The following is a 41,146-nucleotide window of genomic DNA, read 5'->3' as shown; positions in this document are numbered from 1 at the left end:
AGGGGTTCGATCCCCCTCGCCTCCACCATTTTAGTAACTAAAAATGAGCGACTTAACGGTCGCTTTTTTTGTGGGTTTGCAATGGGTTTGCAGAAAAATAGCGGAGAGCCTCGGCCTCGCTCTTCGAGTCTTCATAATCTGCACGGGTCTGAGCTTCGCTATTTCCGGCCTCATTGGCGGCGATCCCTGGACCGACCAGAGCACAACGGTAGCTGACGAACGAGTGACGAAGGGCGTTTTGACGCCAACCTCCCACAAGGGCCCCAAGGCGGTGAGTTTCGCTCTCTTCACCATTGCGGGATTTTTCTGGCGTCTTTCCCTCGCAGCAGTTCCCCGAGGCTGAATGGTAGTCGGTGAGCAAGGCAAAGAGGGTGTCGCAAATGGGGATCGTGCGCTTTTTGTTCGTTTTGCTGACTGTGGCCGGCATGACGATGATTTTTTCTCGCCAGCGAAAATCCTCCCAACGGAGGGCGTCTTTTTTACTGCGGGCGTGTGGATAGAGTTCTTCGCGACGGATGCCAGCGAGGCCGGACAAGGCCAGCCACGGGAGATATTGCGGCCGGACCTCAGCAAGCATGAGGTGGAATTCCTCGGGGGTGTAGGTCACAGGTGCGGATTTTGTGACGATAGGGGCTGCCATGAGCTGCGCGGCGGTTTTTCCGTCTGGCAGGTAGCCTTGGGACTGAGCCCAAGTGAAAAAGGTGCAGACAGATGAGCGGCTCCTCTTGCGCGTCTGAGCGCTCCAGTTTGAGCAAGAGGCCAGCCATTGATCCAAAAGAGGAGGAGTGAGGGATGAGAGAGGCTTGCCAGAAAAAGCGGCAGCAAGGGGGCCCACGCGCTTTTTGAGAATATCGACGTTGTGAGGGGAGTTGCCAGCATTGGCGGTCTTGGTCGCGATGAATTCTTCGAATGCCTGCGCGGTGGAAATGTTTCGGGCTGTCTTGCGGTTTCGAAGGTCTGCGATGTCATCCCAATCCGGATTCAGCGTGAGAAATGCCCTACAGAGCCGGGCTTGTTCCTCAGTGAGGGCGGATAGGTCAAGGGTCTGGTTGTGGATTTCCCTGGCCTTGGCCCGTGCCGCTTCCTTCAGGGCGGACTTGCTAGAGCGGGTGAGGTAACGGCGTTTGCCGTCTTGGTCGTAGTAGATGGCCTTCCAATACTCGTGCCCCCGGTCAGCTCTCTTGATTGGATAGATCGTCAACGAGACCGAGCCGACTTTGATGCGCTCGGATTTCCGATTGTTCTGGTTTTTGGCCATCTAGTCGGGAAATGAGTCTGGAGATGAGAGATTAGAAAAAAAATGAACTTTCGCAATCCTTAGATGGTCATGTGGAAGCGTGTCGGTAGGAGGCTGCAGAGCAGCCTAGCGCTGAAAAGAGCTAGAAGAAAAGAGGTGTTTCTGCTTGTCTGTGTGTGATGAAAACGGTGCTCCTTGCTCTTTTAGCAGTCACATTTGGCTTTGCCTCCTATGCAGAGGAAAAACCCAAGCAGTTGTCTCCCGTAGCAATCGAAAATCAGTCGAAAACCTACTGGCTTAACACAGAGACCAATGTCAGGCACAATTCTGGTTGTCGCTACTACAAGAAAACCAAGAAGGGTCGGGCATGCACAAAATCTGAGGGCAAAGCTTGTGGGATCTGCAAGGGCTAGACCTACTCTACTTTCCCAACAATCCAGACATCAATTGGCATCTGATGTTGGCGGATGAGGGCGCGGAGTCGTAATTCATAGCGGAGGTCGGTTGGTTTCTTGAAAATGAGAACCACCCCGGCTCTCCGCTTTTTCATGCGCGCATACCAAAGGCTTTGCCCGATACTCTCGGCCCAATTTGATGCCCATTCGACCTCGATGGCGTGGGTGTCGGTGAGAATGTCGGCCCGGGTGCCATCGGCAAGTCTGACCTCGAGTTCACCGCCGTGTTTGTCTGCCCAAGCACGGGCGTGGTCAGCCTCAGACTCTGCTAAGAGCGTGGCAGCACTCAAAAAGCAACCGATTCCGATTGCTTTCCAGAAGGCAAATGAATTCGTTTTCATTGTTCTTCCAACCAAGCGACCCATTCCACGGGACAAGTGATGTCGATGGGCTCAAATTCGGGGTTGATCGATTCTAGGACGCCTACCGAGCCGGTGGGAGTGAGGTATTCGGCGTCTTGTTCGTCTTCGCGGGCCTTGCGGGTGTTGTAGCGCTTCACGGCGTAGCCTCCCTCGACCTCGACGAGGTAAATAAGACCCTTTTTCATGAAGTGCGAGCGCGCCTTTGACTTGTGCCGCATCTCAATGATGTCGCCATCATGAAGCTTCGGCTCCATGGAAAGGCCGGAGATTTGCACCCTGATGATGCCGGAATCGTCCATTTCTTCGAGGACCTCGGCAGAGATAGGAGAGCCCGCAGCGGCCATGAGGTGCGCGGACTGGCGGGGGCGAAGGGGGGTGATGTTGGCCTCCTGAACTGACATCTCTTGACGCGCGCGTGCGATGGCAGCCCTTAGGACGAAGTCTCGGAAGGGAGTCTGCACGATGTTGGCGGCATTCTCAATGAGGTCGAATTCTTGGTCAGTCATTTCCACTGCGATCCGATTTTCTCGGATTTGGTAAGATGTCGCCCCTTCTCGTTCAGCCATGATTCTGGCGGCCAGAGGGAGCTTCTTTTTCGGGAGGCCTCGTGAGCGGTAGTTCGAAAGGCTTCGGGCTTCTACCCCGAGTAGTTCGGCAGCTTCGGAATTGGAAATATTGTGTGCGTCGAGGAATCGAAAAAACTCCTCACTACTTGGTTCATTCATGGAATTAGGGTGTCAGCATGTCACCGGATGTCAACAAAAATGGATTTTGAATGTTGACTATTGGTGATAATAGGTGATTTTTGGTGACGAAATGAGCAAGGAACCACCTGAAATGAAGGTCGAGGACATTGATATCCGTGAATTTCCACCTGATGTGCAAGACCTCTTGCGCGATCGAGCTATCAGTCAATGCCGTCCGATCGGCGAGGTAGTGAAGGACTTCGCGAAGCAAACAGCACGACTGATTCTTGAAACCTCCAAGAGAAAGGAGACGGCATGAGCACGCTGACACCCAAAGCGGGCTGCCCGGGACTTCCCAAGGCATTTTTGGAGGATCCGCGGATCGCCTTTGTAGACCTCGGAGAAAATCAGGGCTGCGCGCCGGGAACACGATACTGGGTCGAGCTTCGCTCGGGCTTCGTTTTCGACGGCTATGATTCGGGAACGAAGTCGTTCTGCACGGTCAGGGACTTCAAGAACACTCGAATCGTGAAAGGAGGTGGTCAGTGAATGAGTCCTCCAAGGATGCCCTCATCAAGCGGCAGGCAGCGACTATCGAGGGTTGTCTTTCCCTGATTGAGAAATACAGCCGCTATTGTGATGAACTGCAAGAGCGCCTCGCCTCTTACCGCAAGGCTTACTTCGAAAAGGAGGGCCAGCGATGAGAGACCGCATCCTTCGACTTGCCAGCGACCTTGGGCGCATGATGGCCGATGGCTTGCGAGCCGAGCCAGGTGCTCCCGAGCGACATCGGGCGGTAGGAATTTCCGATGCCTACGCCATGCTCCAAGAGCACTTTCCTGAGTGCTTCGAGAAGATCGACCCGAAGCAAGTGGATGAAATCAAGATGAAGGCGGCTCATCGAGCTGTCGAAAGCGCTCGAGGGCTTCGCGAACTGCGGAATCATCAATCAGTAAATCGTCGAACTCCTCAGGACTCGCCCCCTGAGCCAAGCCCAGAAAACCACGGGTAAGGAAGGCATATAACAAGGGCAATTGCTCCTCAATAGCGGCAACCCGCCCCTCGATGGCCTCCAATTTTTCCAGAACCAAATCCAATTTTTCCATAGCAACCCGATCCTGTCCGCTCCGGCGGGCAGGGTCAATCCCCACAAAATCATGATCCAACTTTCACCGGAGCACGAAGCTCGAATCATTGAAGAAGCGACGAGAGAGCTCGTTAAGGCTCTGATTACTAATCATGGGAAAAAGGTCTGGCTGACCAAGAACGAAGCAGCCGGGATTCTCAATTGGTCACCTCAGACGGTGATGACCCGCCTTCCTCATTACGACACCACCGGAAACGGCGGATCCATCCGCTTCCTCCTCTCGGACATCGAAGCGGAGATGGAGAAGCGGAAGGTGAAATAACTCTCTGATGGGGACGCCCTGACGACCGTGGAATGAGGGCACTCCACGTTTCAAAAAAGCTCTCCCCAGCCTGACGTCTCCCCGGAGCGTCGGGCTTTCGGGGTGCAGGGAAAGGACAGTGCTCTAGGCCCAGACAAACCCAAAGCATCCCGGCGCCGCCATGAAGGGGCGGGCAAACTCTCAACTGACTAAACTATGAGTGTATTAGACAACATCCAAAATGAGCGGCTGCGCGGCATCGCCATGCAATCGGCTCGCAATTATGAAGCCCTCCTCGTCGAACAGGAAGACGATCTCCTCGAGCTTCTGCAGGAGAGCGAGGACCGAGTGACCATCTCCCACTCGGTGACCATCGACCTGGCCAAGAATAAGCAGGCCGACAAGGTGAGTTTCTCCATGAAGCATTCGCTGGAGGCTGAAAGTGAAATCCGCGATCCGAACCAGCTCCTTCTGGCGGAGATTGAAGCCCATCAGAACGAAGGGAAGAAGCTGGTGGAACTCGCCGAAAAGGCAGGGGCGAAGGTGGAAATGGAGGTGGCGAAGTGAGCACGACTCTTTCCCAGCCCAAGACTCCGCAGAACAACGCCCTGATGGCGTTGGCCAGCAAGTTGAAAGTCGACCATGCGGCCCTCACCCAGACGCTCAAACAGACCGTGTTTTCGGTCACTGAGAACCGCCAGACCCGCCCGCCGACCAATGAGGAATTCCTCGCGCTGGCGGTGACGGCGAACACCTACGACCTCAACCCCATTCTCCGGGAGCTCTATGCCTTCCCCAAGAAGGGCGGGGGCATCGTGCCCGTGGTGTCGGTCGATGGCTGGCTGAAAATCATCAACCGCCAACCGAACTTCGACGGCATGGATGTTGACGTCTTCCACGATGACAACGGCACGCCCACCCATGCGACTTGCACCATCCACCTGAAGGACCGCAAGCACCCCGTGCGCATCTCGGAATACTTCGCGGAGTGCTCGCGTAATACCGAGCCCTGGAACCAGATGCCGAGCCGGATGCTGCGGCACAAGGCCATCAAGGAGGCGGCCCGGGTAGCCTTCGGCATCGGTGGCATCGTCGATGAAGATGAGGCCGAGACCCTGCGGGACGTGACCCCGACGGCCCCGTCCTCCATGCCGAGCGGCCCCGCCATGCCCAAGCCACGAGGCCAGCGGCTGGAGCGAAGCGAGGAGCCGGCTCCCGCCTCCGCGCAACCCCGCAAGGAGGAAGCCAGCGAACCCGAGGGCGAACTCTTCATCATCGACGGCGTGAAGACCAGGACCGGAAAGAGCCAGAAAACGGGCCGGGATTGGAAGCTCTACATCATCACCTTCCAAGTCGACGGCGAGCCCGCCACTATCGAGGCCAGCACCTTTTCCGAGACCATCGGCGGCATTGCCGAATTCAATGAGGGCAAGTGGGCCCGCGCTGTCATCAAGACCGAGGGCGACCGTTCAACGGTGGAATCGCTCGAAATCGTGAGCGATGCCGAAGGCGAAGAGGAAGGAGGTCTGATGTGACCGCGAAGCTCTCAAAAAATGAACTCTCCATGCCCACGCTGGAAATTGAGGTCTCCGGCAAGGTGGTCTCGAGCTCATTGTCTGAGTTCGCGGAGGCCTTCCGCGAGCAGCTTGCAGAGCTGACCACGGACCTCAAGACCGACGAGGATTTCGGGCAGGCGGAACAGGATGTGAAAAGCCTCAAGACCGTCGAGAAGGCTCTGACCGATGCGAAGGCTAAGGCCCTCGAACAAGCCGAAGAAGTCAACAGGCTATTCGTCAACATCGATGAATTGAGCGGCGAGGCTCGCGAAGCTCGGTTGACGATGGAGAGGCAGATCAAGAGTAGGAAAGCCGAGGTGAAGACCGAGCTGGTCGAGGATGGAATCAGCCGAATCGAAGCCGACGAGAGGAAAGTTTTCCGCTTGGACTTTGAAGAGGCGCTCAAGCAGAAGCGCAACCTCAAGAGTATGCGCGAGGCCATCGACAAGGTTGTCGTGACCACAAATGCCCGCATTGAGCAGGCCCGCAGTCTCATTGATGCCGCCGAGGAGGAAACGCCAGGATTGGTGCCTGACAAGCGGTCTTTGGAGATTTGGCCCATTGAGAAGCTGGAAATGGAACTCATCCGCCGGAAGGATATGAAGGCGGCACGGGAAGCCAAGGCGAAAGCCGAGGAAGAAGCCCGCAAAGCCCGAGAGGAGGCTGCGAAGGCAAAAGCCGAGGCGGAGGAAGCGGCCAAGCCCGCCCCCCTGCCACCCAAGTCCGCGGCTGAGCCCGAAATCGAATCCCCGGAGATGGAGCGTCACCCCGTGGAGGGAATGACCGCTGAAGAGGAGTGGAAGCAGTTTGCGTCCGTCGTTCAGCACGTTTTCCGCGAGCTGAAACAGCACAAGGAAAGGTTGATCTACCCCGAGAATCAGGAGAAGGGAACGCGCTTCGGCCAAGGCGTTAACCAAGCGTGGAAGGGGGTAACCCAGTGAGTGAGGATGAACTCGCGGTGAAGGCCCATCGCCTCTTGGCCTCGGCATACGATTGCCGGGCCTCGTTGCAGTGCGGCTACAAGTCGCAGGATGATTTGCTCATCATTGAAAAAGCGATCCAGCTCGAAGAGCGGGGCCTCAATCGGGTGACCTTATTGCGTCCGCTCAAGCGGCGGGCGGAACTCTTGCGAAAGGGGGACCTGAAATGACCATCGCTAATGAGATGAAGCAGGTGCGTTTCTTCCTCAGCCTTGACCCTCCCACTGCCACAGCGCAGCAGAAGGGCGAGCGAGTCGTTCCCGGCAAGGGTGGAAAGCACTTTGTTGTTCACTACAAGAAGCAGTCGCTCAAGGATGCTGAGAAGCTTTTCAAAACGCTACTCTTGCCCTTCAAGCCTGCCAAGCCAATCGAGGGCGCGGTGCGGGTCTCCTGTGAATGGATATTCCCTTGGCGCAAGAGCGAGCGGAAGACCGTTCGCCGGGCGTTTTCGGCAATACCCAAGACCACGAAACCGGATGCGGGGAACTCGAACAAGCTGCTCATCGATTGCATGACCGACTTGGGTTTCTGGGGGGATGATTCCCAGGTATTCGACGAGTCGGCCCGCAAGTATTGGGGCGAGGAGCCGGGAATCTTCATCCAGATCGAGCACGGTGGAGAACTGGGCTTTGTGAGGAAAGGAGGCTTGTTTTGAAACCTCTCGAAGACCGCATCTGGCCCATCGAGCAGGGCCAAGAGAATTGGTTCCGCGCTCGCGCTGGTCGACCGACTGCCAGCCAGTTTTCCCGCATCATCACCGCCAAGGGAGCGGATGCGGGCGACTGGAGAAGCTTCGCCGCCGAGCTGGTGCTTGAGAGCTACAAGGCTGGGAAGGGTCTCTCTCCCGAGGGCTCTTTCCAAGGCAACCGTCACACTGAGCGGGGCAACGTTTTGGAGCCATTGGCCCGTGAAGCCTTTGCTGAGAAAATGGCAAAAGTTGGCGTCGAGGTGATCGAGGTCGGATTCGTCACCGGTCAGGATGATTGGGCGGGATGCTCGCCAGATGCTCTCGTTAAAAATGCGAGCGGTGAGTTCGTGGCGGGGCTTGAAATCAAGTGCCCGGACAACGGAGCCTTTGCCCACACCATCGCGCATGGCCTGCCGGATAGCTACATTCAGCAGGTTCATGGCGGCATGGCTATTACCGGGCTCGACTACTGGTATTTCGCCACTTTCCAGCCGAATGTGCCGATTCAGACTAAGCGCATCGAGCGTGATGGTTACACCGCCAAGCTAGAGGATGCCCTGGGACGCTTTGCGGATTACTATCTCAGCGTCTACCCCGAGCTGTATGCAGCCATCAGTGGAGAGGAGGTGTCGGCGTGATCCGAATCAAGAAATGGTGGGACAAGTTCGAGAACTCGGGCTCTCGCAAGCTCAAGAATTGCTCCTACTTCTCCGCCCCCTCTGGGACAGACTCGAAGGGCTACCGCAAGCTGATGCGTCAGGGGGCTCCCGGCGTGATTGCCTTCGGCGTTTTCCAAAGCCTCTGCCAAGTGATGCCGACGCTCTCCCAAGAGGCGCGCAAAGCTGGCGAGATGCGGAATTCCGATGGCACGTTGATGGATGAGGACGACCTCTGTGACCTGACACGGCTTCCCGAGGAAATCCTGAGACCTGCCATCGAGTTGTTGGAAAGTGTCGGCTGGTTGGAAGAGATTGGGTCCGCCGAGAACCAAGGAAATCCCGAGCCCCGCCAGCTATCCGCCAAAGAAATTCCATCGTCTGCCGACAATCTGCCACCCGTCTCCCAAGACCCGCCGTCGAAATTCCAAGACACACCCAGCGGAGAGGAGAGTAGAGGAGGGGAGGGTAAAGGAGAGGAAAGGAACTCTTGTCCGATGCCATCGGACGCCTGCCCGCCTCCGGCGGACGTGGTGGCCGAGCTGTGGCCGCTTTTCCCGAAAGTCTCCCGGGAGAGGTCGAGCAAACGGGAGCTCGGCGAGGAGTGGAAACGCATCAAGGCCGCTGACAGGCCCAGCCTCGACATGCTCAAGGCAGCCTTGGCGGCATGGTGCCAGACCGAGAAATGGCGGGGTGGCTATGCCGAGGGTGCGCACCGATGGGTGAAGCGCCGGCAGTGGGAAAGCCCGCCGGAGCCCGAGACCCCGAGGTCATCCCGCGAAGCCGACATCGGCGGGCGCACGGCCAGTGTAGCCCGAGCAGAGGACTTGGCTGAACCTGAACTGGAAATCGAAATCAAAGACGAATGCCCGCTGTGAAAAAGTTGAGATTTAGCGAGCCCGAGATTCGCGTTTGTGCCCGCTGCGGGGACGAGTTCGAGCACTTCGATTGGCTCTCTCCGGATGGCAAACCCATCACCGGGCTCGTGGCTGACGAGGAGGGCCAAATCACCGCCGAGACGGACGAAAGCGAGTCGGTCTACTGCGATCCGTGCATAGAGCAACTGAACGAGGACCTTAAGCGCGAACAGGAACGCCGCGCCCGCATCGAACGCTGTGCCAAGCGTTGGGAATCGGCGGTTCCTGCGGTCTATCGGGAGACGAAAAAGGACTATCCGGGCTTTTCTCTGAGGCTCCTTGCGCAGTCCATGAGCTGGAGCCGGGGAGAGATTCCGCTGAACCGGAGAAAGGAGCCTCTGTTTGACGAGTTGAGGCTTTTCTTCGGGCTCATCGGTGAGTCTGGACGCTGCAAGACCCGAGTGCTGGCTCTGGTCGCAAAACAGCTCATTTGGGAGGAAAAGGGAATCTTTTGGATCAACTCTTCGCAATACCAGTGGTGTTGTCAAAATCAGTTCGGCGAACACTCCAAGAAAGCTCAAGCAGTGCTCGAACGGTGCTTGCGGACGCCTTATCTCTTTTTCGACGACATCGGTTCTCTCAAGTCATCGGGAACGGTCGTCGACAACCTCTATGCGCTCCTTGAGCAGCGCACCGCAGGCCAGCGCCCCATGCTCTGGACCTCCAACGAGACCATTTCGGAAATGCTCGCGGGCGATGGAATCACCGAGAAGGCCCGCAAGCGCAACCTCTCCCGCCTCAGTGGATTCTCGAATATCTTGGAAATCTAGGCCGCTTGGAGATGGGGGGACAACGTGAAAACCGCTGATAAAGAATAAGATGGCAAGTGTAGAGCAAAAAGAAAACGGATTTTATCGCGCTCAATGGAAGAATTTTGACGGAACAAAGTCATCAGCCATGACCACGAGCCGGAACTTCGAGAAAGCCCTGCAGCAGGCCAACCGCCTCGAGGCCGAGGCCCGTTTCTGGGAACTCGCTGACGAGGGCATCTGGAGCTTTTTCGCGGGGATGAACTTTTCTCCCGACTTCTGCCACCGGCATTTCACCCACCGGGCCCACCTGCCCTTGGCTCAGTTCAAGAAGCTCCTGCGCGAGGCCAAGATTGAGTTCGTCCGCCCCGCCCAGCAGAGAGACCGGAAGCTCCCGAGCCAAAAGACCGCCAAGCGCTACCGCTTCCGGGGCAAGCTCGTCACCCTCGAAGAAGCCCTCGCCATGACCGGCTCAACCATGAGCGTGGAGGCTTTGAGGCTGAGGGTGAAGAAGGCGGGGAACCTAGAGGAATCACTCTGCAGATGAGAAATCTGCCCCACTAGCGCGGTCGGAGTTGGATGGAAGGTCTTGGTCGCTACTCTTCGATATCAGCCTCGTCCTCATCAGGAAAGTTCGGCTCCAAACGGACAGAGCCAGAAGAAGAAATAGGCATGATTATCTCGATTTCTAAACAGAGACGAGATGGATCGTCCTCAGTATGGTAAGAAAATCTGTCTTCTAGAAGAGACAAAGCCTTTATGATTTCCTCGTCTGGCTCGATCCGCTGCGACTCAGTGAATCGCAAAATATCGAAAAGCCTACGCATGTCGACGGGGCACAGATTTGCAACGACATCCAATCTATTGTTTCCAAACCGTAGCTCTCCCGCTGCACCAAAGTCTCGTATAGTAATTTCTGCTGTCTCTGCATCCGAATGAGACTCAAATCCCACCTTGATATCTGCGTTGTGATGTGTAACCATTTTTAGGCGAACATTAGGGACCGATTGTAAGAGCCCAAAAAAACACGTCAAGAAAACACCGTTCAATTACTTACCGTCTCTAAAAGGAGGTGGCGAGTTTTCGAGTGTCGTGAGTGATAATAAAAAGGCAGAGGTGAAGGCAGAAGAACTCCTGATATGAGAAATCCAGCAAGATGAGAAGGGTTGGCTTTCTACCTCATGATCTCCGTCAAAGCTGACTTCGACCGTCTAAAGCGAGAGCTGGACCTCTCTCCCCAGCGCATTGAGACCACTGCCGCCCGCTCCTTGAACAAGACAGCGACCACCCTGCGCACCGCCGCCCGCCGGGAAATCCAAGAGGAAATCAAGCCCCGCAAAGGCGGAGTGTCTTCGCTCAACAAGCGCATCACCGTTCGCAAGGCCAGCAAGGGCAATCTCTCCGCTCACATCGACTTGAGCGAGATGGGCCTTGGCGTGGAGAACACTCGCAAGGCGACCATCCGCAAGGTGCGCAATGGTGGGGGAGCGGTGCGCGTGTCGTTCCGAGGCAAGACCCTCGTGAAAGCCTTCCGCTTCGGCTCTGATGCCAAGGTTTTCATGCGCAAGCCCGGCAAGCCCGAGCGCGTCTTCTCGTTCACCATGGTTCAGGAAGCGGAGAAGCTCAAAGTCCCCGAGACCACCGAGCGCAAGGCCGGACCGATGTTCGTGGCCGAGTTCCTTCGACTGGTGAAGGTATTCCGGGGGTTATAGGGGGGATTTTGAACAGGGATGACAAGACCGCATCGCGGCATCACAAGAGTTTCCTCGGAAAAAAGCGGGTCCTTTCCGGCGAAATGGTTAAGAGGTCGATCGAGCCCGCAAAAAGGGGCTAGATATGAAATTTTTCTAGGGCACTTCGTTTCGGTTCAGAATTTCCCTTTCTGCGCTCATGAGTGAACCCGAGATTCGTTGCAGCTACACCCGCTTGGTCGCGGTGGGGGAGCTGAAGCCCCATCCGAAAAACCCCAACCAGCACCCGCGCGAGCAGTTGGAGCTGTTCGCTAAAATCATCGCGCACCAGGGCTGGCGCCGGCCGATTCGGGTCTCCAATCTCTCCGGCTGCATCACCGCCGGTCATGGTGCCCTCGCGGTGGCTAAGCTGCAGGGCTGGGCGGAGGTGCCCGTTGATTTCCAAGACTACGCCAGCCCCGAGGATGAGGTTGCCGACCTGCTCGCTGACAACCAGCTGGCCCAGTTGGCCGACCTTGATGAGGCGGGAGTGAAGGGGCTCCTCGCGGAACTCGATGACGTGGAGCTGGCCGGATTCTTCGCGGAGGAAGAAGGCGACGACCCCGCCGATACCGAGCCCGAAGTTGCCTTCTCGGAGGTCCTCAACGAGTCCAACAATTACATCGTGCTCGTCTTCGACAATGATGTCGACTGGCTCCAGGCACAGACTCACTTCGAGCTTCAGCCCGTGATGAACCGCCGGCAGAATGGCAAGCCCCACACCCGCGGAGTCGGGCGCGTGGTCAATGGTGCCGCCTACCTCAATCGCATCACCGCATGAGCCCGGACATCACCATCGCCAGCCCCTCGTGGAAGCGCGCCGATCGCGCCATCACGCACCGCTATTTGCCCACCGTCTATGTCGTGGCGGAGAGTCAGGCCGAGGCCTACCGCGCCCGCGACCTTCCCGTCTGGGTCTGTCCGGATTCCGCCCAAGGCAGCACCTCCCGCGTGCGCAACTGGATCCTCGACAACACGCCCACCAAGCAGCTCCTCATGGTCGATGACGACCTCCGCGACCTTGGCCAGTGGAATGGCACCGCCCGCAGGCGCATGACCGGGCCCGAGGCCCTCGAGTTCATCGGGCACGGCTTTGCCCTCGCCAGCGAAATGGGCGTGCGCCTGTGGGGGCTCAACCCCGCCGCTGCCGACAAGCAAGCCTACCGCGAGAGCAACCCCTTCAGCCTTGCGGCCTTCGTGGGTGGTCCCTTCACCGGCTTCATCGATTGCCCTCTGCGCTATGACGAGCGCATCCCGCTCAAGGAGGATTACGACATGACCCTCCAAGTCCTCAACCGCTACCGCCGCCTGCTGCGCTTCAACATGGTCCATTATTTCAACGACATGCACGGCCTGCCCGGGGGGTGTGCCGACATGCGGAATCTGGAGCGGGAGAAGGAACAATTCGCCCTCTTGGTCAAGAAGTGGGGAACCGACATCGTGCGCATCGACAAGGGCGCCAGCCACAACAAGCGCCGGGTGCGCGAAGCTTCCTACGACCTCAATCCCAAGCTCCGCATTCCCATCGGGGGAGTTTGAAGGAAAAATGACCACCGCGAACTTTACCCCCACGGACGACAGCAGGTTCAAGCGAGCCTGCTATGGCAGAACAATCACCCACCTACCGCATCACCAAGTATCGCCGCTCCCGCAACTGGGCCGTCTATCAGGGCGAGGAACTCCTCGTCGTGACCGTCTACAAGAAGGGTGCGCAAGCCGTCGTCGATGCCCTCACTGCCGCCCATGAGCGAAAAAGACCAGCTCGAAAAAGTCGAAAGGCTCAACGCCCGCAACCTGCTCTCGCGGGTCAGTGAGGGAAAGCCGCTCACCTCCGAGCAGCTTAACTTCCTGCGCGACAAAATCGGCCCCGCGCCCGAGGAGAAGAAACAGCCAGTGGATTTGCTCGCCAGGGCGCTTCTGCTGGCTGATTTTGTGAAGCTCTCCGGCCTTGATCCCCGCCGCATCCAGCAGCTCAAGAAGGAAGGTCACATCCCCGACAATGGCCGGGGGAAATACCGCTTCGAGCACCTCCGCGCCTACGTCGCCTATCTGCAGGGACTCGTTCAGCGCCGCCGCATCGAGTCCGACAGCCCCGACAAACTCGACCTTGATCAGGAACGCGCCCTCAAGGAGCGGGAGCAACGCCGCAAGCTGGAGCGTGAAAACGCCCTCGCAGAAGGGAAGCTGGTCGATGCCGCCGAGGTCGATGCCATGAATGCCGAGGTCGATGGTATCATCCGCTCGAACATGCTGGCGATTCCGGCGCGGATGGCAGGGGAGCTGGCAGGAATCGAAGAGCCGAGGGAAGTGCAGCTCGCTCTCGACCAAGTAATTCGGAAAAGTTTAGCGGCTTTGGAGGGTAATTTAGATAGCGAATAAGCTCGACAAAATCGCACTGTTTCTAAAACTGCTAACAGCGTTTCATGAGAAATCGGAGCGTTGCATGTCAGCCGCCTATTTCAAATGTATGAGCGTGAATCTAGGTAAATATTAAGAAAAATTTAAAAATATATGATGAGCAATGAATCTGGAGGAACGACGTTAAATTTATACCCAATTGATTACCCTTTCGAGACATTAGTGTCAAGAATTACCGCTGATAATCCAAAGACAATTTTGAACCCGGAGTTTCAAAGGAAATACAAATGGGATAAGGATGGCTGGGGGAGAGCTTCAAAGTTTATTGAATCGTGTCTAATGCGAATTCCGCTTCCCTCGTGCTATTTTGCAGAGGATAGTGATAGAAGGCAGTTGGTTATTGATGGCGTGCAAAGGTTGACGACGATAACTATGTTCTTTAATGATGAATTTGCTTTAGAGGGAATGACGACCTTTAGAGATTTGGAAGGTAAGAGGTTCTCTGAGCTTGGTGGTTTACAAGCTGAGCTTGAATCAACAACAATTCGATGCATTGTCCTTCGCAAGGAAAATCCGAAAAGTCTTGTTAGAGAAATTTTTGCCAGGCTGAATCAAGGGGCTGTCCAACTCAGTGCTCAAGAAGTAAGGCATGCCATTTATCCGGGACCGCTGGACGACCTACTTGTCGAGTTGTCTGAAATAGATGAAATTAAAAATTTTGGCATTGCTGATGGTAGTGGCAAGGTCAAACATAATCGAGAGCCTGAAGAGCAGGTGCTCAGGTTTTTCGCGTTTTCAGAGGATCTTCAACTTGAGGGGTTTAATGATGTTTTGAGTGATCTTCTCGATAAGTACATGGAACGTAAATCTGAGGCAGATAAGGAAGAGATTGGTCGGCTACGTGCCCAATTTCACGCTGCTTTGGAAAACTGCAAAAATGTTTTTGGGCAGGATTTGTTTTTAGATGCAACGCGGGAAAGACCTAGGCAAGGAATGATTCATTACGATTTGCTTATGGTTACTGTAGGGCTGTTGGATAAGCAGTTGGCGTTATCTAACAAGGAAAGGATTAAAAGTGCCTACGATCGATTGTGTCGAAGCGATGGTTTTAGACGTACGCTTTCTGGTGGTTTGCAGAAGAAAACGTCAATTTTGAGACGAAGAAGTCTTTGGAAGGAGCTTTTAGATGATGCAATCAATTAGTTCTAGCTCTTTGGTGAAGTATAAAGAGCTGTTTGAGTCACTAAGGAATGTGATTGATGTTTCTGAGCAAAGGGTTATCTCTGATGAGCCTGATGTTCTTATTGTGGAGAATGTTAATTTTTTTACTAAATCGTACCTGGTTAGCATTTGTAGCTACTTGGAGGCGTTTCTACAAGACGTAGCGTTAGAGTATAGTAAGCAAATCTCAGGTCGTGTTCTTTCAGCGCGAATTCCGCACAATTTCATACATTGGAGACTTGCTACAAAATTAAAGAATAATCAGTTAAATTATGACGTTATTTCTCTGCCGGTTGCAAAGAAAGATGTCGCTGATGAAATCTCGGCAAATCCATACAGAACTCTGAAGTTGTTTCAGTTGTTGGGGGTGGATTTGTCTGGAAAAGATGCATTTGAAAGTAATAAGGATTTGGTGTGTTCGATTGTTTCGAAACGAAATAATATTATTCACCACAATGATGCAGCTGCGGATGTCTCCTTTGGGGATTTAAAAGATTATATCAACGTGATTAGTCATTACATGGTTGCAATTAGCGAAGCCGTTGATGAAGCAATCACGTAACTAGGCATTGTAATCGGCAAGCCTCTACAATGCGGTATCAAGTAAGGAGACTTGTGATCATTAATGTGAAAGGAGTTACCCCTCTTTCTGCCATGAATGACCATCGAAACCCTCCGCTCTCGCCGCTTCGCCCGCTTGCGTCCACCCCGCATGCTTCGCGTCTCCGAGTGGGCGCGAGAGCATCGGCGTTTGTCGCCGGAGAGTGCGGCGACGCCGGGGCCGTTTGACCCGGATGTCACCCCGTTCATGCGGGAGGTCGCCGACTCCATGGGCGATCCAAAGGTGGCCGAGGTGCGGGTGATGAAGTCCTCGCAGGTCGCTTACTCGGAGAACCTCAACAACTTCATCGGGCGGCAGGTCCACATTTGCGCGGGACCCATCCTGATGATTCAGCCCACCTTGGAGATGGCGGAATCCTATTCCAAGGACCGGATTTCGCCCATGATTCGGGACTCTCCTTCCCTGGCTGCGCTCATCGACGACAAGAGCCGCACGAGCGGAAACACCATCCTCTCAAAGCATTTCCCGGGCGGATTGCTCCAGCTCGCGGGGTCGAATTCTCCTGCTTCCCTCGCCTCGCGACCAATCCGCGATGTCATCATTGATGAGGAAGACCGCAGCGCCAGCAGTGCGGGCAAGGAGGGTGACCCCGAAAAGCTCGCCAAGCGGCGACAAACAACCTTTCACGATGCCAAGCTCATCGCCGGGGGAACGCCGGTGCTCAAGGGGGCCTCCAAGTCCGAGCGCAATTTCCTCAAGGGCGACCAGCGCCGCTATCAGGTGCCGTGTCCGTGCTGTGGCGAGCACATCGCCCTGGAGTTCTCCGACCTGCAGAAGAACCCCGACCGCGAGCATTATGGCGAGTTCCAGTGCCCGAAGTGCGAGGGCTGGATTGAGCACAAGCACAAGGCCCGCATGGTGCGTGATGTCCCCATGGGAGGCACCGCCCATTGGCTGCCGACCGAGAGGCGGAAATCCCGCTCTTGGTCGCGCGAAAAAGGGGAGTGGACCCGCGAGGCTGAGCCCGTGCGCTACGAGTGGGATGCCGAGCTGGGCCGTTATGAGGAAACCGCGCCGGTGGTGCGCTCCTACTACATTTGGGCCGCCTACTCTCCTTTCCTGACCTGGCGGACCATCTGCGACGAATACAACGAGGCCAAGACCGACCCCGAGCTTCTCCAGACCTTCTACAACACCATCGTCGGCCAGCCCTACGAATACACCCAAAACGACCTCGACCCCGACGAACTCCAGGGACGGGCCGAGGAGTGGAAGGACATGGTCTTGCCGCGGAATGTCCTCGCGATCACCGCTGGAGTCGATACTCAGAACGACCGCTTCGAGCTCTCCATCATCGGCTGGGGCAGGCACGAGGAAGCCTTCGTGCTCGAGCATGTCGTCGTCGATGGTGATCCGGAGGACATGGACACCCGGGCGAGACTCTATCAGGTCATTGCCGAGCGACGTTACAAGACCGAGGACGGCCGTCAGCTCGCCATCCGCGGAACCTTCATCGACCTCGGCGGACAGCGCACCGATTCGGTCTACAAGTTTGTCAGGGGCAAGCAGGTGCAGCGCATCTTCGCCTGCAAAGGCCTCTCCACCCGGGGCAATCCTCTCTTCAATGGCTTCAACAAGAACAAGAAGGCCAAGGTCAAAATCGGCCAAGTCGACACCGTCACCGCCAAGGAGCAAATTTTCGCCAAGCTCTCCATGGATGAGCAGGAGGCCGGCCGCGTCCACTTCGTCAGCGACCTTCCCAAGAGCTACTTCGAAGGCCTCGTTTCTGAGGAGAGAGTGATCGATAAAAAGGGGCAGGTCTCCTATCAGAAGAAGAAGTCCAAAATCCGCAACGAGCCTCTCGACTGTTTTGTCTATGCCTACGCCGCTTGCCGAGCCATGCACCCCCATCTTCGCCGAATCAGTCGCCGCCTCAAAGCCGCTCAGGATGCCGCCGCCCGTGCCGCCCGGGAGTCAGAACCCGAGGAAGAGGACGAAAGCGAGGGAGCGGGCCCCAAGGAAGAAGAGAGCGAGCCCCCACCCGACGAAGAGCGGGCCCCAACTTCCAATCCGGAAAAACCCAAGCGCAAAGGCCGGGTGGTGAAGATGGCTCGGCGGAGAAATCGAGTGAGAAAATGAATTCTCAATAAGCGCACCCTTCAGGGAAGAACAAAATGACAACAAAACTCAAAAGTAATAGGCCAAATAGGAACAGATAGTAGACAAATTTATCTTCTGAAGATTCTGGGGGTTTGAAGCTGCCGTCTTTTCGTTCTTCGGCCCCAAATGCTCGCATCATCCGACGATTTCTTTTCTCGGCCTTTGAAAGTCTGCGTCCCAATCTAATCTCTTCCCATGTCCAGTTTTCGTATCCAGGAGGTTTTTGTTGTCGAGGCATAGGCGGCGGAGTTTGACAGTCACATTGTGTGCCGTCCAGTAGGTCTTTCTGCCCCATGACCCTCACCAAAGGCACCAGCGCCGGATTCGCCGCTTGCAGCTCCGACCACCCTTCGCCCGATTGGAGTGCGACCCTTTACCTGACCGACGAGAACACCGCTCACGAGTTCCCGATGGTGGACGATGGGGCGGGGGGCTTCGTGGTTTCGCTGACTCCGGCCCAGACCTCGACCATTGCGGTGGGGGTGAAGGATTTTGCGGTCAAGGTGACCGATGGCACCGAGGCGGCCATCATCCGCCGGGGGCGCTTGGAAGTTCTTCCCGATCCGACCCTTGCGGGGGACAAGCGCAGTCAGGTCGAGAAAGACCTTGCCGCCGTCGAACAGGCCATCCGTGACATCATCGCGGGCGGGGCGGTGCAGAGTTACAGCATCCAGACCACCGTGGGCCAGCGGCAGCTCACCCGCATGACCCTCGAAGAGCTGCGGGCGGAACGGCGGCGACTCATCCGCCAGACCGGGAAGAGTGCCGACCGCTGGCGACCGATAAAAACTAGGATTTGATTTTGAAGGTCCAAAAAGATTAGGTCGGTCTCGTTATGAAGGATTTGCCCTACGATTTTGAAGTATTGTTCTCGCCAGTCCCTGCGGATGAATCGCTCGATAGAATCGACGCAATTCTAAAATCTCTCCGTGAGGACGGTAAAAGAAGCGTTCACGACAAGGTTATTGGGCCATTCGACTTTGAGGAGTTGATTGCTGCCTTGCTATCAGCAAGGGCAAAAATCTTAGAGCTTGAGGATGAAGTTAGGAGCTTAGACAACAACTAAGCTAGCGTGAAGAGTCGCTTTCTGACCCCATGCGACTTTGGCCCCGAAAAGAGAAGATCCCCGTCCTCACCCCGCCTAATCCGGCCCGATTCGAGCCCATCGGGGCCCTTCCGGCGCGGAAACGCTCCACTTTCGGCCCGCCAGCGGCCAAAAAGCATGCCCACCGCCAAGCTGTGCCCATGCGGAAGCGCTCCTACGATGTCGGCGAGCTGGATGATTGCATCGGCTGGGATGCGCGGGACTCGACAGCGGACGGGGCGATTTACACCAACATGGACCGCATTCGCGCCCGGTGCCGGGACCTTGCGCGGAATAATGACTATGCCCGTGCCTTCATCCGGCGGGTGAAATCCAACGTGGTCGGGCCCCATGGCCTCAAGTTTCAGGCACGGGCTAAGCTCTCCGGCGGGAAAAACTTCGGCAAGCTCGACAAGGTTTTTAACACCGACCTCGAGGCCCTCTACCGGGCGGCGGGGAAGAAAAAGAATCGCCCCACCGTGGACGGGCGATTGAGCCTGCGCGAGGTGCAGGCGCTCTGGATGTCTTGCCTCGTCATTGATGGCGAGGTGCTCATTCGCCACCACGATGGCACCACCAAGAACAAGTTCCGCTACGGCATCGAGTTCATCGACCCCGCCCGGCTGGATTGGATGAAAAACGAGACCTTGCCCAATGGGAACCAGGTCAAAATGGGCGTCGAGTGCGATGGCGACAACATGCCCGTTGCCTATTGGATTCTGGAGCGCCACCCGCAGGAACATATCTTCACCAACCGGAGCCTCTACAAGCACCAGCGTGTGCCCGCCGAGTTCATCACGCACTCGTTTGTTTCGGAGCTACCCGGCCAGACCCGGGGCGTTTCCATGCTGGCGAGCGCGGCCTTGCGGGCGCATCTCATCAATCAATTCGAGAAGGCCATTGTTATCGGCGGCATCGTGGCGGCGGGCAAGGTCGGCTTCTACAAGGTCAACCAAGAGAAGGCGGACGACTACGGCATCCTTGGTAATTACATCGAGGAGGATGACGAGCAGACCGAGGATGTGAACGATGATGCGACCCTCGTGCAGCGGGCGGGTTTCGGCATGTTCGAGCAATTGCCTTCCTACGTCGACGGGCTGGAGAGCTTCGATACCGACTATCCGCCGGCCAATTTCGAGGAGTTCGAGAAGCGCATGCTTCGCGGCATGGCCAGCGGCTTCGGCGATCAATACCACGGCATGGCCAACGACCTCGAGGGCGTCAATTACACCAGCAGCCGCACCGGGGAACTGAGCCAGCGCGATGTCTGGCGGGAGCTGCAAAACTTCCTCTCTGCGGAGCTGATGGAACCGCATTTCGAGCGTTGGGCGAGTCTACAAACCTTCAACAACGCGCTTTCCATCGACAAGGGCAAGCTCGCCAAGCTGGTGGAGAATGAAACCTTCCTCTTCGTGCCCCGTGGTTGGTCATGGGTGGACCCGCTCAAGGAGCTCAAAGCGCATGAAACCGCCCTCGCTCTTGGCCTCACCACCCGCCGCAAGCTCATTGCCGAGTCCGATGGCCGCGAGTTCGAGGACGTGATCGACGAGCTCGCCGAGGAAGAATCTTACATGCGCGACAAAGGCATCGAGCCCCGCGCGCCGGACCCGAAGGCGGTGGCCACGGTGCAGGATGAGGAAGAGGAGGAAGGGTGACTTTCTGAAGCCATGGCAACGATTTTAAGAGAGCGGCCTATCGTCATGACCGCCACGGAAAATGTGCATGTCCCCGAGGGTGGATTGTTCGAGGTGCATTCCAAGCCCTCAGCGGGAACGGTGACGGTCGCAAAAAACGGGCTCGCTTTTGAAGGGTTTGACGCGGCGGACGATGAGGTCAGGGAGGGGCTCTACATGGGACCGGGTCTGATTACGGTTACAATCACTGACGCTGCCGAGGTCACTCTCTCGCGAATCCTGCCATGAATCTGACGAGATCCTTGCGACAGCCGCTGACTGTCCCGCTGACAATCCAGCCTGCGGACCCCATCGCGGCCGCTAACCCCTACCTTTGGCTCTCCGCGGAAGACATGCAGGCGGCGGGAGGGGGGCTCGCGGTTTATCGGGCGGGCGTTGCGACGATTCCTAACCGGGCGAGCGGGAGCAACGCGGGTTCCAATGCCACCCAAGGCACCGCGACCGCGCAGCCGGAGGCACTGCCGTTGATTGGGGGGCAGGGTTACGGGCATTTGCCTGGCGTCGTCGGCAACTTCTTTGACCGATCGGTTGCTTTCGGCGGCGGAAGCTACACCATTCAGTATTCGTTTTTGCCAACTTGGGAGGATCAACCGCCTACAGGCGACCATCTCCTCACCCTCAATCATGAGGGCGCAAACAGGGGGTCTCTTTACGTTTATGGTGAAAACTTACCTGAGACGGTATGGGGTAAGATTGAATCAAAGGATGTGGGGGGGTCGTCAGTTTATCTCAGTGAATTCTATGATATGAGCCCAGATTCGCTGACCCACGTCAGAGTTATTCATCGGGCCGGTGCCTCGACTGATTTCTACGGGTCGACGGACGGAGTGAGCTGGTCTTTGATTTCAAGTAAGCCACACACCGTTTCGAGTGACCCGTTCGACGCAGTCCGTCTTGGGCACACTCTTGGCCACGCAGTGACTCATGCCTCCCTCTGGTGGGGAGCCAACCCGGCGGCCGCTCCAGACCATGATTTTGATTTTAGAGAGGCCGATCACTTTGGATCGTCTCCTGACGGCCTATCTCTCAACGCCAGCGGCACCAATCCCGCCGCAATTATCGGGCGTCCTACGTTGCGGACCGATGGTGTTGATGACTACATGACCGTGGCTTTGTCTGAGCCTATTGGCGAGTTTTCCCTTTTCGCCGTTTATAAACCGCTGGGCGGAGATGCTTTCGGGCGCTTGGTATCCCTTCAAAAAGATACGAACACAGATAACAACAGCACGGGGATTATTGCGCTAGGAAGCACGGACGTTGCTCGCATTGCCTATTCGGGCTCTTTGTTGATGGCTAGCCCGACATTGAATGGTCTGGTCTTAGTAGAATCCCGAGTATCGGCAATGTCTCAAGAGCTATTTGTGAACGGTGTGAGCGTAGGAACCTCAACCGCAGACTTGAGCGCTCTGTCACCTAATAAAGTCAACCTATTCGGGAGCGGGGTGGGCGCTAACAACCATGCTGCATTCGTCCAAGAAATCATCCTCGCCCCCTACAACGTCAACCGAGAGGCCATCACCGCACACCTTCTCCGAAAATACAACCTGCCGGCATCATGAACCCCGAAGAACTAGAATTGACCCCTCTTGAAGCCAGCCTCGCGGCGACTGGCCTGCGCTTTTTCGCGGTTTCGCCTGAGGCCTACCCGGCCCTCTGTGCTCAGATCGACGAATCGCGCGGTTACCCTCATGGCGAGGGAACCTCGGCTGTGACGGTGCGGGGCTTGCCCCTTCCAGAGGACCTTGCCACCGCCAATGACGGTTCCGGGCGGCTTCTTATCTCTATCGACGGTTGGCGGTTTACCGCCGCCGACGATGTCCTTGTCGCCGACGCCATCGAGGCGGGGGCCGTGGTCGAGCTGATCCATGAGGATTGGGAAGCTATGAAATGAGGCTCTTTCTGCCTCATGTCCGAAGACCCCGCCCCTTACCGCACCCGCAAGAACCCCGAGCCCTCCCAAGTCCAGACCCGGGCTCTCTCTATCGAGAGCTTCGAGAAAGTCCGCGCCGAGGAAGAGGGGAAGCCCGACGTTTACGAGTTCAAGCTCGCCTCAGACGCGCCGGTTGAAATCTGGCGCGACGAGTTCGAGATTCTCGGCCACCAGCCCGGCGAGGTCCGCCTCGATTGGCTCGCCAGTGGCAATGCTCCGCTCCTCTGGATGCACGACCGTAGCCAGCAACTCGGCATCGTGGAGAGTTCCCGGGTCGAGGGCGGGTTCCTCTACTGCCGGATCCGCTTTGGCAGCAGCGATTTTGCGCAGGAGAAAAAGCGCGATTGGGATGAGGGCATCTTGAAAAACGTCTCCGTGGGCTACCGCGTCCATGCCTGGGACCATGTGAAGAGCGACGACACCGGCGATTACTACCGGGTGACCGATTGGGAGCCCATCGAGGCCACCCTGTGCCCCATCCCTGCCGACCGTTCTGTTGGCTCTGGCCGCAGTTACAAGGAGCGCAAAAAACCCGCCCTTTCTGAACCCGACAACAAAGACCGCAATATGCCCAAAACCGCAGACCCACCCACCGAAGAGCCCAAGGCCCCCAAAATCGACGTGAGCGAAGTTCGCGAGCAGGCCAAGCGTGATGAGCGCGAGCGCCAACTCAAGATTCGCAATGCCGCCAAGGGCACCAAGGGCTATGACCTGACCGAAATCGCCGAGCGCGCCATCGACGAGGGCATGAGCCTCGACCAGTTCAACGAGCAGGCCCTTGAGCACATCCGTTCCAATGCTCCCAAACTGTCGCAAGCCGATATTGGCGCGACCGGCAAAGAGCAGAAGCGCTACAGCCTCAAGAATGTGATGGATGGCATCCGTTACGGCAATCTGGAGAAGGTCGCTGGCTACGAGCTGGAAATGTCCCGAGCCGTCAAGGAAGCCAAAGGCAAGGATGCTGACAGCCGGTCGGTGGCGATTCCCATGGACATCCTTCTTCGCGGTTGGACTCCGAAGAATCCGTCCCTCGCTCAGAAGGTCTTTGGCGGACAGCGCAACTTGATGAGTGTCTCTCTCACCGGAGGCGGTCAGTCTGATACCGTTTCCAACGTGGTCGAGACCGAATTGCTCGATGAACTCTTTGTGGAGTCTCTGCGCGAGCAGTCCGTCTTGCTCGGCCTCGGAGTCACCATGATTCCCGGTCTCGTCGGTGATGCGGAAATCCCCGTCGAGCTGCTCAATCCCGAGTTCTATTGGATCGGGGAAGATGACGAGCCCACCGAGGGCAATTATCAGTTGGGCCAAGTGGCGCTCAACTTCAAGACCCTCGCCGCTCGCATCCCCTTCACCCGCCGGGCCGACAAGCAGTCGACTCCCAATATCGAAGGGCTCCTTGCCAACTCTCTTCGTAAGGGCGCGGCCCTCGCCTTGGAAAACACCGCATACAACGGGGCAGGCACCGCTACCGAGCCCGAGGGCATTCTGAACACTGCCGGAGTCGGTTCGGTTTCTTCCATGGTCGGCACGCTGGGCACCTACTCGCGTGACGTGCTCATCGAGCTGCGCCAAGCCCTCGGCATCGCCAATGCGGCCAGCCCAGACACCGCCCTTCTGATGGCCGAGCACACCGCGGGCGAGTTCGCTAAGGTCAAGACCGATGCCGGTTCGGGTCTCTTCGTGGCGGATTATGACCGCGAGGACGTGACCCGTCTCCGCACTGCGATTGGCTCTGCCCGCCTCACCAATCTCCTGCCCAACACCGCTGCAGGCGATGCCGCTAGCGTGGTGCTCTATGGCAAGCCCTCCGAGCTCTACATCGGCACCTGGGGCGCGATGGAAATCGACCTCGACGACACCACCAAGCGCAACACCGGGGGCAAGACCCTCCGCGTCTTCCTCGATGCCGACATGGCCATCCCGCGCCCTGCGTGCTTCGCCGTCATCGACGACCTCGAAGTCGACAACTCCTAATCCCTAACCCGTAGAAAACGAATAACTATGTCTGATGATAACCGCGCCATGACCATCTATTGCACTGCCCGTTGCCTCGATGGCAAAGGCGGCCACCACGAGCCCGGCGAGAAGAAAACCTTCGGCCCCCGCGAGAGTGGGGAAGCAGGGAAACTCCTCGCCAGCAACCGTTGGAGCCTCGACCCCGAGGCCGGGAAAGCGGCCAAGGCCCGCGCCGACAAGGCGAAGGCTGGCAAGACCCCGGTTGAGAAATCACCCGCCAAGTAATGCCCACGCTTGACCAAGACGAGCGCGTCTTCTGGGGACCGGAGTTCACCACTCCGGTCTCTTTGTGTCGCCACGATGGCACCGGGAGAGTGGAGACGGTCGGCATCCCCGAGGATGCGGTGACCGAGGAGAACCTGACCGGGCGCGCCAGCCACCATGCCTTGCAGCCTCAAGTGACCGTGCCCACCGCCGATGCGGGCGAGTTCACCGAAGGAGACAAGGTCATCATAGGCGGCAAAGAAAAAACCATCGTGGACCGCCTGAGCGATGGCACGCAGACCACCTTTCTGCTGACGGAATGAATGAACTGCTTATTTCGGGGTTATCCTTTCTGTTGGAGATTCTATTGGGAGCTATTGTCGTTTTCGTGTTCTTCAGGGTGAAAAAGAAGGAGATTGTAGAGAAGGCATGCGAGGTTTTGCGGAAGGAGTATGAGCAGGCCAAGAAGAGGCTCGACGACGAGTCTTCGGAGAAGAAAATGCCGGTAGAGGAACAAGGGGGGAAGAAGTGAGCAAACGACTTGCGATCCGAAACAAAGTCCTTGAGCTGGTGGAATCCCTCGCCGGGTTTTCTCCCGGCAACGTGGCTCTCTACAAGCTCGACACCGTGGAGCGAACACCCTTCGCCAGCGTCTATCTCAACGAGACCGAGACCGACAATCTCCACATGATGCGGGGGATGGCGACCATGGAGCGCACCCTGTCGATCAACGTCGACTTCCACCTCGATAGTGCCACCGATGCCGATGCTGAGGCGGATGCGCTTCTTGAAGAGCTGGAACAACGCATCCTCAAGGCGGCGATGGCGGGGGACATCCCCGGAGTGCGAATCCTTTTCCTCGCCAGTGCCGAGTTCCGCCCCACCCAGCACGGCAAGCAGCGGGCGGGCGACCTCGTGACCACTTGGCGGGCGGAGTATGAGGATTCTATTTCCCTGAGCGACTGACCCGCCTTTCTGAGCCATGCCAACAGGAGAAATCATCCGAGGAATTGACGGAATCATCGAAATCACAAGCGGGGCGACCACGGAAGAGATTCCTTGCCTCACCAGTTGGACCCTCAACGGGACAGCGGACATTCAGAGCGAGAGTGCGGCCTGCATGGCCAGCAATGGCGATGGCGGTTCCGCAGTCGGGCCCAAGGGAAACCGGAAGTGGACCAATGGAACGGATTTCAACCTGACCACCGAGCACTTTTGGCAGGAAGGACAAGACATCGGCACCACCGGAGTTCTCGATGTGACCAACGTGGGCGACACCATCACCTTCAAGCTCTACCCGAATGGAAATGCGGAAGGAAAAGTCGAATACTCCGGCACCGCGATTGTCGAGGATACCTCCGTGCCCTCTGAGGTGAATGGGAAAATCACTCAGACCTGCACCTTCCAAATCGATGGAACGGTGACCAAGACCATCGTTCCAGCAGCCTGATTTTTTGGTTAGTTGAGAAGCCATAGCAAGCAAGGCCGTCGCGGGGTTGGTTCATACCCGTGGCGGCCTTTTTTTTGGAAAGGGGCTTTGTGTGAGCGGATGGTTGGAAGCCGCAAGGGAGAATTTAAGCTTCCTTTTGATAAAATTTAAACTAGGCGTAAACGCTCTGTTGGATAAGCTGAGCAGCTAGCACCTTGGTGCAATTTTCCATTACTTACTATGAAGCTGAATTTTTTAATCTGTTCGTTGTCATTGGTGATGTCTCTGTCTTCGACAGCAGCCGTTATGTTTAGTAGCTCTGGAAATGAGCTTACGATGACTCTAACCGAAGAAGTGGTCTTCACTCCCACTGAAGACGTGGGAGGTTGGCGCCTTTACCTGATTGTGAAGGGTGCTTTTACCGATCCATCGAGCATTGGAGTGAATTACCTCACCGAGGAAATACGGGGGACGATGACTATTTCTGACGATGGCACAAATGCTCCTGATGCCAACGGAGTTCGCACGGCAGATACAGGCCCAACCACAAGCCAAGCGGGCTATGTGAATTTCAATGTGGGCACTTTTGTGCCAGGCGACCTGCTCATTACCTTCAGCACTCCCACCACCGAGGATGCACTCTATATTGCCGAAAACTCTTCGGTTACCTTGTCCGATGGAACTTACGTGTTCGAAGGAAGTTCTACCCCTCTTCTGCCGGATTTCACGACTGCTCAGATTTATATGGCTGATGGTGATCTTAATCAGGTTTCTGGTCCGCAAACTCTTACAATGATTCCAGAGCCTTCGGCTTCTATGCTCGGCTTCTTGGGCTCAGCTCTCTTTCTTCTGCGACGGAAGCGATAGAGACGCTGATTGCCCGTCTTGAGGTTTTCAGTTCGTCCCAAGCTCTCCTGATTTCAGGGGGACTTGGGACTTTGTCGGTTTAAGGAGGCGGCCCTCGCCTTTCTGGGGCGTATGAGTAAAACGACTACCAACGCCCTTGAAGAACTCGCCAGCCAATTCGCCACCACCGAGCGCCTCGCGCTAAAGTGCCCGGACCTCAAGGCCCAGCTCTTTGCCCAGCCCTGCACGTTGGAAGATAATTTGCGGCTCGTCTCGATTTCCGAGGAGAAGGACCCCACCGCCCGCGCCAACGGCATGGCCCGCTTCTTGGTCGACAAGGTCGAGACCGAGGAGGGGGAGCGCGCTTTCCGCAATTGCATGAACAAGCCAGCGGTCGAGGTGCTGCGAACCATGGTCAAGCCCAGCCTCCTCTTTGGCCTCTTCTCGCAAATCGCGGGAAGCGCCAACACCGCCGCCACCGAGGAGCTGGCGGGAAAGTGACCCGGGCGCGCTTCAGCATGGCGAGCGTGATTTATTTCCTCGCCGACAAGCGGGGAATCTCCCTCGCCGCTGTCCGCCGGATGCCCGCTGCTGAAGCCCTCAACTGGCTCTCCTACTACGACCTCGATTCCTACCTGAACCCGCCCAAAAACCGCTAGCCCCGCCCGCCCTATGGCATCGAAAGCAAAAGCCTCCATCGAAATCACCGCCGAAGACAAGGCGAGCCGGGAACTGAAAAAGATTTCCCGGCAGTTCGCCAAGATTGAGCGGGACATGAAGAATGCGGGAAAGGCGGCCACCGTGGCCTTCACCGTGCCCGTGGTCGCGGGCTTCGGTGCTTCGTTGAAAGCTTTCGACACCCAAGCCAAAGCACTGGCGCAGGTGGAAGCGGCCATCAAGTCCACGGGCAATGCGGCCAAGATTTCTTTCGAGGATTTGCAGAAGGAAGCCTCGCGCCTCCAGACCAAGAGCCTCTTCGGAGATGAAGACATCCTTGCCAATGTCACCGCCCAGCTCCAGACCTTCACCAACATTGCGGGCGATGAGTTCAAGCGCACCCAGCAAGCTGCCCTCGACCTCGCCACCCGCCTCGATGGCGATTTGAAGAGTGCTTCCATCCAACTCGGCAAGGCCCTCAATGACCCCGTGAAGAACCTCTCTGCGCTTTCGCGGTCGGGGATCCAGTTCTCCGACAGCCAGCGGGAGACCATCAAAGCTCTCGCCGAAAGCGGGAAGATGGCGGAAGCGCAAGGGCTCATCCTCGAGGAGTTGGAGAAGCAATACGGAGGCGCGGCACAAGCGGCGGCGGAGGCGGGGCTGGGACCCATGAAGCAGCTCTCGAATCGGATCGGAGACCTTTCCGAGCGCATCGGGGAAGCTCTCTTGCCCGTCATCGAAAAGATTTCCCCGCACCTGGACAAAGCCATCACCGCGCTGGAAAAGGCAGACAACAAGACTGTGGCCATGGGGGTAGCCATCGCGGGTGCGGCCGCAGCTGCTGGGCCCGCCCTCTTCGTCTTCGGCCAGCTTGCCGGAGCTGTTTCCACAATTGCAGGCATCGCGGCTGGGGTCAGCTTCGCGCCCATCGTGGCCGGTATCGCTGCCGTGGCGGGAGCGGGCTTCTTGCTGGTCCAGAATTGGGAAACCGTCAAAGCCGCAGCCCTCTCCCTCAAGGAAAACGCCATTGCGGCCTTCGATGCTTGGCGGGAACGCAACGCCGAGACCATCGCCCGCATTTCGGCTTCTTTCGCTTCAATTCGCGAGACCTTCGGGCGCGTGGTGGCGGCACTTGGACAGCGGACCCAAGAAGCCATCGGCTGGCTGAATGGCTTCCTCGAGCCCTTGGGCGGCATCGAAGGCGCTTGGCAGTCCTTGCAAATCGTCGTCGGTGCGGTCATCGACACCCTCACCGGTCTGATCGGGGATTGGTTCGCGGGCCTCGCGGCGAACTTCGCCATTGTGGCCGATGTCCTCGAGGGCAACAAGACCGCTTGGGAAGGCCTTAAGGAAATCGTGGGCAATGTCGCTTCCTTCATGCTGGCAAAGGTCAAGGAGTCCCTGGGCAACATCAAAACCGCCTTCACCTCCATCGACTGGGCTTCGCTGGGCGGGGCCATCATGGACGGCATCAAGAGCGGCATCGCCAACGGTGCCAAGAGCGTGGCCGATGCCGCGACCAATGCGGCCAGCAATGCCCTCAATGCGGTCAAAAGCAAGCTGGGCATCCGCTCGCCCTCGCGGGAGTTCGCCAAGCTGGGTAAGTTCGCGATGGCAGGCCTCTCCATGGGCATCGCCACCGGTGCGCCTCTCGCCGCTCAGTCTGCCGAACAAGCGGCCCGCGATGTTCTCGCCAGCGCCAGCGGGGTGATGGGAGGGCAAGGCCCCGTCCTCGTGCAACAGGCCCCACAAACCCGGGGCGGACTTGGAGGCTTTGGCGATGGCCCGGGGGAAATCTTCATTCCCGGTCGACAAGAAATTGATGCCATCGCGAGCTTCTACGACGAGCGCTTGGCGCTTCTCACCGAACGGGAATTGGAGCACACCCAAGTTGCGAAAGACCTGGAGCTTCGCCGGACCAACGAAATCGCGGACATTCGCAGCCAGCAAATCGCGGGCTTTGGGCAGAGCTTCGACGCCATCCTTGGCTTGACTCGGTCTTTCGCGGGCGAGCAGTCGGGGATTTATCAGGGACTCTTCGCGGTCTCCAAGGGCTTCGCCATCGCGGAGTCGATTATCAAGATTCAGCAGGGCATTGCCAATGCGCTGTCGTTGCCATTCCCGGCCAACCTGGGAGCGGCGGCTACCGTGGCTGGACAGGCGGCGGGCATCGTCTCTACCATCAAGGGGACGAACCTGCAGAGCTTCGAGGGCGGCGGCTTCACTGGCATGGGAGCCCGCACCGGGGGAGTGGATGGCAAGGGTGGCATCCCCGCCATCGTCCACCCCAACGAGACCGTCATCGACCACACCAAGGGGCAGTCAATGGGAGGGGTGACCGTAAATCTAACAATCAACGGGAATCCTTCGGAGGATATCGTGGCGAGAATCAAAAGCGAGTCAGTCGCGCTTGCTATCAAGGCTCAAACCGAGCGGGAGCGCCGGGGAGGGAGCCGCGCTTAATTCGCGCTTTCTGACCCATGCCGCAGACTTGGGAAACCATCCTCGATTTTCCGGAGGGGATTTGCATCGCCGGAGTATCCATCACCGCCCGCGAGGCCGTGGCTTCGCGCCTCAATGAGTTCAACTTCCGGCAAGAGGTGCAGGTTTTTCCCGGCCAGATGCTCGCCATGCGCGTCGACTTCAAAACCCACGAGTCCGAAACCGGGAGCCGACTCGAAGCGTTCCTGCTGAAACTGCGCGGCGGGGCCGGGGTCTTTCGTTTCGGCGATCCATTCCATTCTCTGCCCATGGGCCGAGCCCGGGGAGTGCCCAAGGTGGTCACCGCCATCGCCGGAGCCCAGACCTTCACCACCAGCGGTTGGCAGCCCAATCACCCCGCGCAACTCTTGGCAGGCGACTACCTGCAATTGGGCGACCGTCTTTACCGTGTGCTCGATACTGTCGCGAGCGACCCCAGCGGCAATGCCACCCTCACCGTCTGGCCCAATCTCCGCGAGGACTACGCAGCCGAAACCGAGGTCAAACTCTTCAACCCCACCGGACTTTGGCGACTGGCCAGCCCTGAAAGCGTCTTTGAGCGCCAAGCGGCCGGCCAGCGCCACAGCACCGGAATGAACCTCATCGAAGCTCTCTAAAATGTCTCTTCTCTCTCCTGAAGCCCGCACTGCCCTTGCCTCTGGCCGGGTGGAAGCCGCCAACCTCGTTGAGCTGGATTTCACCTTTGGCACCGAACGCTATTGGACCGGAGTCACCCCGCTGGCCTTCGAGGGCGAGATATGGAACCCGGTCGGCCAACTCGGCAAGCTCTCTCCGCTGGAGTCCTCGCAAGACCTCCGCGCCAACGGTCTTGAATTGGCCATCAACATCCCTTTCCAGAATGGCGAGCCCGTGCCGCGCTTCCAGAATGTGAAGCCCAATGAATACAAGGGGCGGCGGGCGCGGGTCATCCTCGCCTTTTTTAAGGATGGCTTTGGCGAGGTCATCCACACCTTGGAACGGCGCTATTTCATGGATGTGCTCGAATACCGCATCGACCCGAAGGCCTCCGCCGAACTCTCCCTCAAAATCGAGTCGGAGCTGATGGCAGGGGGCAAGCGCAGCGTGAAGCGCTGGACCGATGCCCAGCAGCGCGACGACTACCCCGGCGACCGGGCTTTCCAGTTCCTCAGCTACCTCGCGAGCGGCGTGGAAGTGAAATGGGGCCAAGAAGGGGCGTTCTATCGGTAAGAATCGAGACGCAACAAAAATAGGATCGAGACGGCACTTTTTGGCGGAAATCGAAATCGAGACGCCATTGGAGAGCAATCGAGACGCAACGATATCGGATCGAGACGGCATTTTCTGGGCGAACTCGGGTGATATTCCGATGAACTCGGGGTTTTTGGATACGAACTCGGGGTTTTCGCCGTTAAAGTCGGGGGGTAGAGGGATAAACTCTTCTCGCGCTTTCTGGACTCGATGAGTGAGAAAACCAGCGAGCCCAAGAAAACCAAACCCACCTCCCTGCAAGCCTACCTTGCCAAGCCCCTGCCTCCATTCTGCCGAGGCACCGCCGATTGTGCGGCCTTCGTGGCTGGCTGGGTCAACCACCTCGCGGGAAAGGAGGCGGTGAAGCTCCGGCCCATCACCTACGGTGAAGCCAAGCGCCAAGCCCTCAAAATGGAAATCATCGGTGCGCAAGCCCTCGCCGATCTGAACTGGTCCCGCACCGATAGCCCGCAGGATGGCGACATCGTTTTCTATCGCTGCGAGCAAGCCCTGGGCGGAAAAGCCATCGGCATTTTCTCGGAAGGCAAAGCCATCTCCCGCATGGAAGCGCCCGCCCTGCACCTCACCGAAGAGCCCGAAATCCTCGCCGCATGGACCAACCGCTAATCCTGGCCGGCCTCGAAACCATCGTCATCGGGGCTTTGATTGGAGGGCTTGCGGCTTCGGCGGTGAGCTACTTTTTCGCGCCCAAGCCCAAGGGTCAGAAGGGAGAAGAGGCCAAGGGCCGCAGCGGCAATGTCCGCAGCGCGGAGACCGCCCAGCACGTGGTCTATGGTTACACCACCAAGGGCGGCACCCTCTTTTACATCAATGGCACCGGCAGTGATAATGACTACCTCCATGAGATGCTTGTTCTCGCGGGTCATGAGGTCGAGGCCATCGGCGATGTGCGCTACAATGCCGAAAACGTCGAGGCGGTGGGGGATGTGACCTTGCCCGAACCCGCAGGCGGGGGCGGCTTCCTTTCCACCGTGGTCAATGGCTTGCGCAATGTGATCAATCGTGATGAGAACAGTTCGGCGGCCCATCAAAGCCGCATCAAGAAGCATTTGGGCAGCCCGACCCAGAGCGCGGATTCAAACGCCGTGAGCGAAAACACCAATTGGACTAACGACCACCGGGCGCGCGGGCAGGCCTATCTTTACTTGCGGCTCAATTATAAGAGCAGTGTCTTCACCAGCTTCATCCCCAACGTGACGGCGGAAGTCTTCGGGAGAAAGCTCTATGACCCCCGCGACAGTCAAACTCGCTGGACCATGAATCCCGCGCTCATCATCGCCGACATCCTCGAAAGCTACCTCGGAGTCGCCCGCGAGAACATCGACCAAACCGCCCTCGCCACCGCCGCTGATATTTGTGATGAGCGAGTCACTAACAAAGACGCCAGCGAGTCGCCCCGATACACTGCCAACGGCTACATCGAGCTCGATGGCGACTGGGAAAAGTGGCTCACCCCCTTCATCAATGCCATGGCGGGGGCGGTGGTGGAGTGGGGCGGGACCTACTACATCCACGCTGGGGCGTGGACCGAGCCTGTTCTCACCCTCACCGATGACGACTTCATGGGAGCTTTCACCCGCAGCCTTTCCGGCAGCGACCGCGACCGCTCCAACGCCGCCAAAGGAACCTTCATCGGCCCGCAGAGCTACGATGAACCCACCGAGTTCCCCATCGTGAAAGATGCTGTGGCCATCGGTGAGGATGGCGGGCGGGTCAATTGGCTGGAACTTGATTTGGAAATGGTCAACGACCATCGCCAAGCCCAGCGTGTGGCGAACATCCTCCTGCAGGAAAGTCGCCGCGATGAAACCATGACTGTGGAAGTGCCCCTCGTGGTGGCCCTGGATGTGAAGCCCTGGGACAACGTGCGCCTCGTCTCCAATATCTTCGGCTTCGACGAGACTTTTCGCGTGATCGACCATCGGATTTTACCGGGAATGCCCATCACCGCTGAGCTGACCCTCAAGCGCCACGACCCGGAGGTCTACGACTGGAACCCGGCCACACAGGAAGGCGACCTGCAGAATGCGAAGACCAATCTGCCGGGAGTGGGGGACAAGACCGTTCCCACCGCTGCCACCTATGCCTTGACTCCCATCTTTGCCGATGACGACCACAGGGCCGGTAGTCTCTCCCTGAATTGGACCGACCCGGCCACGAGCTTCGAAGCCATCGAGATTGAAGCTGCCCTGCGGGTCGAGAGCCGCGAGCAGAACACCAATCCCGAGCCCGAGCCCCCCGAACCGGGAGAAGAGCCCCCGCCCGAACCCGCCCCCGTTCCCGGGCCGTGGGGGATTGTCGCCATCTCCGAGACCCGCGAAATCGTGCCCGGTGTCGAAACGGCTGCATTCGACTTCGAGGATGAGAGCCTGACCGATGGTCCTTATGACTTCCGGAGTCATGTGATGGTTGTCGTCCGCCTCCGCGCCCGTCTCTCTGCTGGCGAGTTTGGCCCTTGGGTTTACCCGGCGGTGGAATAGGCTCCTTTTTGAAAGCATGAAGGGAGGGCTCTCACACTGGGACGACATCATTTCCACGCATCCGGTCTTGGATTGGCAGGAGGAAGGCGCTTTGGCCAGACAGCGCGATGAGGGCGGGCGCCGGGGAGAGGAGGCGCTCGAAAAGCTCGTGCTCCACAACCTGCGCGCCGTGGTCCAGCACGTCGAGCGCATGAATGCCAAGGAGTGCGACAAACACGACCTCTTCATGTCTGGCCTGATGGGGCTTCGCAAAGCGGCCGAGCGCTGGAAACCGATGCACAAGCCCGGCTATAAGAAGCCCGCGCCCTTCGTGACCTACGCTTATCTGTGGATTCGCGAGGGCGTGAACCGTGAGGCCCGCAAGCTGTGGAAAGACGAAGACAGCCTCGATGCCCCCCTCGGCAACGAGGCCGATAGTGCTGATGGTCACGAGACCCGCAAGGAAGCGGCCTGCGGAGAGGAGGAACAGGAACACCTCGCCTTTGATGCCAGCCTCTTGAAGTTGCTGACGGCCCGCGAAAGGGAGATTGTCACCACCGTCTACCTCGAGCCCGATGGCGAAACGCCGGAGGAGATGGCCGCCCGTCTCGGATTGGCGGAAAAGTCCGTCTTGCCCATGCTCTACCGCGCGACCCGCAAGCTCATCGCGGCCGCCTGAGACCCGCCCTTTCTGAGGGGATGCAAAAAGGAATCACCAACACCCTCGAAGTCTTCGAAGCTGTCGAATCAACCGCCAACGCCGTTGAAGAAGCGGCCGCCGATGGCTTCGCTATTTCCGACCTCGTGCACGCCTTCGAGCCCTTCGAAGCGGTCAAGCATGCCATCGCCGATGTTGATGAAATCGACGACGAACTCGCTGACCTCGACGAGCAGGAAATCCGCGAGCTCGCCAGCGCGGGCCTCCGCAGCACGAAGGCCATCCTCGATGCCGTCACCGCCGCCAAGGAAGCCCTCGCAAAGTAAGGCCATGAAGGGAATCGCAACCATCGCCCTGGCGCTGGCCTTGTCCTCCTGCACCCCCACTGCCGAGGACATCGCCCGCACCATAGACACCGGCGGCTACCTCGCCCGCCGCATCGCCGAAATCAACGCACAGAAATGAGCGAATCAGTCACCATCTCCAAGCGGGACATTTGGACAGCCATTTGGCTTTCGGAAAATTCCCTCCCTGGCAAAGCGGCTGACATGCTGCGGGCGTTTCTGGTGCCGGAGTCGAACGTTTCGAAATCCACGCCGGGAGCTCGCAAAGTTGCGGTCGTCGTGGGGCATAATTCAAAAGCGCCGGGAGCCTTCGCAGAGGGTCCGGTCAACGCGAGCGAATACCAACTCAATGGTGAAGTCGCCGACCTCATGGCCAAGCTCGCCGATGATGATGAGGAAATTGACCTCCACGTCTTCCGTCGCCAACCTCTCGCCAGCTACTCGGCTGAAATCCTCGAATGCTACCGTCGGGTGAATGCGTGGAATCCTGAAATGGTCATCGAGTTGCATTTCAATTGGCTCGCCGGAGCGGGTCGGGTGGAGATGGTCGTTTTCAGGGACTCACAGGCTGGCGAGAAAGTCGGGCAAGCCTTCCTCGATGTGTGTGGGGCCGTCTTCCCGGGTCAACGCCGCCTCTTATCGCGCCGGGGGAGTGACCGGGGCGGCAAAAGCCTCGTCTCCGCCAAAGCTCCTTGTGTGCTCACCGAGTGTTGGGACTGCTCGAACTCTGAACACCGCGCCATTGTTGCCCGGTTGGGAGCGAACAGGCTGGCCATGCTCTATTTCACGGCAATCAAGCGCGCACTATCTACTCTCGACCCCTCATGATCGCCTCCTTCAACGTTCAAGATTTCGAAATCACCGAGTGGGAAAAGCTCCTCATCCTCGCGGTGATTTTTCTCTTCGGTCTCCTCTGCCTTTGGACCCGGAAAGCCATTGCGGAATGCCGAAAGGAGCGGGGAGAATTGAAGAAGGAGCTGGCGAGTCAGGATGAGAAGATCACTTCCCTGACAGTTTCTGTAGCCGAGTTGAAAGTGCGTGAACAACTACCCTGTGAACTGCCCGAGTGCCCCAAGCGCACCATCATCACCTCTCCTCTTTCTGAGTAGTCATGTCCCGCCACACCTGTCGCATTCTTTTTTCGGAGAAGAACTCATCACGTGCAGCTCTCGACGCAAACACCGGCCAGCGGCCTTATTGGGTGCGGGGGGATGACCTCGAAATTGAGTTCGCTCTCGAGAGGCAGGATGGCAGTTTTCTGACTGCGTCCGATATTGGCAACATCGAGCTCGTAGTGCGGGCGGCCAATGATGACGAGGCGGAGCCGAAACGCATGGTTCTCAATCTCGACTCGGGGGATTGCGATGGGGGTTTCACTGCGAGCGACTGGAGAACCGGGGGCTCTCTGGCTGTAGCGTCATGGGATGCGGCTGATGCGGCATTGGAGGTGCCAGACTCCAAAGCGAGCCAGCTCTATTTCATTTATGCCATCCATACCGATGGTGACGGTGATAAAACGACTTTCGGAAGCTACGTCATCGAGGTTCGCAAGGGTCCTCATGCGGCCCCTACCTTGGCAGCCCCGGACCCTTATCCGCCCAATTACATCATTCTCTCGGAGACCGGGCAATTGACTGTGGGGCATGAGTTCTTCCCGAATTCCGGGGAGCAGTTGCTCGCTTGGATTCCGATGAATGAGAACGCGGATGCCAATACCTTCCATGGCTTTACCTTCCGGGTGGGAACCACCGACCTGATGCGGATGCGCGGGAAGTCCGACAACTCAGGCAACATCACCAATGCTTCTGTGGAAGTTCACGCCTTGGAACTCACCGAAGAGGGAGACCAAGAGGCGACCGCTTTTTCGTTGGGCTACAACGCCCGGAAAATCGCCTCGTTCGATGCCGATGGGGAAACCGTCTGGACCCTGCCCAAGGGCGTCTTGATCACGCGAATTGTCCTCATTCAATCCGGGGGAATCGGGCTCGATAACATTGCCGTCGATGGCCTTTCCATCACCGCCAAGGTATCGGGCAAGCGCTTGGTCAATAGCTACGAGCTACGGCGGGGGGCCAAGGATATTCTTCTGCCGGATTCTGCCTTTCCGATTGATGACTCCAACGGCGAAACATTGGAGGTCAGCGCCAGTAGCTGGAATGATGCGGGCGTCGATGTCTATGTTTACTACGAATATTTGCCCGAGCCCTCCTGATGAAGCGATTTGGAAAACAGGCGGCCTTTTCTCTCTCGCGCGCTATTGAATCCTATGCGGGCCCGCTGTGTCGGGTGAGCACTGTGGAAAGCGGAGAGGTGGATTGTTTCTCTCGCGACGAAATTGCCACCTTGGCCAACGAGACATCGCCCACGGTGAAGCGGCTCTACAATCAAGCTTTCGTGGACCCGGGTTTTGTGCCCGAGTTCATCGAGATCGGAACGCCAGAGCTTCGTCTCATCAATGGCTGCCCCGTGGTGGTCAATCCGGCGGTCACCGTGCACTTAGGCGACGACATCGAGCAGGTTTGGGCTGTGCTCGGCGCGGGGGCGGGTCATGCGCCCGGCGTGGATGTGATGGACTTTGAGGCCGCTGGCAATCATCGCCTCAAACTTGGAGACACCTGTGAGATAGGAGCGTTCTTTCCTTCGGCGGTCACTTTTGAGCCTTATTGTTCCGTCAATAACCTGGTGCCGATGGTGTTGAAAGGTTCAGTCAAAACCGAGAAGCTCACCCATGATCGGAATGACCGTCCGGAACTGAAAACCGTGACCGAGGCGCAGGCCTACTTCCGGCTCAATGGCCGCTTCGTGCGCGTGTCCGGGGGCTTCACTTCTCCCGGTGAGTTTGTCGACATTGGCGGCGACACCACGCCCGGGGCTGAGACTTACTTTGCAGAACTCATTCTCACAACCCGATCTCTGGAAATCGAGGTGTCCGAGGCTTGGGAGAAAGAAGCGGCGAAACGTTTCAACCTCTATCTCGCCTCGGAGAAGGTCGGCCTTGCTGGAGACATCGAGCGTTCCACCAACCGGGAATTCAAGCCCGTCTCGTGGTGGGAGGGTAGCGATGGCATCAGCGGGGAAACTGGCCCGTTGGACCGGGGAACCATTGCCCAGGAGGCTCGTGATCACTGGCTGCTGGCAGACAACTCGATTGAAGCCACTCCGGCAGGACATGACGCCATCCGCACCGTGGACGACTTGGGAGATCCTACCCGAATCGTCGGAGAGTGGGATAACACCGATGACCCTGAGAACTACAACGTCAACTCCGCTGATGGGTTCACGGTCATGACCTTCATCCGCCGCAATAGCATTCCAGACGACGGGAACAACTATTACATTTTCTACAAGGACCACCTGAAGCTGGCCTTTCGCGACAACAAGTTTCGGGCGGTGGTCGGCTGGACGAATACGCCTCCCGACGACCTTTCGCTCTCCGGACGTTTCGAGGTGCTGACAAACCAATGGACAACCGCAGGGCTGACCTACTCAGATCGACGCAACAAGCTGCGCACGCATACCGGCCCATACGACATCGTCGAATCTGGCGATGCCATCGACTACGATCCTGACTTGGGCGATACGAAAGTCTACTTGGGAAACAACTCAGGCAGCTCGGCTCATGCGGACATCACCATCGCGGCGTTTGTGTTCCTTCCCTATACCCTTCATCCCGACACCTTTCGGAGAATTTCGCTTTTCTGGCAAAAGAAATATGGGGGCGGGGTCTCCAGCCATGATTCGACATCCTATATCGACGACACGGGCTTCGAATTGACGGACGTGCAGGCCATGGGGCACAACCTGCTGCAATACATCCGCAAGGACCTGAGAGAAAAGGTTGAGTTCGCGATGATTCCGGAGGGGCTCTTCAAATTCCAAACCGGCAATCAGGTGCAGAGCTTCAAATGCCATATCACCGGTCGGGAAATCCAAGTCCTCTCCAATCCGCCCGCTACGTTGGAGTTCGATGAGAAGCGTCAGAAACAGAAGCTGGTGATTCCGGCGCAAACCTCGGGAACGCCTGCAAAATTGAGCCCAGTTTCTCCGCCCAGCACGGACCACTTTTATGCGCACGTCACCGTTCGTGATGTTCTCAATGGAGAGGCGCAGACCTTCTTCGAAATCGACGGCGTGGGGACCGGCAAGGTCTCCGCCTATCGGGCCGCAAGGGATTACAACACCCGTCTGGAATTCTCTGCATGGGGGACGGCCACTTCCTTTCCCCGGCACTCTTACCATGTGAGCGCGAGTCGACCTACCCGCTTGATCGAGCTTTTCGCCCATCCGCTTCTCAACCGGTCGCTCTCCCGCTATTGGCCGCGTAGCACGTCCAACTACAATGTGGGCGGGGCCATTGGGCGAAATCGAGATTGGGAAGAGCGGGGAATCGGTAGACTCATCATCGAGAACCAGCGTTGGGCGCGTGATTGCGCCATCGCGGGCCTGCTCGGTCTTCCCGAAGTGGGCGACGATGTCGCCGATGACGAGACGGGGGAGTTCCCTCGGAATGCTGACGGCAACGTCAAGCGGGCCATTCGGTTCATCAACTGGGGGTGGCAGTTCCAAGTCACGGACCCAGAGGATCCGAACTTCGGGGGATTCGAGTCTGGAGACATGCTTCATTCGTCGTCCTTTTTCTTGGAAGCGGCTGCCAATATTCTCCAATGCCTGCGGGAAAGCGACGAGGTTCATGGCACCCAGTGGGAAAGCTACCTGGACACCTACTACAATCTGCGGCCAAGCGATTGGGGTCCGAAAATTCGCATTCTGGCCGAGTGGCTGGGAGACCCCGCCGTCTGGAATCCGGAAGATGACCCTTCGGTTTATGCCGACACCTTGGAGCCCTTCACTCACCGCTTCTTCCTTCGCGGCTGGGGGATTTGGCTAGCCGGTCATTTGCTCGAGGATGATGCCATCAAGGCCTCTGGCGAAGTCCTGTTGGAAATGGGTATGAACAAACAGGCCGAGAACGGGGTGAACCCCGAGCGCTGGGCCAAGGACACCAGCTATCAGTGTGTGGGGTGCGCTCTCTTGGGCCAATACTACATTCTGAGTGAAAACGAGGACTTGAAGGCAAGAATCCCGGAGGTGATTCGCAAGGCGATGGAATCGGCCGAAGAGGAATTCAATCTGGTCACTGGGGAAGTGGAGTTCGAAGGCTATCGCGCTTTGACCGAGACCGCCCGGGCCGGGGGGCGAAAAACCTTCGACATGCGTTTCTACGCCTACGCCTGTTTGGCGGCGGATGCGGTGCTCGACACGCACGAATTTTCCGAAGTCGGGGCGCGGGTGATTTCCCGCTCCGAGCGCTACCATGACTTGAGTACTATCGCTTACACGGTCTCAGGTGACGGTGGCGTCGATGTGTCCGGAAATCTCAACGTCGATGGCTACAATGAATCCGAGCCGCTCGATCAGGTGGGATTGGGGAGCACCATCCAAATGAGCCTTGGCAACGGAAGCGAGCCCATGGAGGTCTTCGACATCGTGATGATGGCTTCCGATTCTCCCTTGTTTGTGACCGCTGCGGATTTGACCGCCATCGTAAAAATTCCCGCCCGCCGTTATCACCAGCCGATTAACGACCCTGATGCAAGCGACCCGCTTTTCAACGAAGACGAAAGCATTCCCGTATGAGCAGACTTTACCAGAATGAACATTCCTGGCCGCAGTTGCGATTGGAGGGTCGTCATGGGCTCGTTGACCTCGGGCTTTCCCAACATGCCATCACGGAGGTCTCGGGGGTTGTCGTGGAAGACAATCTCATCAAGCTCACCGATGGTTCCTTCCGGGTCAGAGAATTGTTTCGGGTGGCCCCTCCGGTTCCCCATTCGGCAGGGCAGACGGTTCATGACTGGGCCATCGTGCTCCGCTTGAAAGAGCTGACCGAGTTCACAATCTCTGCAGAGAATCCGCTCAAAGGCATGTTCTGGCGACAGACCGAAACGCACGCGACCATCAAAATGGCGGGCTTGGAATCAGAAGGGGAGATTCCCTTTCCATGGGCGCGCACCATGGTTCTGCAGATGCACGGCGCGCAGGCGGCATATTCTGTCTTGCACACTGGGAAGGAAGAATTGCGCTTTCCCTCACGAAACTGCGTTGCCTTCGGCGGAATGACCTTTTCGGGAACAGCGGTGATTTCGAGCCTCAAGATCGTAAAGGCGCGAGTGGGCATTCCGGTGGGCGGAGTCATCCGATATTTGGATGAGTAAGGCTGATTCAAAGCAAAAGAGGGTTTGCAATGGGTTCGCAAATTTCTTGCTTTTCTGCCCCAAGGTAGAATTCTGGTATTGAAGTAAATAGCTTATGGTGAGTTTTTCTGTAATTCTGTGTATTATAGGCTAATAAGAAAAGAGGGGTTCGATCCCCCTCGCCTCCACCATTT

55 protein-coding genes are annotated in these 41,146 nt (G+C 57.5%); 49 read left to right on the top strand and 6 right to left on the bottom strand.

Going from position 1 to position 41,146, the window contains the following annotated elements; genetic code table 11:
• Window positions 1-52: 52 nt before the first annotated feature.
• From JIN78_RS13335 to JIN78_RS13325, 3 genes are all read right to left on the bottom strand, one after another.
• Window positions 53-1,258, bottom strand: coding sequence for a tyrosine-type recombinase/integrase (locus JIN78_RS13335; protein WP_200392480.1), 1,206 nt, complete (start codon window positions 1,256-1,258; stop codon window positions 53-55).
• 394 nt (window positions 1,259-1,652) lie between these two features.
• Window positions 1,653-2,033, bottom strand: a complete 381-nt coding sequence (locus JIN78_RS13330; protein ID WP_200392479.1) for a hypothetical protein — start codon at window positions 2,031-2,033, stop codon at window positions 1,653-1,655.
• On the bottom strand, window positions 2,030-2,620 hold the full coding sequence (locus JIN78_RS13325; protein WP_267907076.1) for a S24 family peptidase: 591 nt from the start codon (window positions 2,618-2,620) through the stop codon (window positions 2,030-2,032). Before JIN78_RS13325 ends, JIN78_RS13330 begins: the two co-directional genes overlap by 4 nt.
• A gap of 250 nt (window positions 2,621-2,870) precedes the next feature.
• Between JIN78_RS13325 and JIN78_RS13320 the strand changes: the two genes are divergently transcribed.
• From JIN78_RS13320 to JIN78_RS13310, 3 genes are read left to right on the top strand one after another with little or no spacing between them, the layout of a single operon-like run.
• Window positions 2,871-3,059, top strand: coding sequence for a hypothetical protein (locus tag JIN78_RS13320; protein WP_200392477.1), 189 nt, complete (start codon window positions 2,871-2,873; stop codon window positions 3,057-3,059).
• A complete protein-coding gene (locus JIN78_RS13315) occupies window positions 3,056-3,289 on the top strand; it encodes a hypothetical protein (RefSeq protein WP_200392476.1) in 234 nt (77 codons plus the stop codon). The genes JIN78_RS13320 and JIN78_RS13315 overlap by 4 nt, the downstream gene beginning before the upstream one ends.
• Window positions 3,286-3,444 carry a hypothetical protein gene (locus JIN78_RS13310; RefSeq protein ID WP_200392475.1) on the top strand — a complete coding sequence of 53 codons (159 nt, stop codon included), beginning with the start codon at window positions 3,286-3,288 and terminating at the stop codon, window positions 3,442-3,444. The genes JIN78_RS13315 and JIN78_RS13310 overlap by 4 nt, the downstream gene beginning before the upstream one ends.
• Before the next feature lie 177 nt (window positions 3,445-3,621).
• On the opposite strand, the gene JIN78_RS13305 is transcribed toward JIN78_RS13310, so the two are convergent.
• On the bottom strand, window positions 3,622-3,846 hold the full coding sequence (locus JIN78_RS13305) for a hypothetical protein (protein WP_200392474.1): 225 nt from the start codon (window positions 3,844-3,846) through the stop codon (window positions 3,622-3,624).
• 51 nt (window positions 3,847-3,897) lie between these two features.
• On the opposite strand from JIN78_RS13305, the gene JIN78_RS13300 reads away from it, so the two are divergent.
• The 10 genes from JIN78_RS13300 (at window position 3,898) to JIN78_RS13255 (ending at window position 10,221) form a co-directional block, all read left to right on the top strand.
• Window positions 3,898-4,149 (top strand): helix-turn-helix domain-containing protein, encoded by a 252-nt coding sequence (locus tag JIN78_RS13300; protein WP_200392473.1) that lies wholly within the window; start codon window positions 3,898-3,900, stop codon window positions 4,147-4,149.
• Between the two features lie 195 nt (window positions 4,150-4,344).
• The gene (locus JIN78_RS13295; RefSeq protein WP_200392472.1) at window positions 4,345-4,695 is read left to right on the top strand and encodes a hypothetical protein; all 351 of its coding nucleotides are present in this window, start codon (window positions 4,345-4,347) and stop codon (window positions 4,693-4,695) included.
• Window positions 4,692-5,663, top strand: a complete 972-nt coding sequence (locus JIN78_RS13290) for a recombinase RecT (protein ID WP_200392471.1) — start codon at window positions 4,692-4,694, stop codon at window positions 5,661-5,663. Before JIN78_RS13295 ends, JIN78_RS13290 begins: the two co-directional genes overlap by 4 nt.
• A gap of 29 nt (window positions 5,664-5,692) precedes the next feature.
• Complete coding sequence (locus JIN78_RS13285) at window positions 5,693-6,625, top strand: hypothetical protein (protein ID WP_200392470.1); 933 nt, start codon at window positions 5,693-5,695, stop codon at window positions 6,623-6,625.
• Window positions 6,622-6,834 carry a hypothetical protein gene (locus JIN78_RS13280; protein WP_200392469.1) on the top strand — a complete coding sequence of 71 codons (213 nt, stop codon included), beginning with the start codon at window positions 6,622-6,624 and terminating at the stop codon, window positions 6,832-6,834. The genes JIN78_RS13285 and JIN78_RS13280 overlap by 4 nt, the downstream gene beginning before the upstream one ends.
• Window positions 6,831-7,319 (top strand): RusA family crossover junction endodeoxyribonuclease, encoded by a 489-nt coding sequence (locus tag JIN78_RS13275; protein ID WP_200392468.1) that lies wholly within the window; start codon window positions 6,831-6,833, stop codon window positions 7,317-7,319. The genes JIN78_RS13280 and JIN78_RS13275 overlap by 4 nt, the downstream gene beginning before the upstream one ends.
• Window positions 7,316-7,990 carry a lambda exonuclease family protein gene (locus JIN78_RS13270; RefSeq protein WP_200392467.1) on the top strand — a complete coding sequence of 225 codons (675 nt, stop codon included), beginning with the start codon at window positions 7,316-7,318 and terminating at the stop codon, window positions 7,988-7,990. The genes JIN78_RS13275 and JIN78_RS13270 overlap by 4 nt, the downstream gene beginning before the upstream one ends.
• Window positions 7,987-8,886, top strand: coding sequence for a hypothetical protein (locus tag JIN78_RS13265; protein WP_200392466.1), 900 nt, complete (start codon window positions 7,987-7,989; stop codon window positions 8,884-8,886). Before JIN78_RS13270 ends, JIN78_RS13265 begins: the two co-directional genes overlap by 4 nt.
• Entirely contained in the window at window positions 8,883-9,695 is an 813-nt protein-coding gene (locus JIN78_RS13260; RefSeq protein ID WP_200392465.1) for a hypothetical protein, read from the top strand. The genes JIN78_RS13265 and JIN78_RS13260 overlap by 4 nt, the downstream gene beginning before the upstream one ends.
• Before the next feature lie 127 nt (window positions 9,696-9,822).
• Window positions 9,823-10,221, top strand: coding sequence for a hypothetical protein (locus tag JIN78_RS13255; RefSeq protein WP_200392464.1), 399 nt, complete (start codon window positions 9,823-9,825; stop codon window positions 10,219-10,221).
• A 49-nt stretch (window positions 10,222-10,270) separates the two neighbouring features.
• Here JIN78_RS13255 and JIN78_RS13250 read toward each other — a convergent pair whose 3' ends face one another.
• Window positions 10,271-10,657 carry a hypothetical protein gene (locus JIN78_RS13250; protein WP_200392463.1) on the bottom strand — a complete coding sequence of 129 codons (387 nt, stop codon included), beginning with the start codon at window positions 10,655-10,657 and terminating at the stop codon, window positions 10,271-10,273.
• Window positions 10,658-10,855: 198 nt separating this feature from the next.
• On the opposite strand from JIN78_RS13250, the gene JIN78_RS13245 reads away from it, so the two are divergent.
• The 8 genes from JIN78_RS13245 (at window position 10,856) to JIN78_RS13210 (ending at window position 17,684) form a co-directional block, all read left to right on the top strand.
• The gene (locus tag JIN78_RS13245) at window positions 10,856-11,386 is read left to right on the top strand and encodes a hypothetical protein (protein ID WP_200392462.1); all 531 of its coding nucleotides are present in this window, start codon (window positions 10,856-10,858) and stop codon (window positions 11,384-11,386) included.
• Window positions 11,387-11,564: 178 nt separating this feature from the next.
• On the top strand, window positions 11,565-12,185 hold the full coding sequence (locus JIN78_RS13240; RefSeq protein WP_200392461.1) for a ParB/Srx family N-terminal domain-containing protein: 621 nt from the start codon (window positions 11,565-11,567) through the stop codon (window positions 12,183-12,185).
• Window positions 12,182-12,943 (top strand): GREB1-related protein, encoded by a 762-nt coding sequence (locus tag JIN78_RS13235; RefSeq protein WP_200392460.1) that lies wholly within the window; start codon window positions 12,182-12,184, stop codon window positions 12,941-12,943. Before JIN78_RS13240 ends, JIN78_RS13235 begins: the two co-directional genes overlap by 4 nt.
• A gap of 62 nt (window positions 12,944-13,005) precedes the next feature.
• Window positions 13,006-13,218: a hypothetical protein gene (locus JIN78_RS13230; RefSeq protein WP_200392459.1), complete on the top strand. Its 213-nt coding sequence runs from the start codon at window positions 13,006-13,008 to the stop codon at window positions 13,216-13,218.
• Window positions 13,148-13,783: a hypothetical protein gene (locus tag JIN78_RS13225; protein WP_200392458.1), complete on the top strand. Its 636-nt coding sequence runs from the start codon at window positions 13,148-13,150 to the stop codon at window positions 13,781-13,783. Before JIN78_RS13230 ends, JIN78_RS13225 begins: the two co-directional genes overlap by 71 nt.
• A gap of 135 nt (window positions 13,784-13,918) precedes the next feature.
• Window positions 13,919-14,965 (top strand): DUF262 domain-containing protein, encoded by a 1,047-nt coding sequence (locus JIN78_RS13220; protein WP_200392457.1) that lies wholly within the window; start codon window positions 13,919-13,921, stop codon window positions 14,963-14,965.
• Window positions 14,949-15,545: a HEPN domain-containing protein gene (locus JIN78_RS13215; protein WP_200392456.1), complete on the top strand. Its 597-nt coding sequence runs from the start codon at window positions 14,949-14,951 to the stop codon at window positions 15,543-15,545. Before JIN78_RS13220 ends, JIN78_RS13215 begins: the two co-directional genes overlap by 17 nt.
• Before the next feature lie 96 nt (window positions 15,546-15,641).
• Window positions 15,642-17,684, top strand: a complete 2,043-nt coding sequence (locus JIN78_RS13210) for a phage terminase large subunit family protein (RefSeq protein ID WP_200392455.1) — start codon at window positions 15,642-15,644, stop codon at window positions 17,682-17,684.
• A gap of 4 nt (window positions 17,685-17,688) precedes the next feature.
• Here the strand turns inward: JIN78_RS13210 and JIN78_RS13205 are convergent, their stop codons facing one another.
• Window positions 17,689-17,943, bottom strand: a complete 255-nt coding sequence (locus JIN78_RS13205) for a hypothetical protein (protein WP_200392454.1) — start codon at window positions 17,941-17,943, stop codon at window positions 17,689-17,691.
• A gap of 55 nt (window positions 17,944-17,998) precedes the next feature.
• On the opposite strand from JIN78_RS13205, the gene JIN78_RS13200 reads away from it, so the two are divergent.
• The 28 genes from JIN78_RS13200 to JIN78_RS13070 all read left to right on the top strand — a co-directional run bounded on the left by JIN78_RS13200 (window position 17,999) and on the right by JIN78_RS13070 (window position 40,973).
• Entirely contained in the window at window positions 17,999-18,505 is a 507-nt protein-coding gene (locus tag JIN78_RS13200; protein ID WP_200392453.1) for a hypothetical protein, read from the top strand.
• A 35-nt stretch (window positions 18,506-18,540) separates the two neighbouring features.
• Window positions 18,541-18,771 (top strand): hypothetical protein, encoded by a 231-nt coding sequence (locus JIN78_RS13195; RefSeq protein WP_200392452.1) that lies wholly within the window; start codon window positions 18,541-18,543, stop codon window positions 18,769-18,771.
• A gap of 29 nt (window positions 18,772-18,800) precedes the next feature.
• Window positions 18,801-20,444, top strand: coding sequence for a phage portal protein (locus tag JIN78_RS13190; RefSeq protein WP_200392451.1), 1,644 nt, complete (start codon window positions 18,801-18,803; stop codon window positions 20,442-20,444).
• Between the two features lie 12 nt (window positions 20,445-20,456).
• Window positions 20,457-20,711 carry a hypothetical protein gene (locus JIN78_RS13185; protein WP_200392450.1) on the top strand — a complete coding sequence of 85 codons (255 nt, stop codon included), beginning with the start codon at window positions 20,457-20,459 and terminating at the stop codon, window positions 20,709-20,711.
• Window positions 20,708-22,042 carry a hypothetical protein gene (locus tag JIN78_RS13180; protein ID WP_200392449.1) on the top strand — a complete coding sequence of 445 codons (1,335 nt, stop codon included), beginning with the start codon at window positions 20,708-20,710 and terminating at the stop codon, window positions 22,040-22,042. The genes JIN78_RS13185 and JIN78_RS13180 overlap by 4 nt, the downstream gene beginning before the upstream one ends.
• Window positions 22,039-22,374, top strand: a complete 336-nt coding sequence (locus JIN78_RS13175; protein WP_200392448.1) for a hypothetical protein — start codon at window positions 22,039-22,041, stop codon at window positions 22,372-22,374. Before JIN78_RS13180 ends, JIN78_RS13175 begins: the two co-directional genes overlap by 4 nt.
• A 15-nt stretch (window positions 22,375-22,389) precedes the next feature.
• Complete coding sequence (locus JIN78_RS13170) at window positions 22,390-24,387, top strand: phage major capsid protein (RefSeq protein WP_200392447.1); 1,998 nt, start codon at window positions 22,390-22,392, stop codon at window positions 24,385-24,387.
• Window positions 24,388-24,414: 27 nt separating this feature from the next.
• A complete protein-coding gene (locus tag JIN78_RS13165) occupies window positions 24,415-24,654 on the top strand; it encodes a hypothetical protein (protein ID WP_200392446.1) in 240 nt (79 codons plus the stop codon).
• A complete protein-coding gene (locus tag JIN78_RS13160) occupies window positions 24,654-24,956 on the top strand; it encodes a head-tail joining protein (protein WP_200392445.1) in 303 nt (100 codons plus the stop codon). The genes JIN78_RS13165 and JIN78_RS13160 overlap by 1 nt, the downstream gene beginning before the upstream one ends.
• The gene (locus tag JIN78_RS13155) at window positions 24,953-25,165 is read left to right on the top strand and encodes a hypothetical protein (protein ID WP_200392444.1); all 213 of its coding nucleotides are present in this window, start codon (window positions 24,953-24,955) and stop codon (window positions 25,163-25,165) included. The genes JIN78_RS13160 and JIN78_RS13155 overlap by 4 nt, the downstream gene beginning before the upstream one ends.
• Window positions 25,162-25,599: a hypothetical protein gene (locus JIN78_RS13150; RefSeq protein ID WP_200392443.1), complete on the top strand. Its 438-nt coding sequence runs from the start codon at window positions 25,162-25,164 to the stop codon at window positions 25,597-25,599. Before JIN78_RS13155 ends, JIN78_RS13150 begins: the two co-directional genes overlap by 4 nt.
• 16 nt (window positions 25,600-25,615) lie before the next feature.
• Window positions 25,616-26,083: a hypothetical protein gene (locus JIN78_RS13145; RefSeq protein ID WP_200392442.1), complete on the top strand. Its 468-nt coding sequence runs from the start codon at window positions 25,616-25,618 to the stop codon at window positions 26,081-26,083.
• A 315-nt stretch (window positions 26,084-26,398) separates the two neighbouring features.
• Complete coding sequence (locus JIN78_RS13140; protein ID WP_200392441.1) at window positions 26,399-26,929, top strand: hypothetical protein; 531 nt, start codon at window positions 26,399-26,401, stop codon at window positions 26,927-26,929.
• Between the two features lie 111 nt (window positions 26,930-27,040).
• Window positions 27,041-27,409 carry a hypothetical protein gene (locus JIN78_RS13135; protein WP_200392440.1) on the top strand — a complete coding sequence of 123 codons (369 nt, stop codon included), beginning with the start codon at window positions 27,041-27,043 and terminating at the stop codon, window positions 27,407-27,409.
• A 17-nt stretch (window positions 27,410-27,426) separates the two neighbouring features.
• Window positions 27,427-27,567 carry a hypothetical protein gene (locus tag JIN78_RS13130; RefSeq protein ID WP_200392439.1) on the top strand — a complete coding sequence of 47 codons (141 nt, stop codon included), beginning with the start codon at window positions 27,427-27,429 and terminating at the stop codon, window positions 27,565-27,567.
• A 13-nt stretch (window positions 27,568-27,580) separates the two neighbouring features.
• Window positions 27,581-30,028: a phage tail protein gene (locus JIN78_RS13125; protein ID WP_200392438.1), complete on the top strand. Its 2,448-nt coding sequence runs from the start codon at window positions 27,581-27,583 to the stop codon at window positions 30,026-30,028.
• Window positions 30,029-30,045: 17 nt separating this feature from the next.
• On the top strand, window positions 30,046-30,663 hold the full coding sequence (locus tag JIN78_RS13120; RefSeq protein ID WP_200392437.1) for a hypothetical protein: 618 nt from the start codon (window positions 30,046-30,048) through the stop codon (window positions 30,661-30,663).
• A 1-nt stretch (window position 30,664) separates the two neighbouring features.
• Window positions 30,665-31,255 (top strand): hypothetical protein, encoded by a 591-nt coding sequence (locus tag JIN78_RS13115; RefSeq protein ID WP_200392436.1) that lies wholly within the window; start codon window positions 30,665-30,667, stop codon window positions 31,253-31,255.
• 231 nt (window positions 31,256-31,486) lie between these two features.
• Window positions 31,487-31,903 carry a DUF6950 family protein gene (locus JIN78_RS13110; protein WP_200392435.1) on the top strand — a complete coding sequence of 139 codons (417 nt, stop codon included), beginning with the start codon at window positions 31,487-31,489 and terminating at the stop codon, window positions 31,901-31,903.
• A complete protein-coding gene (locus JIN78_RS13105) occupies window positions 31,888-33,777 on the top strand; it encodes a phage tail protein (RefSeq protein ID WP_200392434.1) in 1,890 nt (629 codons plus the stop codon). Before JIN78_RS13110 ends, JIN78_RS13105 begins: the two co-directional genes overlap by 16 nt.
• Before the next feature lie 16 nt (window positions 33,778-33,793).
• Window positions 33,794-34,435 (top strand): sigma-70 family RNA polymerase sigma factor, encoded by a 642-nt coding sequence (locus JIN78_RS13100; protein ID WP_200392433.1) that lies wholly within the window; start codon window positions 33,794-33,796, stop codon window positions 34,433-34,435.
• 20 nt (window positions 34,436-34,455) lie between these two features.
• On the top strand, window positions 34,456-34,740 hold the full coding sequence (locus JIN78_RS13095; RefSeq protein ID WP_200392432.1) for a hypothetical protein: 285 nt from the start codon (window positions 34,456-34,458) through the stop codon (window positions 34,738-34,740).
• A 4-nt stretch (window positions 34,741-34,744) separates the two neighbouring features.
• Entirely contained in the window at window positions 34,745-34,879 is a 135-nt protein-coding gene (locus JIN78_RS17575; protein ID WP_267907074.1) for a hypothetical protein, read from the top strand.
• Window positions 34,876-35,586, top strand: coding sequence for an N-acetylmuramoyl-L-alanine amidase (locus JIN78_RS13090; protein ID WP_200392431.1), 711 nt, complete (start codon window positions 34,876-34,878; stop codon window positions 35,584-35,586). Before JIN78_RS17575 ends, JIN78_RS13090 begins: the two co-directional genes overlap by 4 nt.
• The gene (locus JIN78_RS13085; RefSeq protein ID WP_200392430.1) at window positions 35,583-35,867 is read left to right on the top strand and encodes a hypothetical protein; all 285 of its coding nucleotides are present in this window, start codon (window positions 35,583-35,585) and stop codon (window positions 35,865-35,867) included. The genes JIN78_RS13090 and JIN78_RS13085 overlap by 4 nt, the downstream gene beginning before the upstream one ends.
• Before the next feature lie 2 nt (window positions 35,868-35,869).
• Entirely contained in the window at window positions 35,870-36,970 is a 1,101-nt protein-coding gene (locus JIN78_RS13080; protein ID WP_200392429.1) for a hypothetical protein, read from the top strand.
• Window positions 36,970-40,395, top strand: coding sequence for a hypothetical protein (locus JIN78_RS13075; protein WP_200392428.1), 3,426 nt, complete (start codon window positions 36,970-36,972; stop codon window positions 40,393-40,395). The genes JIN78_RS13080 and JIN78_RS13075 overlap by 1 nt, the downstream gene beginning before the upstream one ends.
• The gene (locus JIN78_RS13070) at window positions 40,392-40,973 is read left to right on the top strand and encodes a hypothetical protein (protein ID WP_200392427.1); all 582 of its coding nucleotides are present in this window, start codon (window positions 40,392-40,394) and stop codon (window positions 40,971-40,973) included. Before JIN78_RS13075 ends, JIN78_RS13070 begins: the two co-directional genes overlap by 4 nt.
• Window positions 40,974-41,146 lie beyond the last annotated feature (173 nt).

The organism is Roseibacillus ishigakijimensis (assembly GCF_016595415.1).
GTDB classification, from domain to species: domain Bacteria; phylum Verrucomicrobiota; class Verrucomicrobiia; order Verrucomicrobiales; family Akkermansiaceae; genus Roseibacillus; species Roseibacillus ishigakijimensis.
The sequence above is the reverse complement of the archived record's forward strand: the minus strand, read 5'-3'. Positions and strand labels throughout refer to the sequence as shown.

What these genes read in the sequence shown, in the direction of transcription:
- JIN78_RS13335 (WP_200392480.1), bottom strand. Translation starts at nt 1,258, where the DNA reads ATGGCCAAAAACCAGAACAATCGGAAATCCGAGCGCATCAAAGTCGGC.
- JIN78_RS13330 (WP_200392479.1), bottom strand. Translation starts at nt 2,033, where the DNA reads ATGAAAACGAATTCATTTGCCTTCTGGAAAGCAATCGGAATCGGTTGC.
- JIN78_RS13325 (WP_267907076.1), bottom strand. Translation starts at nt 2,620, where the DNA reads ATGGCTGAACGAGAAGGGGCGACATCTTACCAAATCCGAGAAAATCGG.
- JIN78_RS13320 (WP_200392477.1), top strand. Translation starts at nt 2,871, where the DNA reads ATGAGCAAGGAACCACCTGAAATGAAGGTCGAGGACATTGATATCCGT.
- JIN78_RS13315 (WP_200392476.1), top strand. Translation starts at nt 3,056, where the DNA reads ATGAGCACGCTGACACCCAAAGCGGGCTGCCCGGGACTTCCCAAGGCA.
- JIN78_RS13305 (WP_200392474.1), bottom strand. Translation starts at nt 3,846, where the DNA reads ATGGAAAAATTGGATTTGGTTCTGGAAAAATTGGAGGCCATCGAGGGG.
- JIN78_RS13300 (WP_200392473.1), top strand. Translation starts at nt 3,898, where the DNA reads ATGATCCAACTTTCACCGGAGCACGAAGCTCGAATCATTGAAGAAGCG.
- JIN78_RS13295 (WP_200392472.1), top strand. Translation starts at nt 4,345, where the DNA reads ATGAGTGTATTAGACAACATCCAAAATGAGCGGCTGCGCGGCATCGCC.
- JIN78_RS13285 (WP_200392470.1), top strand. Translation starts at nt 5,693, where the DNA reads ATGCCCACGCTGGAAATTGAGGTCTCCGGCAAGGTGGTCTCGAGCTCA.
- JIN78_RS13275 (WP_200392468.1), top strand. Translation starts at nt 6,831, where the DNA reads ATGACCATCGCTAATGAGATGAAGCAGGTGCGTTTCTTCCTCAGCCTT.
- JIN78_RS13255 (WP_200392464.1), top strand. Translation starts at nt 9,823, where the DNA reads ATGACCACGAGCCGGAACTTCGAGAAAGCCCTGCAGCAGGCCAACCGC.
- JIN78_RS13250 (WP_200392463.1), bottom strand. Translation starts at nt 10,657, where the DNA reads ATGGTTACACATCACAACGCAGATATCAAGGTGGGATTTGAGTCTCAT.
- JIN78_RS13245 (WP_200392462.1), top strand. Translation starts at nt 10,856, where the DNA reads ATGATCTCCGTCAAAGCTGACTTCGACCGTCTAAAGCGAGAGCTGGAC.
- JIN78_RS13240 (WP_200392461.1), top strand. Translation starts at nt 11,565, where the DNA reads ATGAGTGAACCCGAGATTCGTTGCAGCTACACCCGCTTGGTCGCGGTG.
- JIN78_RS13235 (WP_200392460.1), top strand. Translation starts at nt 12,182, where the DNA reads ATGAGCCCGGACATCACCATCGCCAGCCCCTCGTGGAAGCGCGCCGAT.
- JIN78_RS13230 (WP_200392459.1), top strand. Translation starts at nt 13,006, where the DNA reads ATGGCAGAACAATCACCCACCTACCGCATCACCAAGTATCGCCGCTCC.
- JIN78_RS13225 (WP_200392458.1), top strand. Translation starts at nt 13,148, where the DNA reads ATGAGCGAAAAAGACCAGCTCGAAAAAGTCGAAAGGCTCAACGCCCGC.
- JIN78_RS13220 (WP_200392457.1), top strand. Translation starts at nt 13,919, where the DNA reads ATGAGCAATGAATCTGGAGGAACGACGTTAAATTTATACCCAATTGAT.
- JIN78_RS13215 (WP_200392456.1), top strand. Translation starts at nt 14,949, where the DNA reads ATGATGCAATCAATTAGTTCTAGCTCTTTGGTGAAGTATAAAGAGCTG.
- JIN78_RS13210 (WP_200392455.1), top strand. Translation starts at nt 15,642, where the DNA reads ATGACCATCGAAACCCTCCGCTCTCGCCGCTTCGCCCGCTTGCGTCCA.
- JIN78_RS13205 (WP_200392454.1), bottom strand. Translation starts at nt 17,943, where the DNA reads ATGCCTCGACAACAAAAACCTCCTGGATACGAAAACTGGACATGGGAA.
- JIN78_RS13200 (WP_200392453.1), top strand. Translation starts at nt 17,999, where the DNA reads ATGACCCTCACCAAAGGCACCAGCGCCGGATTCGCCGCTTGCAGCTCC.
- JIN78_RS13195 (WP_200392452.1), top strand. Translation starts at nt 18,541, where the DNA reads ATGAAGGATTTGCCCTACGATTTTGAAGTATTGTTCTCGCCAGTCCCT.
- JIN78_RS13190 (WP_200392451.1), top strand. Translation starts at nt 18,801, where the DNA reads ATGCGACTTTGGCCCCGAAAAGAGAAGATCCCCGTCCTCACCCCGCCT.
- JIN78_RS13185 (WP_200392450.1), top strand. Translation starts at nt 20,457, where the DNA reads ATGGCAACGATTTTAAGAGAGCGGCCTATCGTCATGACCGCCACGGAA.
- JIN78_RS13180 (WP_200392449.1), top strand. Translation starts at nt 20,708, where the DNA reads ATGAATCTGACGAGATCCTTGCGACAGCCGCTGACTGTCCCGCTGACA.
- JIN78_RS13175 (WP_200392448.1), top strand. Translation starts at nt 22,039, where the DNA reads ATGAACCCCGAAGAACTAGAATTGACCCCTCTTGAAGCCAGCCTCGCG.
- JIN78_RS13170 (WP_200392447.1), top strand. Translation starts at nt 22,390, where the DNA reads ATGTCCGAAGACCCCGCCCCTTACCGCACCCGCAAGAACCCCGAGCCC.
- JIN78_RS13165 (WP_200392446.1), top strand. Translation starts at nt 24,415, where the DNA reads ATGTCTGATGATAACCGCGCCATGACCATCTATTGCACTGCCCGTTGC.
- JIN78_RS13160 (WP_200392445.1), top strand. Translation starts at nt 24,654, where the DNA reads ATGCCCACGCTTGACCAAGACGAGCGCGTCTTCTGGGGACCGGAGTTC.
- JIN78_RS13155 (WP_200392444.1), top strand. Translation starts at nt 24,953, where the DNA reads ATGAATGAACTGCTTATTTCGGGGTTATCCTTTCTGTTGGAGATTCTA.
- JIN78_RS13145 (WP_200392442.1), top strand. Translation starts at nt 25,616, where the DNA reads ATGCCAACAGGAGAAATCATCCGAGGAATTGACGGAATCATCGAAATC.
- JIN78_RS13140 (WP_200392441.1), top strand. Translation starts at nt 26,399, where the DNA reads ATGACTCTAACCGAAGAAGTGGTCTTCACTCCCACTGAAGACGTGGGA.
- JIN78_RS13135 (WP_200392440.1), top strand. Translation starts at nt 27,041, where the DNA reads ATGAGTAAAACGACTACCAACGCCCTTGAAGAACTCGCCAGCCAATTC.
- JIN78_RS13130 (WP_200392439.1), top strand. Translation starts at nt 27,427, where the DNA reads ATGGCGAGCGTGATTTATTTCCTCGCCGACAAGCGGGGAATCTCCCTC.
- JIN78_RS13125 (WP_200392438.1), top strand. Translation starts at nt 27,581, where the DNA reads ATGGCATCGAAAGCAAAAGCCTCCATCGAAATCACCGCCGAAGACAAG.
- JIN78_RS13120 (WP_200392437.1), top strand. Translation starts at nt 30,046, where the DNA reads ATGCCGCAGACTTGGGAAACCATCCTCGATTTTCCGGAGGGGATTTGC.
- JIN78_RS13115 (WP_200392436.1), top strand. Translation starts at nt 30,665, where the DNA reads ATGTCTCTTCTCTCTCCTGAAGCCCGCACTGCCCTTGCCTCTGGCCGG.
- JIN78_RS13110 (WP_200392435.1), top strand. Translation starts at nt 31,487, where the DNA reads ATGAGTGAGAAAACCAGCGAGCCCAAGAAAACCAAACCCACCTCCCTG.
- JIN78_RS13105 (WP_200392434.1), top strand. Translation starts at nt 31,888, where the DNA reads ATGGACCAACCGCTAATCCTGGCCGGCCTCGAAACCATCGTCATCGGG.
- JIN78_RS13100 (WP_200392433.1), top strand. Translation starts at nt 33,794, where the DNA reads ATGAAGGGAGGGCTCTCACACTGGGACGACATCATTTCCACGCATCCG.
- JIN78_RS13095 (WP_200392432.1), top strand. Translation starts at nt 34,456, where the DNA reads ATGCAAAAAGGAATCACCAACACCCTCGAAGTCTTCGAAGCTGTCGAA.
- JIN78_RS17575 (WP_267907074.1), top strand. Translation starts at nt 34,745, where the DNA reads ATGAAGGGAATCGCAACCATCGCCCTGGCGCTGGCCTTGTCCTCCTGC.
- JIN78_RS13090 (WP_200392431.1), top strand. Translation starts at nt 34,876, where the DNA reads ATGAGCGAATCAGTCACCATCTCCAAGCGGGACATTTGGACAGCCATT.
- JIN78_RS13085 (WP_200392430.1), top strand. Translation starts at nt 35,583, where the DNA reads ATGATCGCCTCCTTCAACGTTCAAGATTTCGAAATCACCGAGTGGGAA.
- JIN78_RS13080 (WP_200392429.1), top strand. Translation starts at nt 35,870, where the DNA reads ATGTCCCGCCACACCTGTCGCATTCTTTTTTCGGAGAAGAACTCATCA.
- JIN78_RS13075 (WP_200392428.1), top strand. Translation starts at nt 36,970, where the DNA reads ATGAAGCGATTTGGAAAACAGGCGGCCTTTTCTCTCTCGCGCGCTATT.
- JIN78_RS13070 (WP_200392427.1), top strand. Translation starts at nt 40,392, where the DNA reads ATGAGCAGACTTTACCAGAATGAACATTCCTGGCCGCAGTTGCGATTG.